Source organism: Myxococcus sp. CA056 (assembly GCF_013336715.1).
Taxonomy (GTDB): Bacteria; Myxococcota; Myxococcia; order Myxococcales; family Myxococcaceae; genus Myxococcus; species Myxococcus llanfairpwllgwyngyllgogerychwyrndrobwllllantysiliogogogochensis.
Map to the genome: position 1 here is coordinate 114,659 of NZ_JABUMT010000020.1, position 57,671 is coordinate 172,329.

33 protein-coding genes (2 of these 33 running past the window's edge) are annotated in these 57,671 nt (G+C 68.5%); 15 read left to right on the forward strand and 18 right to left on the reverse strand.

Annotated elements, in window-relative coordinates:
- A protein-coding gene (locus HUA76_RS41370) for a sodium:solute symporter (protein ID WP_174464015.1) crosses the window boundary here: on the forward strand, positions 1–289 show its end. 1,424 nt of this gene lie to the left of the window's left edge; 289 of the gene's 1,713 nt are visible here — the last part of the coding sequence; its start codon lies off the left edge, out of view; the stop codon is at positions 287–289.
- 144 nt (positions 290–433) lie between these two features.
- Here the strand turns inward: HUA76_RS41370 and HUA76_RS41375 are convergent, their stop codons facing one another.
- Positions 434–1,363 carry a VCBS repeat-containing protein gene (locus HUA76_RS41375; RefSeq protein ID WP_174464016.1) on the reverse strand — a complete coding sequence of 310 codons (930 nt, stop codon included), beginning with the start codon at positions 1,361–1,363 and terminating at the stop codon, positions 434–436.
- 296 nt (positions 1,364–1,659) lie between these two features.
- Here HUA76_RS41375 and HUA76_RS45005 point away from each other — a divergent pair, with 296 nt between their 5' ends.
- The 3 genes from HUA76_RS45005 to HUA76_RS41390 all read left to right on the forward strand — a co-directional run bounded on the left by HUA76_RS45005 (position 1,660) and on the right by HUA76_RS41390 (position 3,345).
- Complete coding sequence (locus HUA76_RS45005) at positions 1,660–1,893, forward strand: hypothetical protein (protein WP_217440880.1); 234 nt, start codon at positions 1,660–1,662, stop codon at positions 1,891–1,893.
- Positions 1,894–2,029: 136 nt separating this feature from the next.
- Entirely contained in the window at positions 2,030–2,464 is a 435-nt protein-coding gene (locus tag HUA76_RS41385; RefSeq protein WP_174464017.1) for a helix-turn-helix transcriptional regulator, read from the forward strand.
- Positions 2,461–3,345, forward strand: a complete 885-nt coding sequence (locus HUA76_RS41390) for an SRPBCC domain-containing protein (RefSeq protein WP_174464018.1) — start codon at positions 2,461–2,463, stop codon at positions 3,343–3,345. Before HUA76_RS41385 ends, HUA76_RS41390 begins: the two co-directional genes overlap by 4 nt.
- A gap of 81 nt (positions 3,346–3,426) precedes the next feature.
- On the opposite strand, the gene HUA76_RS41395 is transcribed toward HUA76_RS41390, so the two are convergent.
- The 4 genes from HUA76_RS41395 to HUA76_RS41410 all read right to left on the reverse strand — a co-directional run bounded on the left by HUA76_RS41395 (position 3,427) and on the right by HUA76_RS41410 (position 10,735).
- The gene (locus HUA76_RS41395; protein ID WP_174464019.1) at positions 3,427–5,142 is read right to left on the reverse strand and encodes an alpha/beta fold hydrolase; all 1,716 of its coding nucleotides are present in this window, start codon (positions 5,140–5,142) and stop codon (positions 3,427–3,429) included.
- Positions 5,143–5,585: 443 nt separating this feature from the next.
- Complete coding sequence (locus HUA76_RS41400; RefSeq protein ID WP_141641406.1) at positions 5,586–6,989, reverse strand: family 2B encapsulin nanocompartment shell protein; 1,404 nt, start codon at positions 6,987–6,989, stop codon at positions 5,586–5,588.
- Positions 6,990–7,004: 15 nt separating this feature from the next.
- A complete protein-coding gene (locus tag HUA76_RS41405) occupies positions 7,005–8,414 on the reverse strand; it encodes a family 2B encapsulin nanocompartment shell protein (protein ID WP_141641405.1) in 1,410 nt (469 codons plus the stop codon).
- A gap of 59 nt (positions 8,415–8,473) precedes the next feature.
- Positions 8,474–10,735 (reverse strand): family 2 encapsulin nanocompartment cargo protein terpene cyclase, encoded by a 2,262-nt coding sequence (locus tag HUA76_RS41410; RefSeq protein ID WP_174464020.1) that lies wholly within the window; start codon positions 10,733–10,735, stop codon positions 8,474–8,476.
- Between the two features lie 284 nt (positions 10,736–11,019).
- On the opposite strand from HUA76_RS41410, the gene HUA76_RS41415 reads away from it, so the two are divergent.
- The 8 genes from HUA76_RS41415 (at position 11,020) to HUA76_RS45910 (ending at position 29,108) form a co-directional block, all read left to right on the forward strand.
- Positions 11,020–11,838, forward strand: a complete 819-nt coding sequence (locus HUA76_RS41415; RefSeq protein WP_174464021.1) for a hypothetical protein — start codon at positions 11,020–11,022, stop codon at positions 11,836–11,838.
- Positions 11,839–12,002: 164 nt separating this feature from the next.
- A complete protein-coding gene (locus HUA76_RS41420) occupies positions 12,003–15,974 on the forward strand; it encodes an annexin (protein ID WP_174464022.1) in 3,972 nt (1,323 codons plus the stop codon).
- Positions 15,975–15,995: 21 nt separating this feature from the next.
- On the forward strand, positions 15,996–16,955 hold the full coding sequence (locus HUA76_RS41425) for a hypothetical protein (protein ID WP_174457705.1): 960 nt from the start codon (positions 15,996–15,998) through the stop codon (positions 16,953–16,955).
- A 59-nt stretch (positions 16,956–17,014) separates the two neighbouring features.
- On the forward strand, positions 17,015–17,497 hold the full coding sequence (locus HUA76_RS41430; RefSeq protein WP_174464023.1) for a GNAT family N-acetyltransferase: 483 nt from the start codon (positions 17,015–17,017) through the stop codon (positions 17,495–17,497).
- Positions 17,498–17,572: 75 nt separating this feature from the next.
- A complete protein-coding gene (locus HUA76_RS41435; RefSeq protein WP_174464024.1) occupies positions 17,573–18,940 on the forward strand; it encodes a serine/threonine-protein kinase in 1,368 nt (455 codons plus the stop codon).
- 240 nt (positions 18,941–19,180) lie between these two features.
- Positions 19,181–25,144: an alpha-2-macroglobulin gene (locus HUA76_RS41440; protein WP_174464025.1), complete on the forward strand. Its 5,964-nt coding sequence runs from the start codon at positions 19,181–19,183 to the stop codon at positions 25,142–25,144.
- Positions 25,141–27,453: a penicillin-binding protein 1C gene (gene pbpC, locus HUA76_RS41445; RefSeq protein ID WP_217440882.1), complete on the forward strand. Its 2,313-nt coding sequence runs from the start codon at positions 25,141–25,143 to the stop codon at positions 27,451–27,453. Before HUA76_RS41440 ends, pbpC begins: the two co-directional genes overlap by 4 nt.
- 47 nt (positions 27,454–27,500) lie before the next feature.
- On the forward strand, positions 27,501–29,108 hold the full coding sequence (locus tag HUA76_RS45910) for a hypothetical protein (RefSeq protein WP_254614819.1): 1,608 nt from the start codon (positions 27,501–27,503) through the stop codon (positions 29,106–29,108).
- A 2-nt stretch (positions 29,109–29,110) separates the two neighbouring features.
- Here the strand turns inward: HUA76_RS45910 and HUA76_RS41455 are convergent, their stop codons facing one another.
- From HUA76_RS41455 to HUA76_RS41470, 4 genes are all read right to left on the reverse strand, one after another.
- Complete coding sequence (locus HUA76_RS41455) at positions 29,111–31,249, reverse strand: catalase (RefSeq protein WP_174464026.1); 2,139 nt, start codon at positions 31,247–31,249, stop codon at positions 29,111–29,113.
- A 244-nt stretch (positions 31,250–31,493) separates the two neighbouring features.
- Positions 31,494–32,150 (reverse strand): SRPBCC family protein, encoded by a 657-nt coding sequence (locus HUA76_RS41460; protein WP_174464027.1) that lies wholly within the window; start codon positions 32,148–32,150, stop codon positions 31,494–31,496.
- Between the two features lie 206 nt (positions 32,151–32,356).
- Positions 32,357–35,743: a DUF4082 domain-containing protein gene (locus tag HUA76_RS41465; protein WP_174464028.1), complete on the reverse strand. Its 3,387-nt coding sequence runs from the start codon at positions 35,741–35,743 to the stop codon at positions 32,357–32,359.
- Positions 35,744–35,928: 185 nt separating this feature from the next.
- A complete protein-coding gene (locus HUA76_RS41470; RefSeq protein ID WP_174464029.1) occupies positions 35,929–36,255 on the reverse strand; it encodes a hypothetical protein in 327 nt (108 codons plus the stop codon).
- 795 nt (positions 36,256–37,050) lie between these two features.
- On the opposite strand from HUA76_RS41470, the gene HUA76_RS41475 reads away from it, so the two are divergent.
- On the forward strand, positions 37,051–38,565 hold the full coding sequence (locus tag HUA76_RS41475) for a TcdA/TcdB catalytic glycosyltransferase domain-containing protein (RefSeq protein WP_174464030.1): 1,515 nt from the start codon (positions 37,051–37,053) through the stop codon (positions 38,563–38,565).
- A 67-nt stretch (positions 38,566–38,632) separates the two neighbouring features.
- Here the strand turns inward: HUA76_RS41475 and HUA76_RS41480 are convergent, their stop codons facing one another.
- The 5 genes from HUA76_RS41480 to HUA76_RS41500 all read right to left on the reverse strand — a co-directional run bounded on the left by HUA76_RS41480 (position 38,633) and on the right by HUA76_RS41500 (position 43,652).
- Entirely contained in the window at positions 38,633–39,061 is a 429-nt protein-coding gene (locus tag HUA76_RS41480) for a carbonic anhydrase family protein (protein WP_254614820.1), read from the reverse strand.
- A 256-nt stretch (positions 39,062–39,317) separates the two neighbouring features.
- On the reverse strand, positions 39,318–39,620 hold the full coding sequence (locus HUA76_RS41485) for a hypothetical protein (RefSeq protein WP_141641391.1): 303 nt from the start codon (positions 39,618–39,620) through the stop codon (positions 39,318–39,320).
- A 4-nt stretch (positions 39,621–39,624) separates the two neighbouring features.
- Entirely contained in the window at positions 39,625–41,151 is a 1,527-nt protein-coding gene (locus HUA76_RS41490; RefSeq protein ID WP_174464031.1) for a DUF4331 domain-containing protein, read from the reverse strand.
- A gap of 103 nt (positions 41,152–41,254) precedes the next feature.
- Positions 41,255–42,379, reverse strand: coding sequence for a HupE/UreJ family protein (locus HUA76_RS41495; RefSeq protein WP_174464032.1), 1,125 nt, complete (start codon positions 42,377–42,379; stop codon positions 41,255–41,257).
- Between the two features lie 61 nt (positions 42,380–42,440).
- On the reverse strand, positions 42,441–43,652 hold the full coding sequence (locus HUA76_RS41500; RefSeq protein ID WP_174464033.1) for a tetratricopeptide repeat protein: 1,212 nt from the start codon (positions 43,650–43,652) through the stop codon (positions 42,441–42,443).
- Positions 43,653–43,847: 195 nt separating this feature from the next.
- Here HUA76_RS41500 and HUA76_RS41505 point away from each other — a divergent pair, with 195 nt between their 5' ends.
- Positions 43,848–44,858, forward strand: a complete 1,011-nt coding sequence (locus HUA76_RS41505) for a class I SAM-dependent methyltransferase (protein WP_174457694.1) — start codon at positions 43,848–43,850, stop codon at positions 44,856–44,858.
- Between the two features lie 9 nt (positions 44,859–44,867).
- Here the strand turns inward: HUA76_RS41505 and HUA76_RS41510 are convergent, their stop codons facing one another.
- The 4 genes from HUA76_RS41510 to HUA76_RS41525 all read right to left on the reverse strand — a co-directional run bounded on the left by HUA76_RS41510 (position 44,868) and on the right by HUA76_RS41525 (position 52,363).
- Positions 44,868–46,160, reverse strand: a complete 1,293-nt coding sequence (locus tag HUA76_RS41510) for a hypothetical protein (protein ID WP_174457693.1) — start codon at positions 46,158–46,160, stop codon at positions 44,868–44,870.
- 1 nt (position 46,161) lies between these two features.
- Positions 46,162–48,921: a TonB-dependent receptor domain-containing protein gene (locus HUA76_RS41515; RefSeq protein WP_174464034.1), complete on the reverse strand. Its 2,760-nt coding sequence runs from the start codon at positions 48,919–48,921 to the stop codon at positions 46,162–46,164.
- Between the two features lie 123 nt (positions 48,922–49,044).
- Positions 49,045–50,457: an L-serine ammonia-lyase gene (locus HUA76_RS41520; protein ID WP_174464035.1), complete on the reverse strand. Its 1,413-nt coding sequence runs from the start codon at positions 50,455–50,457 to the stop codon at positions 49,045–49,047.
- 292 nt (positions 50,458–50,749) lie between these two features.
- Positions 50,750–52,363: a DUF4041 domain-containing protein gene (locus HUA76_RS41525; RefSeq protein ID WP_174464036.1), complete on the reverse strand. Its 1,614-nt coding sequence runs from the start codon at positions 52,361–52,363 to the stop codon at positions 50,750–50,752.
- Between the two features lie 944 nt (positions 52,364–53,307).
- Here HUA76_RS41525 and HUA76_RS41530 point away from each other — a divergent pair.
- A protein-coding gene (locus HUA76_RS41530; RefSeq protein ID WP_254614821.1) for an RHS repeat-associated core domain-containing protein crosses the window boundary here: on the forward strand, positions 53,308–57,671 show its beginning. It continues 4,576 nt past the right edge of the window; only the first 4,364 of its 8,940 coding nucleotides appear in the window; its start codon is at positions 53,308–53,310; its stop codon lies off the right edge, out of view.

Below are 57,671 nucleotides of genomic sequence, written 5' to 3' on the forward strand. Positions count from 1 at the left end.
GTCGCTGCTCGACAACCTCATCCAGGCGGTGAACATCCTGGGCTCCATCTTCTACGGCACGGTGCTGGGCATCTTCCTGGTCGCCTTCTTCCTCAAGCACGTGCGAGGACACGCGGTCTTCACCGCGGCCGTCATCTCCCAGGCCACGGTGATTGGCCTCTTCATGCTCAGCGACATCGGCTACCTCTGGTTCAACGTCATCGGCTGCGCGCTCGTCGTCGCGCTGAGCCTGGCGCTCCAGGTCGTCATGCCTCGCGAGCCGCAGGTCGCGCCGGCCGCCGAGGTGTAGGTCGCGGGCTTGGGCCCCCATGAGGGGCCCGCCCTGGAGCGATGACCTCTCCGGCGTCGTCGACGAGGCCCGGAGTGGGGTCCAACTGGTGGAGGCGCCTCGCGCGGGATGTCCGAGCGAGGCCCCTGCGCGCCGACGCCCGGGCTAGCGAGGACCCACGAGGTACATGCAGGTTCCCGACGAGGGGGGCGGGGTGACCTGTGAGAACCACGGCGGGCAGCCCGAGCCCATGCTGCCCACGGTCATGGACGTGCCCAGGCTCATCCCCGCCATCCGCCAGATGACGACCTGCCCCGAGCTCGGGTTGTGCCAGGCGATGTCTGGGATTCCATCGCGCGTGTAGTCCGCGGTGGCGCCGACATAGAAGGCCAGGGACATGACGGGCAGGGGAAAGGAGCCGATGATGGCGGTGTTGTTCATTCGCCAGATGTCATTCTGGCCCGAGGTGCGGTGGCGCCAGAGCAGGTCCGTCCTCCCATCTCCGTCGAAGTCCGCCGCGCCCACGATGTACCAGGGGAGCGCGCGAGGAAGCGGCGTGGAGATGCCGATGGGCGTGGGCCCGGACATGTACTGGTAGAAGAACTGCCCCGTGGAGCGGTTGTGCAGCACCAGGTCCGTCTGCCCGTCCATGTTGAAGTCTCCGGACGCGGCGACGTACCAGCTCGACGACGGGAGGACGCCCGAGATGGGCGCCATGCCGAGCACGCTGAAGGAGCTGTTGAGGAAGCGGATGGCCGTGCCGGCCGACGCGGGCGTGTGGAAGACGAGGTCCGGGTCCGACGTCGGTCCGCCGAAATCGGAGGCGGCCTGAACCACGAGCGACGGCGACACGGCGGGCATCACCGCCGTGGCGGCCAGGGAGGGGCCGGCCATGATCCAGGTGCGCATGTTGCCCGTGGACTGGTTCCTCCACAGCAGGTCGGAGTTCGGGTCGCCATTGAAGCTCACGACATCGCCGAGGATGGCCTGGGACTGGGTGCCCTCCGGCGCGACGCCTTCGTCGAGCGTTCCCTCCGGCTCGCCACAGCCCAGGACACCTCCAGCAAGACACAACGTCAGCACGGTCTTCTTCATGTTCAGCTCCCCCACGGGTGACTGCTCTTCGGAAACGGCGTGACTACACGGCCACGGCCTCGGTAATGCTGAGCGCCGCCGGCGGGGTCGGCGATGCGCTGCGCGGAATGCACGGTGGGTGAAGTCATGGCGCGCATCTTGTCCCATGCTCCTGACGCGAAGCCAATACATGCACATACCCTCCGTTTTAGTTTGGAGTGTCTCAATGCGTCAGTCGCCATCGCCGGGAGAACTCCTCGCGGTTGCGCTACCGCCGTGAAATGTGTCGGCACTGCGTACTCCCTTGCACACCTTGCATGGCGCCGACGTCACAGCTGGATGTCGCCGCGACGATTCCGGCCGCGAACAGGGTCAGCCTGTTGATGGGTCTGGGCGATGGCTCGCTCGCGGAGAGGCAAGACGTCGTCCTGGAGGCGATGCCCAGGGGGCTCGTCGCGGGGAAATTCAACGCCGATGACAGACTCGAGTTGATGGTGAGCCAGGACGGAAGTGCTCCCCTCAAGCTCCTGACGATGACCTGTCTTCCCTGACGCAGCGGCCGTCCACGACTCTTGAACGCCGCCCGCGAGTGGCCCCGTTTGGGGGAACGAACGACGCGTAACGTCTTCGTTTCGAATCTGCTTGCCGCGATTTCGCGTGCGCTGATATGTAACGAGTCGTTGACATATGAGTCCTCGCTCCGCCCACGCCCACCTGCCCACGTCTTCGGGGCCGTCCACGACGCTCGACGCGGTGTTCTTCGCGCTCGCCGACAGCACCCGGCGGGCGCTGCTGGCCCGCCTGCGGGGCTCCGAAGCGACCGCGGGGAGCCTCGCCACGGGCTTCGCGATGACCCGGCCCGCGGTGTCGCGCCACCTGCGCGTGCTGCGCCAGGCGGAGATGGTCCGCGAGGAGCGCCGGGGACGCGAGCGCGTCTACACGCTGGAGCCGCTGCGCCTGCGGCTCATCAGCGATTGGCTCGATGACTACCGCGTGTTCTGGCCCGCGCGGCTCCATGACCTGAAGCAATTCATCGAGTCGATGCCCGACGACGACGCTCCAGGCCCACCCCAGGTCCCGGTGCGTCGCGCCCCACGTTCCCCGAAGAGGAGGCCCCGATGAGCCCGTCGTTCGAGCACGAGTTCACCTTCAAGCTGCCGGCTCCACCCGAGCGGGTCTACCGCGCACTGACCGACCCGGCCGAGCTGCGTCACTGGTTCGCCGAGCACGCCGAGGTCGAGCCGCGCGTCGGTGGGGCCTACCGCTTCTGGGGCAAGGCCACCCTCGGCGCGCCCCGCGAGCCTGGCCGCGACCAGGTCCTGACGGCGCTCGAGCCCGGCCGCGAGCTCAGGTTCAGCTGGACGATTCAAGGCGTCCCGACCGAGGTGAACTACACGCTCCAGTCAGGGGAGGGCCCGGACGCGTGTTCACTGGTGATTCGCCACGCCGTGCGAGGGCAGCTGCCGTTTCGCCAGCCGCGTCACGTGATTGACGACTTGTGGCGCATCCACACCGGGAACCTCAAGGACCACCTTCGCGAGGGCATCCAGCTCACGCTGCCCGACTTCAGCAGCAATACCCCCGAGGTGCGCGCGTCGATTGAAATCGCCGCGCCGCCCGCGAAGGTGTACCGCGCCCTGCTCGTCCCCGAGCTGATGAACCGCTGGCTCTTTGGCGCCGCCCGCGTCGACGCGGAGCGCGGTGAGATTTCCTACGGATGGAACTACACCTGCGAGGGCAGGTCCGTGGCGGGCGGCCCCACCCGCATCCTCGAGAAGGTCGAGAACGAGCGCCTGGTCACCGATTGGACCGACTGGCGGGGTGAGCCGGACAAGCCGATGACGCGCGTGACGTGGCTGCTGGAGCCCCTCGCGGAAGGGCGCCACACGCGCGTCACCGTCATCCACGACCGCTTCGAGCTGCCGGTCGACCGCAGCGACTACCAGCAGGGCTGGGCCGGGTTCCTGCGCCACCTCGGCAAGGTGGCCACCGACGCGAGCTGAGTCCGTCGGCGAACCTCGAACGCCGCCCGCGCGCGGGCACCTCCCACGGGCGGGCGGCGGATGGATGGAAGACAGCGGGCCTCAGAGCTCCGTGCAGTTGAGCGCTATCTTCCGATGCTCCAGCGCCTGCCGGATGCCGCTGTAGACGACCCCGTTCGACGCGAGCCCCACGTGTTCGACGAGGTTGTCCTTGCAGAAGTCCTGCACCGTCACGTTGCACTGCAGCGCCTCGCCCGAAGGGCTCGTCCGGTCACAGTTGTCCATCTTCCCGTTCGAGTTCGCCTTGGTGAACACGTCATGCAGGGTGTTGATGTTGGTGTAGTAGACGGGGTCGTTCGGCGGGCGCGTGTTGATCTCCGCGATGAACGCCGAGCCCGCCTTCATCTGCTTGCAGGGCAGCGGGTCCGCCGCGGTGCCGGTGCAGTTGAACAACAGGCGCGCCACCAGGGCGAGCAGCGGGTCGTCGTCGGTGCCCTTGTGGGGCGTGCCCAGGCTGATGATGCTCTCCACCGACGCATTGCCGAAGTCACGCACGTACGCGCGGGCCACCGCGCCACCCTGGCTGTGGCCAATCAGATGGACCTTGCTCGCGCCCGTCTGGAGTAGCACGTCCGCCACCTTGAACTTGAGCTGTCGCGCGCTCTCGTGAAGGTCAATCAAGCCGCCGCTGGGCAGTTCGAAGAAGAAGCGCTGGTAGCCATCCCTGTCCAACCGGCTCTCCAGCGTCCAGTACAGGATTTCGCTCGCCAGGGTGCCGCCGACGATGACGACCGGATTCTTGCGCGCCGTCGGAGTGGGCGAGGGAGTCGGCGTCGGCGCGGGAAGCGGTGTGGTGGCGGGGACGGTGGTGATGCCGCAGCTCAGCACGCTGGCCTGTGCGCTGCCCGGGTTGCTGATGAGCGGCGGGTCCGCGCCCCAGCAGGACCAGGCGCCGTCCGCCTGGGGACCGTGCTGCACCATGAACTGCGCATGCGCGGAGCCATTGCCGGCATAGGAGAGGTCGCAGCCACCACTGATGACCTTGCCCGTGGCGGCGGCGAGGGCGCGGGGATAGGCCACGCCCGTGGTCTTCACGCCCTGGCTCACCGCGCAGCGCAGCGCGGGCTTCGGTGTGAGGAGGGCCGCCTGCGCGGGGTCCACCGCGAGCTGACACGCGACGAGTGACGCGGTGACGGTGGCATCCTGTGGATGGTTCGGCGGGTCCGCGGCCTGGCAGCGCCAGCCCTTGCCATTCGCCGTGGGCTTGGAGACGACGACGTTCTCCGCGTGGATGGAGCCATTCATCGCGTGGGAGGAGTCACAGCCGCCGGAGACGACGACATAGCCCTCGGTGGCGAGCTGTGGGGTAAGGGACACCTCCGCGAGCGGGTTGCGCGAGGGGCCCGTCTTCGAGCTGAGCGTCTTGCACTGCAAGCGCAGGCTGCTGACGTTGGGCGCGCTGGCCTTGCAGAAGGTGACGGAGGCCTTGGCCCACGCGGGATTGATGACGAGCGCGGGGTCGGCGCCCTTGCACCGCCAGCCGAAGTCCCCGTCGGGAGCGTTCTGCACCATGACCTCGGCGTGCGCGGAGTCGTAGCCGAAGCGCGACACCTCGCACCCGCCGCCCACGCGAACGTAGCCCTGTTGCTGTCTGGCGAGCGGCACGGAGGCCACGGCCTTCGGATTGGCGCCGAGGCCGGTGGCGGGAGCGCGCTCTTGAATCGTCTGACAGTCGAAGGTCACCTGCGCCGAGGCCGTCGTGCCCACGAGCAGGAGCGCGGCGAGGAGGACTCCACGTGGGCCATGTGCGGGGCTCATCGCGTCGCCTCCGGGGTGGAGGTGCGAAGGTCCTCGGAATAATGGCGACGGCAAAGCCGCCTCACAGAGCGCGCCAGCGCGTGCGTGGCGGTGTGAAGCGGAATGAAGTGGGGCTGCGTCATGGAGTCACTCTCCCTGCGGCGGCGAGCCAGGGCCACGCCGCACGCGGGGCGGTGATCTGCAAGCGCTGGACCCGTGACAGGGATGGACTTGTCCAAGAGCAGGGCGGAGCGATGTTCCTCACGCCAACAATCGAAGACAGTCAAAACGGACGCGTCACGGACACGTCAGCGAAGCCGCGTGACACGTCAGCCCGGAATGGACAGCCATGACTCGGGACAGGCCGGCTCCTGGTCTGCCTGGACCCATCCCGGGACACTCCGGACACGCCCCGTGTTGCCGAGAGCGGGCTCCACCTGCGAGCCCGCTCCCGTGGCGAAACCTCAGCCGCCCAGCTCGACGTTCTCGAGCACTCCGAGCGCATCCGGAATCAGGAGCGCCGCGGAGAAGTAGGTGCTGACGAGATAGGACGAAATGGCCTTCTCGCTGATGTCCATGCGGCGCACGGACAGGCCCGGCTCGACTTCGTCCTGGAGCCCCGTGCGGTGCAGGCCGATGACGCCCTGGTCCGACTCACCGGTGCGCATCACGATGATGGAGCTGGTGCGCTGCTCGGTGATGGGAATCTTGTCGCACGGCAGGATGGGAACGCCGCGCCACGCCATCGCCTTGGTGCCCTGCACGTCCACCACCGTCGGGTACAGCCCGCGACGGGTGCACTCCCGGCCAAACGCGGCGATGGTGCGCGGGTGGGCCAGGAAGAAGCGTGACTTGCGGCGCCGGCTGAGCAGCTCGTCCATGTCGTCCGGCGTCGGAGGGCCGGAGCGCGTGTGGATGCGCTGCTTCAGGTCGGCGTTGTGCAGAAGGCCGAAGTCACGGTTGTTGATGAGCTCGTGCTCCTGCCGCTCCTTCAGCGCCTCAATCGTCAGCCGGAGCTGCTGCTCCGTCTGGTTCATCGGCCCGTTGAACAGGTCCGCGACACGGGTGTGCACGCGGAGCACCGTCTGCGCCACGCTCAGCTCGTACTCGCGCGGAGCCAGCTCGTAGTCCACGTAGCCGCCGTGCAGTGACGGCTCACCGGAGTGACCCGCGGCCATCGGAATCGCCGCCTGCCCCATCTTGTCCTGGGGCTTCTTCAGGCGCTCCTTGTACCGCGCGACGTGCGCCTGCAGGGCAGGGGACTGCTTGATGAGGTCCTCGAACACCTGCTGGGGCAGCGCCAGCACCGTGCAGGCCGTGGTCGCCTTGACGCTGAAGCTCCACTGGTCGTTCGACTCCACCACCGCCTGGTCACCGAAGTGGTCGCCGTCCGCGAGCACGTCCAGCACCAGCTCGTCCCCGTACTTGCCCTTGCCCAGCTTCTTCGCCTTGCCGTGGGCCAACAGGAACACGTGCTCGGCGGGAGTCCCCGCCTCGACGATGGACTCGCCGGCCTTGTACTCCTTCTGGACGAAGCGGCTCGCCAGGGCCTGGAACACCGCGCTGTCACCCTCGAAGCCGCGCAGCAGCGGCAGCTTGTGCAGCTCCTGGGCGGGCACTTCCACCCGGGCGCCCACGTTGCCGAAGTTGAGCCGGTCGTCTCCCACCGAGTAGCTCAGGCGACGGTTGACGCGGTACGTGCCGCCCGTCACCTCCACCCACGGCAGCATGCGCAACAGCCACCGGGGGGTGATGCCCTGCATCTGCGGTACGGTCTTGGTCGTCGTCGCGAGCTGCCGAGCACCCGCCGTGCTCAAGCTCGTCAACTGCGAGTCCATTCCGCCGCCTGGATTGTTTGGGTTCGTCATGGCGTCGGGCTTTCGTTACTCCGAGCGGCCAATCTCGACGCTCTCCAAGATGCCCAGCGCGTCCGGGATGAGGACGGCGGCGGAGAAGTACGCGCTGACCAGGTAGTTGATGATGGCCTTCTCGTTGATGCCCATGAAGCGGACAGAGAGGCTGGGCTCGATTTCGTCCGGGATGCCGGCCTGGTGCAGACCGACGACGCCCTGGTTCTTCTCACCCGCGCGCATCAGCAGGATGGAGCTGGTGCGGGAGTCGGAGACGGGAATCTTGTTGCACGGGAAGATGGGGATGCCGCGCCAGGCGGGCACCATGTTGCCGTTGAGCTCCACGCTCGTGGGGTAGATGCCCCGGCGGTTGCACTCCTGGCCGAAGGCGGCGATGGCGCGCGGGTGCGCCAGGAAGAACGACGGGTCCTTCCACACGGTGGAGAGCAGCTCGTCCATGTCGTCCGGCGTCGGAGGGCCGGAGCGGGTGTGGATGCGCTGCTTCAGGTCGGCGTTGTGCAGCAGGCCGAAGTCGCGGTTGTTGATGAGCTCGTGCTCCTTGCGCTCCTTCAGGGCCTCCACCGTCAGACGCAGCTGCTGCTCCGTCTGGTTCATCGGCTCGTTGAAGAGGTCCGCGACGCGGCTGTGAATCTGGAGCACCGTCTGCGCGACGCTCAGCTCGTACTCGCGCGGGGACGTCTCGTAGTCCACGTACGTGCCCGGCAGCACCGGCTCGCCCGTGTGGCCCGCGGCCAGCTCGATGGCGGCCTGGCCCGACGTGTCCTGCTTCTTCTTCGAGCGCGCCTTGAACTGCTCGATGTGCTTCTGGAGCGAGGGCGCCTGGGCGACCACCGCCTCGAACGCGGACTGCTGGAGCATCAGCACGGTGCACGCCGTGACGGCCTTCGCCGTGAAGGTCCAGAAGTCCTGCGACTCCAGCAGCGCCTGGAAGCTGTAGTGGTCGCCGTCGGCGAGCACGCCAATCACCGTCTCGTCGCCGTACTTGCCGGCGCCAATCTGGTTCACCTTGCCGTGGGCGATGAGGCAGATGGAGTCCGCCTCCTGGCCCTTGGCGGTGATGACCTCGCCCGCCTTGAACTCCTTCTGCTCGAAGCGGTTGGCCAGGGCCTGCAGCACTTCCACGTCGTCGAACCCGCGCAGCAGGGGCAGCTCACACAGCTCCTGGGGGATGACCTGGACCTTGGCGCCGGCCGTGGTGAACGTCACGCGGCCATCGCCCACCGCGTACGTCATGCGGCGATTGACGCGGTACACGCCACCGGACACCTGCACCCACGGCAGCAGCTTGAGCAGCCACCGGGAGGAGATGCCCTGCATCTGCGGAACGGACTTGGTCGTCGTCGCGAGCTGCCGCGCCGCCGCCGTCCCGAGGCTCAACAGCTGGTTCTCTGCTTCGTTGCCGGGCTTCATCGAGTTCGCCATGAGGGCACCTTGTCTTTCAGAGGTGGGGAGACTGGGAAAAGGTTGGGATTACGAATGAGTCAGGACTGGCGGAGGGCGCTGAACATCGAGGCGATTCGGGCCGCGGAGGTGCCCAGCCCCGTGGGACCGTGCACGTGAGGCATGGGCTTGCGGCTGCCCTTCAGCTCGAACTCCTTGTACCGGTCCACCGTCTGGTGCCAGATGAGCACGCCGGCCATCCAGTTCTGGAGCTTCACGACGTACAGGTTGAGCTTCTCCTGAGCCCGCGCGTCCAGGTTGAAGTTGCGGATGAGTGACGGCAGCTCGGTGGCGACGGTGTGCTGGAACTGCTCCATCCGCGCGGTCATCAAGTCATTGACGACCTCCACTGCCTGGGTGGGCGCCAGGTCCAGGAAGCGCTGGACGACGAGGACGCCGTTGTTCAGCTCGCCCTCGTACTCAATCTCCTTCTGATAGGAGAAGACGTCGTTGGTGAGGCAGGCGTAGTCGGCCGCCGAGTTCTCCAGCGAGCGGATGGGCCGGGTGTGGAAGATCTCCGCCGGAATCGCGTCGCCGTGGGCCAGCCGCGACAGGCTCATGGTCAGGTCCGAGCCGAACGTCTTGCGGCGCATCTCCACATAGTCGACCGGGTCCGGGACGCGGTTCTGTATCTGATTGGCCAGCTCCCACAGCCAGCTCTCCGTCATGTCCTGGATGGCCTTGCGGAACAGGTTACGCGCGTTCGGCGTCAGGTTGGCCGCGGTGCGCGCCCACAGGTCGGCGAGGCCCCGCTCCACCGGGTTCGTCGCGACCGCCGTGCTGGTGGCCGGGTCATCCGGCATGAACGCCGTCAGCCGGGCGTTGAAGAGCTTCGCCCCGGCCATGTCCTTGGTGTAGCCGTAGAAGGCCGGGAAGTAGTCGTCCGCGTAGGTGCCCCAGACGAGCCAGCCCGCGGTCAGGTTCAGCTCGGCGACGGAGGCGTCCGGATGGATGAGCGCGCCGCACAGCGCCACGTCCGCGACGTCGAACTTGTGGTCATCCCAGATGTACACGCCGGGCAGACCGGGCAGCGCGTCCAGCATGCCCATGCGCCGCGCCCACGCCTTGGAGTCCTTGCGCGAGCCGTCCAGGTGGGGGCTGAGCCCCGTGGTGTACGGCATGTAGAACTTCGGTGGCACCAGGTGGCCCACCGGCTGGTAGGGCACATGGGCAAAGCTCTTGAATCGCTTGAGGCCCAGCGCGCCGGGCGACAGGGGGATGCGCAGCGCGGACGTGCGCAGGCCCGGGAAGGGGAGGTTCAGCTCGGCGCCGGGGCCCGAGACGGGCTTCATGTAGCGGCTGGAGCGCAGGTGCCACTCGTGGCCGCCGGACTGCCAGTCCTGGAGCCCTCGGATGTAGACGAGGACATTGGCCTGCTCCACCGGGTTGAGGCCTTGCTCCGCGAAGAGCGAGGGCAGCTCCGTCACCGCCGTGTTCTCGAACTGCTGGAGCCGCGACGTGAGCACGTCGTTGACCAGGTTGGCCGCCGCCTGCGGGTCGATGTCCAGGAAGCGCTCCATGACGAGCACGCCGTTGGACAGCTCGCCTTCCTCCAGAATCTCCCGCTCGTAGGAGAACAAGTCGTTGCGCAGGTGGACCGCGTCCGCGAACGAGTGCTTCAGCACGAGCATCGCCCGGCTGGCGGCGATGCGGTCCGGGACTTCCGCGAACACGGCGTGCTCCACCAGGTCCGCGGACCAGGGCGCCCCGCCCACCTTGCGGCGCATCTCGATGTACTCAATCGGGTTGGAGACCCGGTGCTCACTGATGTTGTCCAGCTCCCACGTGGACTCGTCCAGGAGCGCCTTGGTGCTCTCGAAGAAGCGCTTGCGCCACTCCACCGACTTGGTGGGCACCGTGCGCATCCACAAGTCGGCCAGGCCCGCCTCCACCGGGTTGGTGGGCTTGGGCATGGGCGTGGACAGGTCCACCGGCATGAACTGGGGAAGCCGGTCCAGGTACGCCTTGGAGCCCTCGCGGTCCTGCGGACGCTTGTAGATTTCGAGGAAGTGGTCGTCGAAGTAGAAGACCCAGACGTACCAGTCCGTGATGAGGTCCAGCTCCGGGCTCGGCGCCTCCGGATGGGTGTAGGCGCACAAGAGCGCGTAGTCCATCGCGTCGAACTTCTTCTCGCTCCAGATTTCCGGAGCGCTGCCGTCCTTGGGCGCGCCGATGATTCCCAATTCGCGCGCCCACGCCTTGGAGTGCACCCGGGCTGCTTCGAGGTTTGGATTCAGGCGCGCGGGCCAGGGGACATAGAACTCTGGCAATACAAAAGGATGTTTGTCTCGCGCCTTGGCCATGGGTGCCCCTCGTTGTGACCGGCGCCTTGTAGAGTGTTCAAAAAGATGAATCCACGGATTACTCAACCAAAAGATAAAATCGATGGAACACTGTTAATTCTGAGTCTTCAGGCAGGGTGGGTCCGCACCCGGTGGGGTGATAATGATTGGCTCGTTTTCTCAAGGAGGGAGAGAAATTGAACGACAGTCGTTGATGGGGGAATGAAGTGTTCGTGGAATTGTTGCTTGTGATTGCGCTCGCGCCGGCTTGGCTCGGGCGAAGGGGCCGGGCTAGCGTCACGGCCATGCTCCTCGTCACGCAGGGCCGTGAGCCGCGCAGGCAGTTGCTCCTCAAGCCCGCACCCGGGTCGAAGCAGGTCGTCTCCGCCATCCACGCCTCGTCCGTCACGGTGGAGACGGGCGGCACGACGCGGCGCGCGCCGCCAGCGCCCTCCACGCGGATGACCTTCATCATCCACGTCCAGTCGGTCTCCCCGGAGGGGGACACGCGCTATGACTTCACGCTCGACGCGGTGGACCTGCTCGTCCACCCCGGCACGTCCGAGCAGCACGTGGACGAAGTCCGCAAGAGCCTGGCGTTCCTCCCGGGCCTCACCGGTGCCGGCCTGTCCGGACGGCGGGGCAACACCCTGGACCTGAAGCTGCCCGCCCACCTGGAGCCCCAGCGCCGCAGGGAGCTGCAAGACCTGGCCAAGGCGCTCCAGTTCGTGGGCAACCCCTTCCCCCAGGAAGCCATTGGCCTGGGCGCGCGGTGGGATCAGCCGCTGTATGGCAGCGGCCCCGTGGGGACGCAGGGCACCGGCAGCTTCGAACTCTTTTCATTGGAGGGAAGCCGGGCGGGGACGCGCTTCCTCATCCAGCAGACGTCGAAGAACCAGCCCGTGCCGGCCGAATACCAGACGCGCTCGGACAGCTCCGAGCGGATGATGATCCGCTCACAGACCAGGGGGGAGACCGTCTTCCGCTTGGACAGACTCTGGCCCGCGAGCAGTGAGATGGAAATGCGCGTCCAGGCAGACCTGTCCTCGGAGAAGGAAGACCCGCCCCGCCGACTCAAGGTCATCACCGACGTGAAGGTGCGCCTGGAGGAGAAGGACCGCTGAAGGGGACGTGGGACGTCTTGCTTTGGCGACCCGCCTTCCTGCCTCACACAACTCCTCGCATCGAATCTCGGATAATCTCTTTCGAGTGACGAGTGGACCCGCATTGCGGGCTGGACTCGTGTAGGTCCATGTCCGCCGTGGCGGACTTTCGCGGAGTCGGGGGCATGCGAGTCAACGAGGGCGGTTCCACTCGAGCCACGGGTACAGGGGATTCAGGCGCTTCGAGCGCGGCGGCGGAAGCCGAGCGTGCCGCTCGCGCGGCGCAGCTCGCGGCGGAAGCAGCGGCCCGTGCGGCGGCGGAAGCGGCCCGGGCCCAAGCCGCGCAGGCAGCCCAGGCGCAGGCCCGCGCGGAAGCCGCGGCCAAACAGGCGCAGGAAGCGCTGAGGCAGGCGCAGGCGGCGCTCGCGGAGGCGAAGAAGAAGAACGCGCCCAAGGCCGAGCTGACCCGCGCGGAGCAGGCCGTGAAGCAGGCCACCACGTTCGCCCAGCAGGCCGCGACGTCGGCCCGCAATGCGGGCAACCGGGCCACCAACGCCAGCTCCTTCGTTCCGGCCAATACCACCCAGGTTCCGGCGCAACGGCAGACGCCCGCGGGCCCTCCGGGCGTCACGCCGGGCTACACCCGCGAGCAGGCGGCCAAGGACGCCACGGAGCTGTACCGCGCGACGAAGGGCGGCCTCACCGGCTGGGGCACGGACGAGGCCGCCATCTTCAAGACGTTGGACAAGCGCACGCCGGGGGACATCGCGCTCATCCGCCAGTCCTTCCGGGAGCACTACAAGGAACACCTGGACCTGGTCCTGCGCGACGAGCTGAGCGGTGACGAGCTCACCCGCGTCAACAACATCCTGTCCGGCAACAAGGGCAACGCGGGCGCGGCGGCCATCCAGGAGCAGACGGGCTTCTTCGGGGACAAGGACGCCATCGTCAACACGCTGCGCGACGCCACGCCCGCGGAGCGTCAGTCCATTGCCCGCTCCTTCCAGCAGATGTACGGCAAGGACCATCCGAACATCCGGGCCTCCACGCCCGAGGAGTTCATGAAGCAGGCGCTGAGCCCGCGCCTGGATGACGCCCAGCGCACGCAGCTCAACAGCCTGCTGGACACCACCCGCGCCACCACGCCGGAGCAGGTGACGCAACTGGAGGCGGGCGCGGCGCGCTCCAAGGTGCATGACGCGCTCCAGGGCTTCTTCGGCGCGGACAGCGACAAGGTCTTCGACACGCTGAAGAACCTGCCCCCGGAGCAGAAGAAGGTCCTGCTCGCGGACGCGGCGCTCCAGGCGGAGCTTCAGAAGAAGCTGTCGAAGGAGGAGTACACCCGCGCCCGAGGGCTGATGGAGGACAACCCGGCCGCCGCCAGCGCCGCGCAAATCAACAGCGCGACGCAGGGCTGGTTCGGCGCGGACGAGAGCGCCATCCTCGACGTGCTGAAGAACACCAAGCCGGAGGACATGTCCGCCCTCAAGGCGGAGTTCCAGAAGCAGACGGGCCGCTCGCTGGAGTCCGAGGTCCGGGGCTGGGGCGGCGCGGACACGCAGGTGGGCCTGCGATACCTCAACCCTCCCGCGGCCGATGACAAGCTCGGCCAGGCGCAGGCGGCGGCCGAGCAGCTCCACCGGGCCATGGACGGCGTGGGCACGGACGAGGCGGCGCTGCGCGAGGTGCTGGGCAACAAGTCCAAGGCGCAAATCAATGACATCACCGCCGCGTACCGCGACCTCTACAAGCGGGACCTGCGCTCGGACCTGACGTCGGAGCTGGGCGGGCGCGACAAGTTCGAGATTGTCGACCAGATGTATGACCTGGGGGCCATCGACCCCAAGGCGCCGGATGCGGCGAAGCAGCAAGTGGACCGCCTGCGGGCGCAGCAGCAGTTCGAGCAGAGCGGCGGTCTGGGCATCATCGACACCATCCAGAACGTCACCAAGGGCGAGTCGGACTCGGAGCGCCTGGAGCGCAACCTGACGGCGGCGGAGACGGCCATCGCCACGGGCGACACGTCCGCGGCGCAGCGGCGCACCACGTACGCCACGGACGACGTGAAGGACCTGCAGGAGACGAAGGACAGCACCGCGGACATGGCGGCCACGGCGGCCGTCGCGGTGGTGACGACGGCGGCGGTGGTGGCCACCGGTGGCGCGGCGACGCCGCTGGCCATCGCGGGCTACGCGGCGCTGGGCGCCACGACGCGCGTGGCGACGCAGGCGTACTTCAAGGGCGACTCGCTGGGCATGGACGGGGTCGCCCAGCAGGCGGTGGTGGGCGCCGTGGAGGGCGGCACCGCCGTCATCCCCCTGCCCAAGGGCCTGGGCGGCGCGGGCGCCACGGCGGCCACGGAGACCGTCGAACAGGTCGCGAAGCAGACGGTGGGCCAGCGGCTGCGCAGCACGGCCATCCAGGGCGCGTGGGAGGGCGGCGTCGGCGGTGCGCTGGGCGGCGCGACAGACCAGTCCCTCCAGAGCGAGACGTGGAAGAACGGCCTGCTGCCGGGCCTCCAGCAGGTGGGCCAGCGCGCGGTGGTGGACGGCACGGTGGGCACCGTGTTCGGCGCCGGCGGCGGCGTGGCCATGGACGGCGTGATGCAGGGCGCCGCCCGCCTGACGGCTCCGCGCGAGGTGCCGGTGCTGACGAACCCGGCGCTGGACGGCGGCACCGTGCACGTGCGCTACGGCGACGGGCGGGTGCGAATCGAGGCGGGGCCGGACGCCACGCCCGCGCAAATCCAGGCGCACATGGAGACGGCCCGCACACTCCAGAAGTACGAGGGGCCGCTGGGTCAGGTCCGTCAGCTCAAGGACCGGGTGAATCAGGCGCTCACGGGGCAGCCGGGCTACGGCACCCAGGGCTTCGAGTCCCAGCTCGAGGTGAAGAAGCTCAACGCCATCATCAAGGACCTGGAGGGAGTGCAGCAGCGCATCGACACGCGGCTGCAGAAGCTCAACGGCGGCGGCGAGGTGCCCACGGCGGCGCAGCGCGAGGTGATGGAGCGCGAAATCGCGGACCTGCGCGCGCAGCTCGACACCCACGCCGCGCAGGTGGGCTCACTGGCCCCGGCGCGCGGCTACGTCGCGGCGGAGCAGCTCAGCAAGGGGAAGACGGAGGCGCTCAATCGCGGCTATCCCACGACGGAGGCCGAGGGGCTGCCGAAGGACCACTTCTGGGTGGAGAACGAGAACGGCCAGCTCTACCTGCAGCGCAACTCGGTGGAGAGCGGGCCCCGGAAGCTGTACGAGCCGTCCGGCAAGGAGGCCGAGGGCATCTTCGGGGAGTTCACCGATGCGCCCACCGGCTACATCGAGCCCAAGTTCCCCGCCAACGTCACGCGCCAGGAGGCGTTCGACGCCCTGGGCGGCAACAACCCGAAGTCGCCGTTCGGCGCCTGGGTGAAGTCGCTGGAGGCCGAGGGGCTCATCAAGGACAAGCAGGAGCTGGTCAATCTGCTGCGCGAGTCGCCCGGGGGCCTGTCGTTCGGCACCGTGCGCCACGAGCTGAAGGACAAGTACACCGACCAGCTCCTCACGCGGATGACGGACCCGGCCCGCCTGCGCGCCACGCCCGCCTACGCGGAGGCGCTCAAGGTCACCCAGAGTCCCGAGCAGGCGCTGGTGGCCGCAAGCCACACGGAGATGCTGCGCATCACCCGGGAGCTGGGGCCCGCGGACAAGGGCGCGCTCGCCCAGCGCTGGTACCAGTCCACCTTCGAGAGCACCCGCCACGGCGCCACGGAGGTCACCGTCAGCAAGCAGGCCGCGGCCGACCTCGGCGTCAGCTTCACGGCCAACCGCCGCATCGACGTGCTGGAGCCGGGCACGGTGCGCGAGCTGAAGAACGTCTCCACGAAGTTCGGTGAGCGCGAGCAGGAGCAGTTGATGGACCTGGTCAAGCTCTACGGCAAGACGCTCGACGGGACGGACACGCCCATCGAGCAGGTGGTGGAGACCTTCGTGGACCCCCGGGGCGTGGTGGCCAACTCCAAGTTCCTGCACGACATGTTCGACGGCTCCGGCGGCCAGTACCTCAAGGTGGAGGTCTTCAAGGCCGACGGGACGTCGCTGATGATTGATGCCAACAACCGGGGTATCCTCAACCAGAGTCAGGCGGAGCTCGAGAAGACCCTCGGCATCACGAGGTAGCGGGGGCCAGGAGGTCGCGGGGTGACGGAGACGGAGATGAAGCTGGGGCTGTCGGGTCCTGACCTGCCAGTCCTGGTGCGGGCCATGGTCAGCCGACTCCTTCCGAAGACGTCCCCGAGCGCGCTCTCGGTGGACTTCACGGACCAGTCGCCCGGCGCGGACTGGCTGGAGACGCGCATGCTGAATGCCCGGCGGCGCGCGAAGGCCGTCTGGGCGGGCGACTCCTGGAACTTCCTCCTCGTCGAGTCCCCCGTGGCCCTCGTCGCGGGGTCGCATGAGAGGGACGCGCGGCAGGTGCTCGCGGAGCTGGCGCCGCTGCCCTTCTTCCTGGCGTCGTTCGCCAGCCTGTTTTCGGACTGGAAGGTCGACGGCAAGGCGTACGCCGCGCCCATCCTGGATGACCTGCACTACCCGCACGGCTGGGGCTGTGCGTTCCGCGGCCAGGGCCACGCGCGGCTGGTGTCGCGCCGGTGGCTGGAGTTCGGACCGTGGCGCCTGTTGAAGGGGCCGGACGACGTCTCCCTGGTCCAGTTCCATGACCTGGAGGCGGACTCCGCCACGGCGCTCGCGGAGGCGAAGCCGGGCCATGCGCGCATGGGAGCCAACGCGGAGGGCGGCATCATCCGGTCCGGGTACAAGCGCAAACACACGTTCGACGGCTTCTATGAGCCGAAGGACAAGCTACTGCGCATGGTCATCCACGGCCGCGACGTGTCCGCCAGCGAGATGCTGGACGCGTGCTCGCTGCGTCTGGACGGCGCGGTGGGGCCCGGGCAGCCGCTGACGCGCGTGGCGTATGTCTTCATGGAGCCGGAGCGGGCGCGCGCGCACCTGCACGAGCTGTGGCTGCGTGAGCTGGAGTGCTGGACGATTGAAATGGGCAAGGAGGTCCGGCTGGACAAGGACTACCGCCCGACACCGGTGAAGCCCGACTGGGTGAAGGTCGTGGAGGCCCGGGAAGCGGGCGCGACGAAGCGCTGAGCCCGGCGTTCCGCATTCCGGGCTTGCGTGGCGGCTTCGGGCTGGGAAACATGTTTCGCATGACCCAGCAAGCGGTGTCTCCCGCCGTGTCCGGTGTGTATGTGGTTCATCGCCAGGACGGTTTCGTCATCTCCGACGACTCCGCCCGCCTCGACGTGGACGTGGTGCATGGCTACCTGACGCGCTCGTACTGGAGCCCGGGTATTTCGCGCGCGCTGGTGGAGAAGGGGATTCGTCACTCGATGGTCTTCGGCCTGTATGGCGCGGACGGCGCGCAGGTGGGCTACGCGCGCGTCGTCACGGACCGGATGTCGTTCGCCTATCTCTGTGACGTGTTCATCCTGGAGACGCAGCAGGGCAATGGCCTGGGCAAGTGGCTGATGGAGGTCGTCTTCGCCCATCCGGACCTCCAGGGGCTGCGGCGCTTCCTGCTGGCCACTCGGGACGCCCACGGACTGTATGCCCAGTATGGCTTCACGCCCCTGAAGAGCCCGGACCGGTTCATGGAGCGGCATGACCCGGACGTGTACAGCCGGACGTAGCGGGATTCGGTTGGCCCATGGTTCGCATTCGCCCCGGAGGGCTCCGTAGACTGGGGCCCTTGCGGGAGGTGCGGCGTGGAGCGTGTCCGGTCTCAGTCAGGGCTTCGTGAAGAGGACGCGGGCGCGGCGTGTGTGGTGTGTGACGCCATGCTGGAAGGTGCTCGTTGCGCCCATTGCGGCGCGGCCGTGGCGCCGGGCGGATATCGCGTCCTGCGGCTCGTCTCGCAGTCTCCGCATGGTCGCGTGTACCTGGCGGTGGATGGGCAGGGGGCGCGTGTCGCTCTGAAGGAGCTGCTGTTCGCGTTGGTGCCCGGGGTGGAGCAACTCGACGCCTTCGAGCGGGAGGCCACGGTGCTGCGCTCGCTGGAGCACCCGGACATCCCGCGCTTCGTCGCGAGCTTCAAGGAGGGCAGCGGGGTGGGGACGCGCCTCTATCTCGCGCAGGAGCTGCTCGAAGGGGAGACGCTGCTCGAGCGCATCTCTCGCCGCCGGCTGGACGAGGCGGAGGCGTGGACGCTGGCGGAGCAGGTGCTTCATACGCTCTCGGCGCTGCATCGGCGCACGCCCGCGCTGGTGCACCGTGACGTGAAGCCGGCGAATCTCATCCTCCGGCCGGATGGACGCGCGGCGCTGGTGGACTTCGGCGCGGCCCGTCACCTGTCGCGCGATGTGACACATGGGTCCACGCTGGTGGGGACGTTCGGGTACATGCCGCCCGAGCAGCTCGGTGGCACGGTGGAGCCCTCCTGCGACCTCTACGCGCTGGGCGCGACGCTGGTCCATGGGCTCAGTGGACGCGAGCCCGCGGACCTCGTCGACGAGGGACTGGTGCTGTCGTTCGAGCAGCACCTCCAGGTCTCCGAGCCGCTCCGCGTCTTCTTGAGCAGGCTGCTCGCGCCGAAGCGCTCGGCGCGGTTCTCCTCGGCGGTGGAGGCGCTCTCCGCGCTGCGGGCGTCGGTCGAGGCACTGACGGTCGAGCCCTCCACGCCAGTCGTTTCGGCCTCCTCGGACGAGGGAGCGAAGGCGTCAGGTGAAGGGCGGGAGCGGAGCGGTGCGCATCCGCCCGTGGAGTCCACCGTCGAAGCCTCGGCGGCCGTGGCCGTACCCGTCACTGTCGAGAAGGCCGAGGAGCGTGCTCAGCCCCCACTCGAGGTGGTCACCGCTCATGAGGAGACAGAGGTCACTCGCGGGTCCTCGCAATGGAGCAACCCGCGTTGGGTCTTCGCCATACTGGCCTTGACGGCCTTGCTGGTGGGCCTGATTCGGCTCATGCCGCACCGAGGAGGCAGTGAGGTGATGGTCGTCGACTTTCCGGACTGGGGCAGCCCGTCCTACAACCCACCGCAATCCCAGCCGGCAAGCCCCGCAGGCCATGAGAAGCGCCGCTGGTTCGAGCTGCCCTGGTCAAGTGGCTCGCCGTCAAGTGGCTCGCCTTCGTACTGACGCCGCGGGCCCGGCGCACCTCACCCCGACGCCCTCCCTCCTGAGTCATTTTCGTCTCGGGTGAGCGGTCAGCCAGCCGCGCGTGGGTGGTGACTCGCGGCTCCTCGCGCACGGGACGCGCGGTCCTCGGTACACAGCCCCCCTGTTTCAGTTTCACCCGGCCGCCGTGCTTACATCGCGCCGCGCTGGCCCCGTGCTTGCTCTCTCGCTGAGCTGGCTCCCGCCGCCGCACGACACCCCATGTCCTCAAACGAATCCGAACCCACCCCGCCGAGACCTCGGCTCGCTCGCCGCATCTTCGGTGAGCTTCGCTGGACGCCTCCCACCTGGGCCGCCGTGCTGGGCCACGCCCTCGCCCGTTTCGCGCGCGCCGTGTTCGGCTGGGTCCGCCGCAATCCCAAGCGCATCGCGCTGTCGGTCGTCGCCCTGGGGCTGCTCGTCGTCGCGGCGGATGCCGGCTATCGCTGGTATCAGAGCCGGCCTCAGCCGGTGCGCTACTCGCTCAGCGCCACGTCTCCCTCGTTGACGCCTCTCGACGACGGCACGCCTCGGTGGGACTCGGTGCACGTGCGGTTCACCGGCTCGGTGGCCCCGCTGGAAGCCATCGGCAAGCCGGTGACGGCGGGCATCACCCTCAAGCCCGAGCATCCTGGAACGTGGCGCTGGTCGAATGACCGGACGCTCTCCTTCGTTCCGGGTGCCGACTGGGGCGTGGGGCAGGAGTATCGCGTCACGCTGGACCGCTCGCTCTTCCCCGAGCACATCCTGCTCGAGTCCTACGAGACGCTGTTCCGCTCGGAGCCCTTCACCGCGTCCATCAACAGCATGGAGTTCTACGAGGACCCGCGCAATCCGAAGGAGAAGCGCGTGGTGGCCACGGTGGCCTTCTCGCATCCGGTGGACCCGGCTTCGCTCGTGCGCAACCTCTCGCTGCGCTTCGACGTGCCCAAGGAAGGGCTGCTGGGCTCACGTCCCCAAGAGCACAAGTTCAACGTCACCTACGACAAGCTGAAGGGACAGGCCTACCTCCAGTCGGACCTCATCCCCATCCCCGACAAGGAGGCCACCATGGTGTTGCGGATGGCGTCCGGCGTCCAGGCCGCGCGAGGCGGCAAGGGGACCGAAGGGATACAGGAGCGGCAGGTCACCATCCCCGGCATGTTCAGCTACTTCCGCGTGTCGGGCACCAACGTGTCGCTCGTGCGCAATGACCGCTACGAGCCCGAGCAGGTGCTCATCGTCAATCTGACGACGGGCGTCACCGAGGAGGAGCTGCGAAAGAACCTCCAGGTCTGGGTGCTGCCCAAGGACAGGCCGGCCACCGCGGACGAGGCCGCGCGCACCAACCATTCCTGGAGCGATGCGCGGCTCATCGGCGACGAGCTGCTCGCGAAGGCGGAGAAGCTGGCGCTGGACCCGGTGCCCGCGGACAAGGAGCACGCCACGCTGCACAGCTTCCGCATCCGCGCGGACGTAGGCCGCTACCTCTACATCCGGCTCAAGAAGGGCACCCGCTCCGCCGGCGGCTACGTGCTGGCCGAGGAGTTCAACAGCACCGAGTCCGTGCCGCGCTTCCCCGAGGAGGTGAGCATCCTCCACGAGGGCGCGCTGCTCAGCCTCGCGGGTGAGAAGAAGGTCACCGTCCTCTCACGCGACGTCCAGGCGTTGCGCTTCCAGTTGGGCCGCGTGCTGCCGGACCAGCTCAACCACCTGGTGAGTCAGACAGAGGGCCGCTTCGCGCACCCCAGCTTCAGCAACTACCGCTTCGACGAGCAGAACATCACCGAGAGCTTCTCCGTGGTGCGCCCGCTGGAAGGCGTGGGCCGGGGCAAGGCGCAGTACGCCGCGTTCGATTTGACGGAGTACCTCACCCCCGCGAACAACCCTTCGGCCCGGCGGGGCCTGTTCTTCTTCAAGGTGCAGAGCTGGGACGCCGCGCACAATCGGACGACGGGCAAGGAGGACTCACGGCTCCTGCTGGTGACGGACCTGGGTCTGGTGGTGAAGGACAGCGCGGATGGCTCGCATGACCTCTTCGTGCAGTCGCTCGGCGCGGGGCTCCCCGCCGAAGGCGTCACGGTGAGCGTGCTGGGCAAGAACGGCCTGCCGGTGCTCAGCGCGACCACCGATGCGGACGGCCACGTGGCCTTCCCCAAGCTGACCGACTTCACGCGCGAGCAGACGCCCATCGCCTATCTGGCGCGCAAGGGCGAGGACTTCGCCTTCCTGCCCTTCAATCGCTCGGACCGGCAGCTCAACTTCAGCCGCTTCGACGTGGGCGGCATGACGAGCGGCACCACGCCGGAGCGCCTGACGGCCTTCCTCTTCTCGGACCGGGGCCTGTACCGACCCGGCGACACCTTCCACGTCGCCATGGTGGTGAAGCCCTCCGATTGGAGCCAGCCGCCCACGGGCGTGCCGCTGGAGGCCTCCGTCACGGACCCTCGCGGCCTGGAGGTGCACAAGCAGAAGCTCTCCCTCTCCGCCACCGGACTGGAGTCGCTCCAGTACACGACGGAGGAGACGTCTCCCACGGGCCACTACGCGGTGAACCTGTACGTGGTGAAGGACGGGCTGCGAGGCAGCCTGCTCGGCTCGACGCAGGTGCGCGTGGAGGAGTTCCTCCCGGACCGGATGCGCATCACCACGCGCTTCGAAACCGACCGGCTCGAAGGCTGGGTGCCGCCCCAGGGGCTCAAGGGCCGGGTGACACTGAAGAACCTCTTCGGCATCGCCGCGGCGGACCGGCGAGTGTCCGCGGAGCTGTCTTTCAGCCCTGCGTATCCCGGCTTCCGTCAGTACCCGGGCTACACCTTCCATGACCCGATGATGGCGACGCGCAGCTTCAGCGAGCGCCTGGAGGACTCCACCACCAACGACGAGGGCGAGGTGGAGCTGGAGCTGGGCCTGGAGAAGTTCGAGAAGGCCACGTGGCGTGTGTCGCTGCTCGCGGAGGGCTATGAGGCCGAGGGCGGGCGAGGCGTGTCCTCGGAGGCTTCCGTGCTGGTGTCACCCCTGCCGTACCTCGTCGGCTTCAAGCCGGATGGTGGGCTGACGTACCTGAGCCAGGGTTCGGCGCGCTCGGTGGACTTCATCGCGGTGGACCCGACGCTGAAGAAGAAGGCCGTGCAGGGGCTCAAGGCGGAGCTCGTCGAGCGGCGCTGGGTGTCCGTCCTCACGCAGCAGCCCAATGGCACGTACGCCTACCAGTCCGCGCGGCGCGACACCGTGCTGCGCACGCGGGAGCTGACCATCGGCGAGGCCGGCTTCAAGTACGCGCTGTCCACGGAGCAGCCGGGCGACTTCGTGGTGGTGGTGAAGGACGGGGAGGGCACGGAGCTCAGCCGCGTGGACTACACGGTGGCGGGGCACGCCAACCTCACGCGCACGCTGGAGAAGAACGCGGAGCTGGAGGTGAAGCTCTCCCGTCAGGACTACGCGCCGGGGGATGAAATCGAGCTGAACATCAAGGCGCCGTACACCGGCGCGGGCCTCATCACCCTGGAGCGCGAGCGCGTCCACGCCTGGGCCTGGTTCAAGGCGGACGCCACCAGCACCGTGCAGAAGATTCGCCTCCCGCCGGGTCTGGAGGGCAACGGGTACGTCAACGTCACCTTCGTGCGCGCCATGGACTCGCAGGAAATCTTCATGAGTCCGCTGAGCTACGGCGTGGTGCCGTTCTCCGTGAGCAAGGACAGCCGCGTCCTGCAGGTGACGCTGACCAGCGCGGAGAAGGGGCGTCCGGGAGAGCCGTACCGCATCCGCTACAAGGGCAACCGGCCGGGCCGCGCCGTCGTGTACGCGGTGGACGAGGGCATCCTCCAGGTGGCGAGCTATTCGACGCCGGACCCGCTGGCGCACTTCTTCAAGAAGCGCGCGCTGGAGGTGCGCACGGGTCAGATTCTGGACCTGCTCCTGCCAGAGTTCTCCGTGTCGAAGGCCGTGTCCTCCATGGGCGGCGACGACGAGGGCATGGCGGCCATCGGCAAGAACCTCAACCCCTTCAAGCGCAAGCGGGACAAGCCGGTGGCGTACTGGTCCGGCGTCGTCGACATCGACGAGACGGAGCGCGAGCTCGTCTACCCCGTGCCGGACAGCTTCAACGGGGAGCTGCGGGTGATGGCGGTCGCCGTGGGCCAGGAGTCCGTGGGTGCTTCCACGCGCCGCGCCGTCATCCGGGGCCCCTTCGTCATCACCCCCAGCGTGCCCACCTTCGTCGCCCCCGGGGACGAGTTCAACGTGGGCGTGGCGGTGGCCAACAGCGTGGAGGGCGCGGGCAAGGGGAGCGAGGTGACGCTGGAGCTGAAGACCTCCGAGCACCTGGAGGTGCTGGACGAGGCCCGGCGCACGCTGAAAATCGATGAGGGCCGAGAGGGGAGCACCACGTTCCGGGTGCGCGCGAAGTCCGTCCTCGGCTCGGGGACGCTGACCTTCACCTCGTCGCTGGGCAAGGAGAAGGGGCGGCAGTCCGTGGACCTGAGCGTCCGTCCGGCTGTGCCCTACCTGACGTCCGTGAAGGGCGGCTACGTGAAGGACGGCGAGGCGGACCTCGCGGTGCCCCGGAAGATGCACGGCGCCTTCCGCACGCTGGAGGTGAGCGCGTCCCCCATGCCGCTGGGCCTGGCGCGCGGCCTGTCCGCGTACCTGGAGAAGTATCCCTACGGTTGCACCGAGCAGCTCGTCAGCCGCGCCTTCCCGGCGGTGACGTTGAAGGGACGCCGCGAGCTCTTGGGCCAGGGGCCGCAGGTGGCCGATGCCAGCTTCGCCGCCGCGCTCCACACGCTGCGCACCCGGCAGAACGACGAGGGCGCCTTCGGCTTGTGGGCCGCCAACTCGTATGCGCCCGTGCTGCCGAGCATCTACGCGCTGCACTTCCTCACCGAGGCGAAGGAGCGCGGCTTCGCGGTACCCGCCGACATGATGAACCGGGGCCTCACGTGGCTGGGCACGCTGGCGGAGCGCGAGCCGCAGGACCTCACCCAGGCGCGCAACGTGGCCTATGCGCAGTACGTGCTCACCCGCAACGGCAAGGTGCAGGGCTCGGCGGTGAATGTCCTGCGCGAGTGGCTGGACGCGAACGCCGCGGAGACGTGGCCGGTGGACCTGACGGCGGCGTATGTCGGCGCCACGTACAAGCTGCTCAAGCAGGAGAAGGAAGCCACACGCGCGATGAAGAAGGTGCTCATCGGCGCGCCCCAGGAGAACGACTACGCGGCGCTCTACGACGGGCTCGTCTACGACGCGCAGGTGCTCTACCTGATATCGCGCCACTTCCCGGAGCGGCTCCCCAGCATCACCGGGGCGATGCTGGTGTCGCTGGCGAAGCCGCTCGGAGAGGAGCGCTTCAACACGCTGTCCTCCGCGTACGCCATCCTCGGCCTGGAGGCCTACGCGAAGGCGCTGGGTGATCAGGGCACGCCGTCGCGCGCGGGCGTGGCCCTGCTGGAGAAGGTGGCGGACACCTTGCGTCCGCTGACGGTGCCAGAGGGACTCTTCCCCAAGGTCGCCTTCTCCGAGCAGGCCACCTCCGTCCGGGTGAAGAGCGGAGCGAGCGCGCCGCTGTTCTTCCAGGTGACGCAGGCGGGCTACGACGCGCAGGTGCCCACGGCGCCCATCATCGAGAAGCTGGAGGTGCAGCGCGAGCTGAGGAGCCTGGACGGCAAGGTGGTGACAGACGTCCCGCTGGGCGGCGAGGTGGAGGTGCACCTCAAGCTTCGCGGGCTGCAGGGCAACACGTCCCACATCGCCATCACCGACCTGCTGCCAGGAGGCTTCGAGGTGGTGCTGGAGCGGCCCGCGCCTCCCGAGCCCGAACCCGAGGCCGAGCCCGAGTCGGAGGGCGACTCCGAATATGGCGAGGGTGACAGCTCCTCCGAAGGGGACGAGTCCTACGAGGGCGGCGGGTCCGAGGACGAGTCGCAGGACAACTCCTACCGGGAGCCGGAGCCCGCGCCCGTGGCCGGTGGGTGGCTGCCGCCGGTGGGAAGCGATCGCTCCAGCTTCAGCCCCGAGTACGTGGACGTGCGCGAGGACCGAGTGGTGCTCTACGGCACGGCGGGCACCACCGTCACGGAGTTCATCTACCGCATCAAGGCGACCAACGCGGGCCGCTTCGTGATGCCTCCGGCCTTCGCCGAGGGCATGTATGACCGGAGCGTCAAGGCTCGCTCGGTGGCGTCGCAGGTGACGGTGACGGCGCCGTGATTCGACGGGGGTGGCGCAAGCTGCTGGGGGTGGTGCTGGGGCTCGCGGCGCTGTACGTCGCGGTGCCCCGGCCGCCGCTGCGCGAGGGGCTGGGCTTCTCGCAGGCGGTGTTCGACCACGAGGGCCGGCTCTTGCGCCTCACCCTGTCCCCCGACGAGAAGTACCGGCTGTGGGTGCCGCTGGAGCGCATCCCCGCGACGCTCGTGGAGGCCACGCTGCTCCACGAGGACCAGCACTTCCGCTCGCACCCGGGCATCAACCCCGTGGCCCTGGGGCGCGCGGTGTGGAGCACGTACCTGACGGGCGGGCGGCGCATGGGCGGCTCCACGCTCACCATGCAGCTGGCGCGCATCCGCTATGGCATCGAGTCGCGCACGCCCGGCGGCAAGGTCATGCAGATGCTGCGGGCACTTCAGTTGGAATGCACCTGGTCCAAGGACGAACTGCTGGAGGCGTACCTCAACCTGGCGCCCTATGGCCGCAACGTGGAGGGCGTGGGCGCGGCCAGCCTCGTGTACTTCGGCCGGGACGTGGCCCGGCTGACCCTGGGCGAGTCGCTCACCCTGGCCGTCATTCCGCAGAGCCCCGCGCGCAGGGACCCGGGCCGGGACTCAGGGTCGCTGACGGCCGCGCGGCTGCGCCTCTTCGAGCGCTGGCGGGTGGAGCACCCCGAGGACACGGAGCGCCGGCCGCTGTTGGCCCAGCCGCTCCCGGTGCATCAGCCGGAGGACCTGCCCTTCCTCGCGCCGCACTTCGTGGGCAGCGTGCTGCGGCGGGCCCCCGTGGGCGCGAGCCTGACGAGCACGTTGGATTTGCCCCTGCAACGACTGCTGGAGCGCCACGTCCGGCAGTACGTGGAGCGCCGGCGCGACATGGGCATCCGCAACGCGGTGGCGATGCTGGTGGACTGGCGGTCGATGGAGGTGCGCGCGGCGGTGGGCTCGGCGGACTTCTTCGACGCGCGCATCGAGGGCCAGGTGGATGGCACGCACGCGAAGCGCTCGCCGGGCTCCGCGCTCAAGCCGTTCATCTACGGGCTGGCCTTCGACGAGGGCCTGCTGCACCCACGCACCATGTTGAAGGACTCGCCGCTGGGCTTCCGGGGGTATGACCCGGAGAACTTCGACGGGGAGTTCGCGGGACCGCTCCCGGCGGTGGAGGCGCTGGTGCGCAGCCGCAACGTTCCGGCGGTGGCGCTGACGAAGCAGCTGCGCGCCCCGGGCCTGCATGGCTTCTTGCGCAAGGCCGGTGTGACGGGCCTGCGCGACGAGCAGCACTACGGCCTCTCCCTGGCGCTGGGCTCCGCCGAAGTCACCATGGCGGAGCTGGTGGAGCTGTACGCGATGCTGGGCCACGGCGGCCACCTGCGCCCGCTGCGCTGGACGGTGGACGCTCCCGTGGAAGAGGGCGTGAAGCTGCTGAGCCCGGAGGCCAGCTTCCTGGTGCTGGAGTCCCTGGCCACGGCGAATCGGCCCTCACAGTCCTTTCGCTCGGAGTGGACGCGCGACACGGTGCCCGTGGCGTGGAAGACGGGGACGTCCACCGGGTTCCGGGACGCGTGGAGCGTGGGCGTGGTGGGGCCCTATGTCGTGGCGGTATGGGTGGGGAACTTCGACGGGCAGCCCAACCCGGCCTTCGTGGGACAGACGGCCGCCGCGCCGCTGATGTTCGAGCTGGTGGACTCGGTGCGCTCGCGCGACGCGGACGTGCGCCGCGTGCTCCAGACGCCTCCGGAGGGCGTGAGCCGCGTGCGCGTGTGCGCGCTGTCCGGGGGGCTGCCGGGGCCGCACTGCTCGCGCAAGGTGGACACGTGGTTCATCCCGGGCACCTCGCCCATCCACACCTGTGACGTGCACCGCGAGGTGTGGGTGGACGCTCGCTCGGGGCTGAGGGCGTGTGGACCGGGGCCCTCCACCCGCGCGGAGGTGTTCGAGTTCTGGCCGTCGGACCTGCTGCGGCTGTTCCAGAAGGCGGGCCTTCCCCGGCGCGTGCCGCCTCCGGAGGGCGAGGACTGTGGCCTGGAGCGCAGCGCCAGCACGGGCACCGCGCCGCGCATCACCACGCCCGAGGAAGGCGTGGACTACAACCTGCGGGCGTCGTCGGAGTCCTCGCGCGCGGTGCCGCTGTCGGCGGTGACGGACGCGGACGTGCGGCGGGTGTTCTGGTTCGTGGACGAGCAACTGGTGGGCACGGCCTCGCGGGGTGAGCCACTTCAGTGGGACGCGAAACCAGGGACGTATGTGGTACGGGCGGTGGATGACCGGGGCCGCTCGGACGCGAGGACGTTGCGGGTTCGCCTCGTGCGCTGACCCAACGGGCGCGGGCCGGGCTATCCTCGGCGGGACGAGGAGTGGCCATGGCGAACGGACAGAGGCGGGGCGGTGGGCCCGGCCGGAGCGAGGAGACGCGCATCGCGCCCGAGGAGGATGAGGACGCGACGCGGGACATCCCGTCGTCCTACCGCCCGGAGGAGACGCGTCTGGCGCCCCCGGAGCCGCCCCATCCCGAGACGCGTATCGGCCCCCTCGACGCGCAGGAAGAAATCATCACCGACGTGCGCAAGGGCCAGTCCGCGGAGGCTCGCGGTGGCCGTGCCACGGGAACTCGCCCCTCCGAGCAGCGCGCGGGTGGTCGAGGCCAGGAAGTCATCCAGACGGAAGCGCGAGGGGCGGGGCGGGGCCAGGAAGCCATCCTCACGGAGGCGCGAGGGGCGGGGCGGGGCCAGGAAGTCATTCAGACGGAAGCACGCGCGGGTGGCCGGGGCCAGGAAGTCATTCAGACGGAAGCGCGAGGGGCGGGCCGGGGCCAGGAAGCCATTCAGACGGAAGCGCGAGGGGCGGGCCGGGGCCAGGAAGCCATCCTCACGGAGGCACGTGCGGGAAGCCGGGCGCAGGCGGGCGGTGCGTCGGAGGCGCGGGGTGGCCGAGGCCAGGAGTCCATCCTCACCGAAGCGCGAGGAACCGGCAGAGGCGCGGCAAGTGGCGCGTCGGACGCACGGGGCGGTGGCCGAGGCCAGGAGGCCATCCTCACCGAAGCGCGAGGAACCGGCAGGAGCGCCACGGGCGCACGCGGACGAGGGCCCGAGGTCTCCGCTGCGGACGACGACGAGGACACCTCGGCCACGGGCGTGCACGGTGGCAACGACGAGGAATATCAGCTCTTCACCACGGGCGAGGGTCGGGGCGACGATGCGCTGCCGCCCTTCGCCACCGAGATTCGAGGAAGTGGATCCCCGGCGGCTCCCGCCACGGAGCTGCGCCCACCCGCGCCTCCGATGCTCAGGGCCTCGCCGTCAAAGCCTCCCCCCGCCGCGAAGGCAACGGGCTGGCTGTCGAAGGGGGGCGAAAAGCCGCCCTCACAGGGCCTCACGGCGGGCGTGGTGCGCCTCAGTCCGCTGGAACCCGCCGCTGGCAAGGTGGTCGCCGCCGCGGAGGAGGGCCCCGCGCTGCGGACGATGTTCGCCAACCACTCCGCCCTGCTCGCGGAGCAGCTGCGCGACGCCCTGGCGAAGAAGATGTATGGGCGCGGGCCGCACCGCGTGCTGCGCATCGACGACCCCGAGGGCCCGAGCACCGCGGGCGGCAAGCTGGCCCGCCAGTCCATCTCCCTGGTTCCGCGCAAGGGCTCCGGCCCGTCCGTCGTGTGCGGCTGGGTGGACGTGTCGAAGCGCGAGGCCCAGCTGCGCAGCTTCGAGGGCGTGGCGAAGCGCTACGAGTCCCACCACGGCGAGCCCCTGGAGCTTGCGCCCGAGGAGTACGAGCGCTTCCTCCATGACGTGGAGGACGTGCTCGTCAAGGCGGTCATGAAGGTCCGCCTCATCGTCCCCGAGGAGCAGGCCAGCGCGGGACAGGCGGCGATGGCCGTGAAGGCCCAGTCGCGAGGTGGCGTCCCCATGATTCTGGTGTTGCTCCTCATGGGGGCGGCCTTCGCGCTGGGCCTCTTCGTGGGACGCACGCCCGGCTGACGCTACGCCGGGGGCGGCGCCTCGCGCACCCAGTGCCGGTGCGCGGCGATGGCCTTGGCGAACATCTGCCCGAAGCCTCGCGTCTCGTTCCTGGCGCTGCGCACGACGCCCATCGAGTCATCCAGCCCCTTGGCCATGGGCTGCGACAAACCCGCCGCGTCCAGCAGCGTGGTGGCCGCGCCGGACAGCGCCAGCGCCTTGCAGTGGACGTAGGCCTCGCGCACGAAGTCCACCGCGAGCGGCAGCTTCTTCAGCGCCGTCACGCTCTTGTCTCCGCCGGGGACATAGACGGCGTCGAAGAGCACGGACGACGTGTTCTGGAACGTCTTCACCGGCGTCTCCTTGCTCCCGTCCGCGCTGGAGACCGGGGCGAGCGTGGGGCCCACGATTTCGACCAGGGCGCCCAGCCCCTCCAGCGTCTTGCGCACCTGGGACAGCTCCTTGCCCGCGAAGCCATCCGCGACGAGCACCGCCACCTTGCGCGTCTTGATGGAGTCGTGCGGCGTGTTCTCCATGCTGAGCGCCGGGGACGCCTTCAGCCTGGGCGCGGGCTTGCCCGCCGACGCGTCCGAGGCCTTGGGTGGCTTCGGTGGGGCGACACCCACCGCGCGAGCCACCCGCTCGGCCATCTGCCGGTCGATGTTCACCAGAATCTGGTTCACCACGCGCTCGCGAATCTCCGCGCGCTCCACCTTGCTCACCTCGAACTCGAGCGCGGAGACAAGGTGCTCGCGCTCCGGCTTCGACAGGCTGTTGAAGAAGAGCGTGGCCTGGCTGAAGTGGTCCCCGAAGCTGCCGCTGCGCGCGCGAATCTTGTGCCCCTCCACGCGCTCCTGCCGGTGGACGAACGCCGACTTGGGGTCGGCCAGCATCGGGCAGCCGCCGCCCAGGGAGTTGGGGTGGTAGTTGGCCCGGCTGGTGTTGATGGTCTGCCGGCCGAAGCCATCCTGCTGGTGGTTGTTCACCGGGCAGACGGGCTTGTTGATGGGCAGCTCCGCGAAGTTGGGACCGCCCAGGCGCGTCAACTGCGTGTCCAGGTAGGAGAAGATTCGCGCCTGGAGCAGCGGGTCATTGGTGAAGTCGATGCCCGGGACGATGTTGGCCACGCAGAAGGCCACCTGCTCCGTCTCCGCGAAGAAGTTGTCCGGGTTTCGGTCCAGCACCAGCTTGCCGACCTTCTGCACGGGCACCAGCTCCTCGGGCAGGAGCTTCGTCGCGTCCAGCAGGTCAAAGCCATACTTCAGCTCGTCGCCTTCCGGAACCAGTTGGATGCCCAGCTCGTACTCGGGGAAGTTCCCCTGCTCAATCGCATCCCACAAGTCTCGGCGGTGGAAATCCGGGTCCTTGCCGGACACCTTCTGCGCCTCGTCCCAGACGAGCGAGTGCGTGCCCAGCACGGGTTTCCAATGGAACTTCACCAGCGTGGCCTTGCCCTTGGCGTTGACCAGCCGGTAGGTGTGGACGCCAAAGCCTTCCATGTGCCGGAAGCTGCGCGGAATGGCCCGGTCCGACATGAGCCACATCACCATGTGCGCCGTCTCCGGCACCAACGAGACGAAGTCCCACAGCGAGTCGTGCGCCGAAGACGCCTGCGGAATCTCGTTGTGCGGCTCCGGCTTTACCGAATGGACGAAGTCGGGGAACTTGATGCCGTCCTGGATGAAGAAGACGGGCATGTTGTTGCCCACCAGGTCGTAGTTGCCCTCGGGCGTGTAGAACTTGGTGGCGAAGCCGCGCACGTCGCGCACGGTGTCCGCCGAGCCGCGTGAGCCTCCCACGGTGGAGAAGCGCACGAAGACGGGCGTGCGCAGGCTGGGGTCGGTGAGGAAGCGCGCCTGGGTGTAGCGCTCCAGGGATTCGTAGACCTGGAAGTAGCCATGGGCGCCCGCGCCGCGCGCGTGGACGGCGCGCTCGGGGATTCGCTCGTGGTCGAAGCGGGTCATCTTCTCGCGGAAGTGGAAGTCCTCCAGGAGCGTGGGGCCGCGCAGGCCCGCCTTCAGCGAGTTGTCCGTGTCCGAGATGCGGATGCCCTGGTCCGTCGTCAGCACCGTGTCTTCCTGGCGTGCGCGGTATGCCTCCAGTTGCTCGTTCTTGCTGGGGGGCGGAGGGTTCGGCTTCGACGGAGTCTTGCGCGGCGGCATGAGGGCTCCCAGGGGAAGGAAACGCGCCGGGAACTGGCGCGCTCGCGGTCTACGCCCGCCGTCGTGTGCCAGGGAAAGAGAGGCTCCATCGAAGGGCGCGAGCGTTCACCACCCGCCAGGTCGGGTCCTCGGAGGTGTCAGCGGTCGACACTGCATGCGGCCCACGCGAGGACGCCCCCGCGCGTGGACCCGAGGGGACCACGACACAGGGGCGTCGGGAAGACGGCGTCGTGCTGGGAGGCGACTACGGCGTGGGCTGCGCGACGACCGGCTGCGTGCCCGCGGCGGCGGCGGCGAGCTCGGCGGCGGCCTTCTCCGCCTCCGCCTTCGCGGCGGCCACGCGCGCGGCCTCGGCCTCGGCGCGCTTCTTCGTCTCCGCCTCCACCACCGTCTTGAGATTCGCGAAGCCCGACTCGAAGTCCTTGCCCACCATCGCGTCCATGTCCATGACCATGCACATCGCCTTGGCGATGAAGCCGTTGGTGCCCGTCATGCTCCAGACGACCTCGGTGCCGCCCTCCACGGGCTTGAAGGCGAAGGTGGTGATGCTGGTGGCGGCGAAGGGCTTGATGAACTCCAGCTTGATGCGGGCCAGTTCGTTGGGCTTGCTCTCCTCGATGGTCATCCGACCCTCGCCCACGTCGTCATTGCCCGTCCACCCATAGACGGCGCCAACGCCCGACGCCGCGCCGGAGTGCGTCCGCGTCATGTTCGGGTCCAACCGCTCCCACGGAGACCACGCGGCCCACAGGTGGAAGTCATTCACCTGCGCGAAGGCGATGTCCGGGCTCGCCGGCAGCGTCGCCGTGCGCTGCACGGTGAACTCCGAGGGGCGTGTGGCGATGATGCCCGCCAGGATGAGCAGCAGGGCGGCGAGGCCAATGAGAATCTTCTTGAGCATGGGGCGTGGGGTCCTTGTTCGGGGGCGGCCAGCAGGGCGCCTGACCGGTGGCGCGTCATAGAGGCTGCGGGCCATCCGACACAAGGCACCCCATGTCAAAGGCAGGACCTCCCAGGTTTCATCGGAGGTGAAATGAAACGGGGCCCGACGCGCATGCACTGCGTCGGGCCCCGCACGATGACGCGCCTTGTGGGGGCGCGAGTGACTCAGTTGTAGGTGGCGGTGTAGGTGCCGGCCAGGGCGCCGTCGACGAAGGCGAAGTCCACGCCCTTGATGGTGCGCGTCACCGTCGTCACGGCGGAGCCCGCGCGGGTGACGGACAGCAGCGTGCGGCCCGTCGTGGTGCGGGTGGGGACCATGAGGGACAGGTTGCGCGCGGGGCTCGTCACGTTGAAGGTGAGCACCGTGCCGGTGAAGGCCAGGGAGGACACCTGGGTGGCCTCGCGGGCATCGAGCCACTCCAGCAGCTGCTTCGCGGTGATGACCGGAACGCCGTCACGCTTCGCGGACGCGATGATGGCGGCCGAGCCGGAGGAGCCGGCCGACGGCTGCGAGTCGACGTGCATGTTGGCGTTGAAGGCGCCGTAGTAGCCCTTGGTGCCCAGCGCGTTGGCCAGCAGCGTGTCGATGTGCAGCGGATAGGACTGACCGGACTCGTCCGTCATCTGCGTGGCGAGCTGGTAGACGTCCAGCGGGGTGCCGTCCAGGTCCGCGAAGCGCATGGCCAGGCCGGAGCCGGTGAACATGCCCGGGCGGTCCTGCACCCAGTATTCCGGCCAGTAGTAGTAGTTGGTGTCCATGCGGATGCCGTGCAGGCGCGACACCTTGGGCTGGGTGGACCAGTCGCTGAACGCGATGCAGTGCGTGCGATTGGTGACGGGCGCGGGGACGGCGGGGAAGGCGGACGCGAAGCTCGCCAGCTGCGGGGTGAAGAAGTTCGGGTTCAGGGTGTTGGCCGTGTAGTCCGCGCAGCCGGTGTTGATGTGCAGTGCGTACTCGAAGCCCTGCGCCACGTAGCCGTTGGCCTGGGTGGCGCTCAGTCCGCCCACGTAGTCGTAGATGGTGCCGCGGATGCACTCCCAGTCGTCCACGCTGCACCCGGACGTGCTGTCGGCGAGGTACTGGTTCCAGCGCTGGGTGGAGGCGCCGCCCGGGTGTCCGTCGCCCGTCATCACCACGACGGCCTTCTTGGAGCGAGGGAAGTACCAGAGGCGCGGCAGCGGCGTGGTGCTCGTCTGGTGCAGCACGTTGGCGAGCAGGCGCTGCTGCTCGTCCGCCTGGGGAATCTGGACCTTGCCCAGGTTTACCCAGTCCAGCTGCGGGTCGAAGGACGCGTTGCCGTAGAACATGTCGCTGGCGCGCGCGCCCGGACCAATGGAGGAGCCGTCCCGGTTCTGTCCCTGCCAGGCGGGGTTGCCCTGGCGGGTGTAGATGACGGACTTCGCCAGGTCATACATGAAGGCGGTGGCGGTGCCGGTGCCCACGGTGCGCTGGCTGACGGCGGTGTACGCCGTCGCGTTGGTGGCATCCGCGTACAGCGTGGCGACGGTGCGCGTGCCAGCCACCACGGTCCGCAGGTCGGCGAGGCCGTGGTACTGCATCGTCTCCGCGGTGATGCCCGTGCCCGGCGCCTGGGTGGCGTTGACCAGGATGTAGCCATTGGCCTGCGTGCCTTGAGAGGCATTGAGGCCAAGCAGGGACTGGAGGTTCGCCGCGGGCCGCAGGGCGACGAGGCTGCCACCGGCGGTGACCCAGTTGGTGACGAGCGTCACCTGGGCCGCGCTCAGCGTCTGCTCGCCGAGCACGAGTACCTTGTAGTCATTGAGGGAGACGGAGACGCCGATGTTGCCGGCATCGGTGGTGGCGAAGGCGGCGATGCCCTCGGCCTCCAGGATTTCGCGCAGGTAGTCGGTGAAGGGGTTGCCGGGGGAGGTGGCCACGAGCACCGGGCCCGCGCCGTGGACGCCCGGACGGGGCGGCGGCCCGTTGGACTCGAAGACGACGTCCACCCAGTAGTTGGAGTTCTGGTAGCTGCCGTTGGGGAACGTGGACGTGGAGCCATAGACGAAGACGCCGTTGCCGCCGGCCGTCGTGGCGCCGGGCAGGGCGTGCAGCGGAGGGGCGTCCACGCCGGCGGTGAGGCCGTTGTTGTCGAACGAGTAGCCACCGAGCGGCGCGAAGTACGACGCCACGTAGGTGGTGCCGGCGGTGATGGCGACGGGGGAGGAGAACGTCACCTCCTGCCAGCCCGCGGCCGTCTCGTTGATGAAGGTGGCGGAGGCCAGGGGCGCGCCGGCGGCGCTCCACAGGTTGCCCACGTGGGTGCCGTTGTTGCCGCTGCCCTTGTAGAAGCGCACGCCCTTCACCTGTCCGTCCACGTCCGCGCGGAACTTCACGCCCACTTCGATGGCGGCGGTGTCATTGGCGGTGGCGGTGCCGGGGGTGGCCGTGGCGGCGAAGAGGCGGAAGGTGTTGCCCGGGGGCTGCGTCGGGGGCTGAGCGCCGGTGGCCTGGAAGACGACGTCCACCCAGTAGTTGGAGTTGCCGAAGCTGTTGACGGGGAAGGAGCCCGCGGCGCCGTAGGTGTAGACGCCGTTGCCGCCGCTGGTGCTGCCGGGCAGCGCGAAGAGGGGCGGGGTGTCCTGGCCGCTGGCGAGGCCGCCGTTGTCGAACGCGTACGAGCCGACAGGGGCGTGGTACGAGGCGATGTAGGTGGTGTTGGCGGCGATGGCGACGGGCGTGGAGAACGTCACCTGCTGCCAGCCCGTGGCCGTCTCGGCGGTGAAGGTGGCGAAGGCCAGGCGCTGCCCGTTGGCGCTCCAGAGGCTGCCCACGTGGGTGCCGGTGTTGGCGGCGCCCTTGTAGAAGCGCACGCCCAGCACGTTGCCGCTCACGTTCGTCTTGAACTTCACGCCCAGCTCCACCGGGAGGGCGTCATTGGTGACGGAGGCGACGGCGGGCGTGGCGGTGGAGGGCCACAGGGTGACGGGGGCGGCGGGGCGGAAGACGACGTCCACCCAGTAGTTGGAGCTGCCGAAGCTGCTCGTCGGGAAGGAGCCCGCGGCGCCGTAGGTGAAGACGCCGTTGCCGCCGCTGGTGCCGCTCGCGAGCGCGTGCAGAGGAGGGGAGTCCACGGCCGACGCCAGGCCTCCGCTGGTGAAGCCGTAGGCTCCGCCGGGCGCGTGGTACGAGGCGATGTACGTGGTGCCGGCGCTGATGCGCACGGGCGTGGAGAACGTCACCTGCTGCCAGCCGGAGGCCGTCTCACCGGTGAAGGTGGCGAAGGCGAGGCGCACGCCGGCGGCGCTCCAGAGACTTCCCACGTGGGTGCCGGTGTTGGCGGTGCCCTTGTAGAAGCGGATGCCGAGGATGTCTCCCTCGATGTCTGACTGGAACTTCACGCCGAGCTCCACGGCGGCGAAGTCATTGGTGACGGAGGGGACGGCGGGCGCGGAGGCGGGGGCGAACAGCGTGTACGTCGTCTGCGCGCGCGCGGCGGTGGGGAGTACGAGCAGGACGGTCGCGAGCAGCGCCAGCGCATGGATGCGTGACGTGCTCGTGACCTGGTGGGGTCGCGACTTCGACGGTGTCATTCGGACTTCTCCTTGGGGGGGCACGACGAGACAGAGGGGGCGCGGAAAACCGCGGCATCTTGCTGTCTGTCTCTGACACCGACAATCCCGTGAGTGAAGGTCTCACTCGCTGTTGCCGTCTTGCTCGATTTTTCCTCGTGCACCACGCGCGGAGGTCTCTCCCCGGGGATTCCTCCTCGCTGTCTTCAGCTGTCCATCATCTTCAGCGCGTGCCTCAGGACCCGCGACTCGCGCCGCACACTCCTTGCCGCCAGGAACCAGCGCAGGCTCACGCCGACACCCAGCAGGGCCATAAGCCCCCAGAAATGGGGTGCCCCGGACGTGAATCGATGGACCGCGAGCGTCGCCCCCGCCAGCCCCAGGAGGGTGACGATGATTCGGGGGTGCCACGCCAGTCGGGTCATCACCTGGATGTCACGCTCGGACACGCGCTCCAGCTCGGACTCGACGTGGTACACCGGGCGCCACACCGCGGCCGAGGGCTCCCACACCGGGCTTTGTCTCTGAATCAAGAGGCGAGGACCGCGCCACTGTCCCGAATACCACTGAGGGCCCCTGTGCTCGCCCGGAGACGGTGGCAGCCTGAAGGAGCCAACCCAGGCAGTCAGGCGCTCGTCGATTTTCTCTGGGCTGGCCTTGAGCTGGACTGACTGCGCGACGCGCATGGAGAACGGTCCGTTCATTCGCCCGAGAGTTTACAGCGTCTCCCCTGGGACCGCCCTCCGGAGGGTGCGTTCCCACGAGACGCCGCTTCGTTCCGTGAGGACGCGGCTTCGCGCGTTCCTCGTGCGCTGTCGCCACAGAGGCTCGACTTCCCTCTGAAACAGTGGCCATGGCGTCCGCCTTGCAGTCGTCCGACAGTGGACGGCCACGCGGAGCGCTCTCGTGTCGCCTCCCGCACCGTGTCGAATCGCGAGCGACCCGCCAGGACAAACATGAGTGGCTACCATTGTCGCACCTGTGGTCGGAACACCAGCAGGCACAATCCCGTCCTCAAGTGTTCCGGGTGCAACGAGGAGATGTCGGCGTACTGCTCGAACTGTGAGAGCAGCTATACCTCCAGCAATATCGGGACGAAGTGTGGGTGCGGAGAGCCGCTCGTCGAGGATCCTGATTACAGGACGCGCATCGAGCGCGCGGCGAAACTGATGAGCTCGGGGGATGGGGATGATGGGGGGGATGGGGGGGGACCACCCCCTCCCGCGCCCCTGCATTTCGTCCCGCCGCCCCTCATGCTGCCTGTTCCCTTCGCCCCACTGAAACCGCCGGGACCTTCGGGGCCAGCGGGTCCGTCACCCTCCGCGCCGGTGAGGAGGCCCGGGCTCAGCCTCATTCCCAATATCATCCACGGGACCTGGGCCGGCGGAGGCTCTATCGCGGCGACGAAGACCCTCAAGGGAATCACGAGCTGGCTGGAGAAGACCCAGGCCACGCCAGACCATCAGGTGTGGATCTGGTGGGATGACGCGCACGTCTTCAACATGCACGTGCGCAAGATTCTCAAGAAATACCCCAAGGCGCGCGCGCAATACGATCTCAGTGCCGCGCACGACCCCCTGCACGTGCGTGGGACGGTCCGCCCTGGGCGTGACCTGCACAACCTGCGAGTCCTCTCGAAAGGGATGGCTCCGGACGAGAAGCTCGCCCTGGCCAGGGACCTCATCGACGAAGCGGCCGATGACCTGGAGCCCCTGCGTGCGCTGGAGCGCGCGCACCCCGGGCGATTCAGACTCTGCAACCTCCGCTCACACGAGTTCCTGACGGGCATGCACTTCCTCAACATGGATGCCTATGACCAGGAGCTGACCCTGCGCGGAATGTTCGCGGCCTCGGCGTCCGACATCCTCCGCTACGAGGTGCTCTACAACTACGGCGGGGTCTACATGGATGTCGACATCGACCTGCTCTCCGCGTTCGGAAGACTCGAGGTCGATCCCGCGTGCGCCCTGGTGGGAATCACCCCGGACCGCGAGGGCGCGGCGTCCGCCGCCAGGTGGCCCGGCCGCGAGCGGATCGCCACGACCCCGGCCTACGCCGGCAAGAGCCTCTATCTCAGCAACTGCATCGTGGCGGCGGCTCCCCGCAGTCTGCTCATCGATGCCATGCGACAGACCATTCGTCTGGCCTATCGAATCATTGGGGGGAGGGCCCCACGGGAGGCGTTCGCGCTCGATCCCGACCATCGGCTCGCGGGCTATTGGATGGACCACACCACGGGCTCCACGCTCGACCTGACCGGGCCCAACATGGTGCGAGACCTCCTCTGGCTGTGTGCCAATCACACTCCCTGGGAGCAGTTGCCGGACGAGTGCATCTCCCGTCTCTGCGCCTCCCTGGAGCCATCCAAGGCACCGGGACCGAAAGCGTCGGCCTCGTCGTCGGGCGCTTCCGCCAGCGCATCCTCTCCTTTTGATCGTGTGGCCGAGGTCTGGCGGGACGACGTGCGCGAACACGTCCCGTTCTGGCAATGGGTCGCGGCGAATGCGACCTTCCCCATGGCCCATGTCGAATGCGTGACGGCCGCCGCGCGCGTGAGTGATTGTGATGTGGCGAATCTCCAGGTGGTGTCCGCGAGGGTACTCAAGGCCCCGGAGCGTGAGCCCTTCCACTTCCTGCACTTCCCGGGCATCCCCAGGGGGGGCGCGCTCAAGGGCATGCTGAATGACCTTCACACGAATCACAAGATAGACACCCCGTTGCCCTTGACGCTCAAGGTAGACGAGCTGATCGTCTGGGGCTCTGTCCGCTGGAGGGTCGCCGAGGTGGGCAAGCAGAAGGGCCTTGTCGAGGGCAGGAAGCCCGTCACGCTGATACGCCTCTGACCCTTCGGGCAGCTCCAAGGGACCCATGTGGCTCGTCATGGGTCCCGGCCTCCTCAATCCCCCGCGGCTAGTGGCCGGACTGCGCGCCGACGGTGCGGCCATTCAGCGGCTGCACGGGGCGGTTGTTCGGGTTGATGTGCGGCAGGCGCTCGAACGCGCCAATCTGCGCGTCGGACATCTGGATGGGGTGCTTCATCACGAACCACTGGAGTCCCTCGCTGCAGGGGGGCGTGGTGAGCGAACCCGCGTACTGGAAGAACGCCCGGTTGGAGGGCAGGAGCGCGGTGGCGTTGACGAGCGCACCGGCCGGCGCGCTCTCCTCCCCCTCGTGTCGGGGCAGGTGTCGGAAGGCGGTGAACAGCGCCGCGTTCACGAAGCCCTCCTCGATGAGCACGCCCACGACCACCTTCGGAGTTCCCTGGGCGTCGGTGTGCACCAGGTGGACTTCCAGCGGGTAGCTCACGCCATCCTTGGTGTGCTCGCTGGGGGTGTTCATGACGTGAGGCTCACAGGGCGTCGTGCCGTGGTGGGCACCTGCGGATTCATCTATTGCCCTGGAATTCCCCCGTCTGGATAGTCATCCGGATGTGTTGAAATGAGTCGTAATGAAACAGAATGGTGACGCGGAGTCGATAGGCCCCTTCAGGAAATGTCTCGCATTTCTCAGGGGTCGCAATGAAACGAAAAAGGGTCGCGGACACACAGGGGTGTGTCCGCGACCCAGGCACTCTCAGTTACGGTGGCGTGTGTGATTAGTGCTGGAAGAACGCCGGGGCGAACGCGTCGGTGGGCGCGTTGTCCACGAAGTTCTTGTCGTCGAGCTTCACGGGCGTCGTGGTGTCCGAGGTCTCGTTGAGGACCAGGTCCCTCACGAAGGCGGTGAACTCCACGCCCGCGTCCGTCCCCGCATCCGTGCCCGCGTCCGTCCCCGCATCCGCGCCTGCGTCGGGGTGAGGCGGAAACGGGGAGCGGTCATCGTCGTCGTCGCTGCATCCCGTGTAGGCCAGCGCGGCCCCCAGGAGCAGCACACAGCTCATTGCTCGGAGCGTGCTCATGGGCTCACGTCCCGTCGCCGTTGGCACCCGCCTGCGGCGTGGTGAGGTAGGGGAAGACGGCGTCGAACTGCGAGGCATCCTGGAGCACGGCGTCATGGAACGGGACGTTGCGCGCGGGGGCCTGGGTGTCGTTCGCGAGCAGGTAGCCCATGGACACGCGCAGCGCCACGTCCACCACGTCATCGCCGGGCCGGCGGCCGTTGGGGAAGCCCGCCGGGTCACACCCTGGATTGGCCAGGGTGAGCTGGCCATTGACGAAGCAGGCGGCGGCGCCCAGGTTGTTCTGGTTCGCCTTCACCGTGGCGGGCAGCGCGGTGTTGAGTCGCTGCATCTCCGCGGTGGAGCCGTTCGCGTTGACGCTGGTCACACCCGTGAGGAAGGCGGCCACCAGGTCCGCGCGAGGGAAGACGGTGGGAGCCCTCACGCCCGCGCCGCCGAAGAGCAGCTCCAGGATGGCGGGCAGGGTGGGGTGGGTGACGTAGTCGGCGAACTGGGCGTCGTCCTTCGGCTCGCTGGCGTTGAAGCGGTCCTTGTCCTTGATGCCGATGACCACCTCGTTGACCAGCGGCATGCCCAGGCGGCTCACCTGCGTCCACGCGCCCCCCTCACGGGAGGGCACGGTGTACGACGCGGTGGGGTTGATGGCGCGGGCCTGACGGACGCTGGCCGCCGTCCATCCGCCGATGACGTCCTGGGTGCCCGCCTTGAGGCAGGAGATGGGGACCTCGAGCGCCAGCGTGGTGATGTTCTTCTTCGCCAGCGGGTTGGGGACGGCGTTGCGGGCGTTCGGGTCGGTGATGACCGCGGGAGGCGCGTTCACCAGGTCGAACACGGGGCCCAGGTTCACGGCGAAGGGCTCGCGACGCTGGCCGACGAACAGCTTCGCGGTGCCCGTGCAACCCGGGATGTTGACGTTGTGGATGTGCTGGCGGGCGTAGGTCTCGTACGTGGCGGCGTTGCCCAGCGACTTGGTGCCCACGTAGTCCGCCGGCTTCGGGAAGAGGGCGGTGTGGCCGGCGGTGTTCGTCACGTCCTGTCCGGCCGCCGCGCGGCGAGGGCCTCGGACGACCTTGACGGTGTAGTTCTCCTGGACGTTCTGCGCGCTCCGGTCCGCGCTGGTGATGGCGCCCACGTTGGTGAAGGGCACGGACACGCTCTTCGTGCTGCCGTTGTTGCCCACGTTCAGCGTGATGCCATTGGGGCCGTTCAGGTTGTTGGTGAACCGGAACTGGAAGGTGATGTCCTCGATGGCGTCCCCGGTGTTGTCGACGAGGATTTCGTAGAGGGCATCGGGGTCCAACGAGAAGTAGTTGGGGCCGCCGTACGCGTCCTGGAGGGGCAGGTAGTTGGCGATGAGCGTGACGTAGTCCCCACGGCCCGGCTCATAGCTGCGGAACATGTAGAAATCGGTGGCGTCGACCTTGGGCATCCGGGTGATGAAGGGGGCTTCACGATGACTGGAGGCGTGGGCGGTCGGTACGAGCAGCGCCGCCGCGAGCGCCAGTGCGCTCGCGAGTTGTCGTCTTTGCATGCGTGTCTCCACAACGTTGGGGGCAAATCCCACCGACGGGCCAGGGGCTGCGCCGGACATCCGGTGGTGAATGCAATACGGGGATGCGACGTGATTGGATGGGTCAGAGCGGAAGGACGCTCAGGTCCAGCGCTCGCTCCGCGAGCCACACGCAGGCGATGAGGCCGATGGCCGCCGAGCCCCCGACGAGTATCGCGCGGCGATACATGGACGCGCCGCGCAGCAGGAAGGCGACGGGGAGGAAGACGGCGACGCAGGCGAGCTGCCCCAGCTCCACGCCCACGTTGAAGCCCAGGAGCGTCGTGGCGAGTCCCCCGGCGGGCAGGCCCAGGTCGGCGAGCACCGACGCGAAGCCGAAGCCATGCAGCAGGCCCAGCGCGAAGGCCACGGCCCAGCGGGTGCCTCGAACCCGAGGAAAGACATTGTTGGCCGCCGCGAGGATGACGCTCACCGCGATGGCGGACTCGACGAGTCGGGAGGGCAGTGACACGAGCCCGAGCGCGGCGACGCTCAACGTGAGTGAGTGGGCCACGGTGAACGCCGACACCACCTTCACGACGTCGCGCAGCGCGGGGCCGAACCTGTCCACGGGCTCCCATCCGCCCGTCGGGGAGCGCTTCAGGACGGAGGGCAGCAGCAGCGCCAGCAGGAACAGCAGGTGGTCCAGGCCCGCCCAGATGTGCTCGACACCGGAGTGGACCATGTCGCCGAAGTGGCTCCAGGCGGACAGCCTCGCGAGGGGAATCTCCACCGCGTGGCGTGACGCGGACAGGATGAGCGTGCCCTGTCCCTGCTCACCTGTGACCTGGACGACGCCTCGGTGCTGCGGGTCGCGGTCGAACAGGAGGGTGTAGTCGAGCGTCAGCATCGAGGGTTCGACGGGGCAGGCCGCGCGGAAGTCGAGCACCGCATAGGCCCCGTCGGAGTGACGCGCGACTCGAAGGTCTCCCTCGGTGGTGGTAGGGCAGGGCGTGCCGGCCGTGCCCAGCGACAGCCGTGACAGGACATGACGGACGATGTCCTCCTGGCGGGTGCGCACCTCGCCCCAGGCGAGCGCGCCGTCTCCGTTGGAGTCGAGCCCCAGCACCGTGTCCAGGTCCCTGAGCGCCACGTCCCACCTGCCGTTGAAGCCGTGCGCGGCGCGTTCGAGGTGCAGGTAGCTGTCGCTGGGCTTGTGAGCCAGGGCGATGGCGGGCAGCAGGACGAGCAGGGCGAGGATGCGGTTCATGGCGCGGTCTTCTTGGGCCGTGCGGCCAGGGCGAGGAGGCTCGGCGCTTCGCGGGAGGTGTTCATGGCGCGGCTTTCTTCAGCCGCTCGGCCAGCGCGAGCAGTCCCGGGTCCTCGCAGGAGGAGGCATCGAGGAAGGTGAGGGCGGGGCGCGCCGCCTCGGGTGCTCCGGCGGCCAGCGCGGACTCGAGGAGGACGCGCACGTCCCAAGGCTCTCGTTGCGCCTCCCAGTTGGCCTGGGCGAGCGACAGCGCCTTGCGCGCGTCCTTCTCCACGTGCAGCGCGAAGCGGGCTTCCTCGCGTGCGTGCAGCGTGTCACCGCGCAGCCGGCTGGCCGCATACCGCTCCGCCAGCTCCTGGGCGAGCGCGGGAGCTTCCGCGGAACCCAGGGCCGTCTCCGCCAGCACGCGGCGCAGGAGGTGGCCGTCGTCCGTCGCGTGGTCCTTCATCAGCCGCGACGCATCACCCGGCCGGTTCAGGTCCAGCAGCAGGTCCGCGAGCGCCGCGCGGGTGTAGGCGTCATCCGGGTCGGCCGCGAGCGCCTGTGTGTAGAGAAGCTCCGCCCGTGCCGAATCCCCCGCGCGGGCAGCGGCCTCGCCCAGGGTGGACAGCGCCCAGGCCTGCTCCTCGGGACTGCCCATCCCCCCGCGCCGAGACATCGCCTCAGAGAGCCGCGCATAGGCTCGCCGCGAATGTCCGGCGACGCTGTCCACCTGCGCGCGACACACGGCGGCGGTGAGGGCCCCCGCGAGCGTGTCCAGCGGCGCGCAGCTCTTCTCCGCCTCCGCATGGTGACCCCGGACACCCAGCACCATGGCGCGCGTCAGCCACGCCTGGGCGTCCCGAGGGTCCTCCCGGACGGCGGCTTCCAAATCTCGCAGGGCCGCGTCGAACTCGTGGCGGCTCTGTCGCAGGGTGGCGCGCAGCAGGCGGACCTCATGGGGAGGCTCGGCCTCGTCCCACCAGGGCGCGAGCGCGGCCTGGGCCCACCCAAGGTGTCGTGGGTCGCCCCGGGCTCGCCCCTCCTTCAACTCCAACCGGGCCAGGCGGACGGCGAGCTCCAACTGTCGGGGTTGGCGGTCCAGCTCCTGTCGCAACGCGGCACGCTCGCGGGCGCGGGCGTCGGTCGCTCGGGCGGGAACCTGCTCCAGGACCTCCGTGTCGTTGTCGGGCGTGAAGGGCGTGGACGCGGCGCCCGTTCCACGACTGCAACCACAGGCCAGTGCGAGCACGACGCCGAGGACGCCGCGAAGGGAGCGTGTGACGGGGGGCATTGCCCATCCGTACGGCCCCGTGAGGCGCGTGGATTTCGCGTCGAATATCGGGGCGGTGTCGGGGCGGCCCGGAGGATGAGGGGTGAGCCCCCCATCGCCATGACAGGGGCCCGAGCCTCCGCTCGCGGAGTGATGACCCGACCCCTCGCTCCCGTGTCATAAGGGCGGGGTCTTCTGCCTGCCGGAGTCGTGTCCTTGAAACTCTCATCCCTCCTCGCGAAAGACGGCCTCCAGCGACTGCCCGCCCGGGTGCGGCGGCGGTTGGCGTTGGAGGCGCGGAGGCTGGTGACCGCGGGCGTCGCGCACGTGCCGCCGCTGCGCAGCGGACTGGAGCTGCTGAGCTTCGAGCTGTCGCTGCTCCTGGCGCAGGGAAGCAAGGACATGTACGGGGCCAGCTATTACGGCGCCGGACGCAACCCCTTGGACCGCGAGGGCAACAGCGGCTACGAGCACTACCGCCGCGACTCCAGCCACGCCAACAAGGCGGCCTATCTTTTGTGGAATCACTTCGACGTGCGCACCTCGCTGGACGTGGGCTGCGCGCTGGGTTTCACGGTGCAGGCGCTGCGCGAGCTGGGGTGGGACACCCAGGGCAGTGACTTCAGCGACTTCGCCATCCACCACGCTCCGTGGGACGTGAAGCCGCACCTGTCACTCGGAGACCTGTCCCAGCGCCTGCCTTTCGACGACGGACAGTTCGAGCTCGTGTCCGCCTTCGAGACGCTGGAGCACCTGCCTCCCTCCATGGTGCCGCACGCGATTTCGGAGCTGCACCGCGTGACGCGGGGCTTCCTGGTGGTGACGGCGCCGTCCTTCGGCCCCTGTGGCACGGGACCGGATGGCTGGTTCGACGGGAAGGTGCGGCCGGAGCGGCTGGAGCACTACCGGTCGCTGGGGCCCGACTACCTGGGCCCGGTGCCGGAAGAGGACCTGGCGCGCGACGAGTGGGGCCGACCGCTGGAAGGACACGTCACGATTGCGTCGTTCGCATGGTGGCGTCGCCAGTTCGAGTCCGCCGGCTTCGTTCTCGCCCCGGCGCTGGAGCAGCGGATGTACGCGGACATCCAGGCCTTGGGCCTCCAGGGCCTCTGGAACCTGTATGTCCTGCACCGGCCCGGAGTGGCGTTGCCCGCCACGGACCTGCGCACGCCGGAGGAGCAGGCGCGGCTCGCCCGGCGGTGGGACGTGCCGCTGGGCGCGGGCTGAGGGCCCGCGCTACTCGAACAGGGACAGCTCGGCGAGAGTGGCCATCGTCGCGCCCGGCATGGGGTCGCCCGCGTGGTTGAAGCCCACCGCGCGCAGCCGCACATGGCGCACCGGCCCCGCGTCCTGCGTCACGGGCGCATCGAGGAAGTGGGGACCCTTGATGAAGGACAGCTGTCCGTCGAAGGGGCTGTCCCACCGAGTCATCTCCTCGAAGCCCCTCCACGGGGGACTGAGTCGCGGCGGTGGGATGTAGCGCTCCGGGACGTTGTGCAGCACCGCCAGCTGGGTCCATTGCTCCGCGTCCTCACTCCCCTCCAGCACGAACCCGGAGAAGTTGCCTCCCTCCGCGCCGCGTACCACCACATGCCGCGGCTTCCGTGGCTCGGGGAGCGTGACGACCAGGGACTCCACCGGCTTGCTTCCGAGGGACACGGGGTCGAGCCGGCCATCCGTCCAGGGACAGCCCGCCGAGGGCGAGGGCTGACACGTGGCGCCTCGGCTGGCGGGCACGAGCCCACCTGGAGCCAGGGGCACCTCCTCCGTGCGCCAGTCCATGCGGAACCACAGCTCCGTGTACTTGCCTCCGAGCGGGAAGAACCAGAACTCCCCCACGGAGACCGCCCGGAGCATGACGGTGGGCTGGGGAAAGTCCTCCAGCACGTAGCGACTCGCGGCCCAGGGCGAGGTGGGAATCAGGGCGCGGAACAGGGGCTGCGCGCCATTCAGCATGAAGAGCATGGCTTCGGGCGTGGTGGGCAGAGCGGGGATGACGGTTTGATTCTCATCGGAGGTCATCGCGTACTCGCCCGTGAGGGGTGGCACGGGCACGGCGGGCGCTGACGCGAAGGTCACGGACGCGCCCTCCGCTCCTGTCGTGACGGCGAGCTGGGAGTCCCAGATGCGCAGGGTGGGGAGCTCCACGTCATCGTGGAAGGTGAAGGATGTGGAGACAGCCGCGCCGGTCTCGTCCCGCCATGATGCGCGAAAGCGATAGGGTTGGAGCCAGGGGTTGGGTGTGTTGACGGACTCCACGTCCCCGTAGCGCATCTCCAGGAAGAAGTCCCCGCTCGGCTCGGTGGTGGACTCCGCGTAGGGCGTGAAGTCCGGCGGCTCATACACGTAGGGGCCCTCTCCCATGGGCACCTCGTGGAGGGTGCGCGCGTACGGCACGACTCCGCCGCTGACGGGCGTGCCGTCGCGCCGCTCGAGCCGGCCGTAGACGAAGACGGGCTCGTCCTGCAGTCGCTCACACCCCGAGGACAGCAGCAGGACGAAGAATCCCAGACATGATGGGTGGCGCATCTCAGTAGCTTCCCTTCAGGCCCAGCATGGGCAGGATGACGGGCAACCCCATGGCCTCGCGCTGGAGTCTTCCAGCCGTCCGTTTGTATTCGTAGGCGAACACCTCCTGCTGGAGGGAGAGGTTGAGGATGTCCAGATAGGCCTCGACGGTGAAGTCCTCGAGCGACCAGGACTTCGCGGCGCGGAAGTCCACGCGGAAGAACGGCGCCAGCCGCTCCACGCGGTCCGCGTCCTGTCGCGCCCAGGCGCGGAAGCCCTCCGGGTTGATGACGGGGCGCTGGGTGACGGAGGAGACTTCACCGGACTCCGGACGGCCGGTGTTGAAATGCACCACCGTGCCTACCGTCCAGTTGTTCGCGAGCTTGTAGCTGAGCGCGGCGTTGAAGACGTGCGCCTGCTCGAAGGCGAAGGGCAGCTCGCCCTCGGTCGTCTCCCGGATGGTGTTGTTGTCGGCATAGCGCGCGAAGCGCCGATGGCGTTTGCTCTGGAGGAAGCTGTAGCTGACCCATCCGAACCAGTCGCGCCCCAGCGGATGCCGCGCCATCAGGTCCAGGCCATACGCGTAGCCTCGCGCCGACGGGTCCTCGCGCTGCTGGCCTCGCCGCTTGCGGTTCTCCAGGACGTCCTGCACGTCGAACTCCACCGTGCGGAACAGCGGGTTGAAGTAGACGTCCACCGTCACCTCCAGTCCCTCGGTGGCCTTCCACTCCGCGCCCACGTCGAACTGCGCGCCCGACTGGACGCCGTTGCGCAGGCCCGACACATCCAGCGCCGGCAGATGGAGCAGCACGGTGGGGGACTGGTGGTACATGCCACCGCCGCCCTTGAGGGTGAGCGATTCGGAGAGCTGGTGGCGCACCGCCAGCCGGGGCTCCACGACGACGTGCTGGATTCCGGGCACCAGGTGGTAGCCGTCCACGCGCACGCCGGGCGACACCACCCACGTATCCGAAGGGCGCCACGTCGCTCCGACGAAGCCACCGACGAAGGTGGCCAGGGCGGAGGGCTGCTTGAGGGGATGGGCGTCATCCGTCGGCCGCCAACCCGGAGTGCGCGCGGAGCCGGTGATGCCGGTGGCCACGCGCCGGTGCTCCACGTCCGTGCCCGCCAGGACGTCCAGCGCCTTGGACAGTCGCCGCGTCCACCCGGCCCGAGCCGCGAAGGTGAGCTGGTCCAGCCCGTACTCTCCCGCGAGCACCTCTTCGGGGCCCCGTGCCGGGTTGCGCACCACGCGCCGGTAGCCCTGCAGGCCCACCTCATCCAGGCCCACGGTGATGCCCAGCTCGCCCTCGCCGCCCGCCACGGGGTGGGTGCCACGCAGGTCCACGCGATGGAAGCGGGAGACGATGGTGGCGCCCAGGCTGTCCTCGTAGGCGGCGGTGGCCTCGCCCGCGTCGTCGGAGCTGCCGAGCGCGAACAGGCGCAGCCGTCCCTCGCCAAGCTTCTGCTCCACCCGGGCCTGGTAATCCCAGAAGGCCGCGTGGATGGGATTGTCTTCGTGACTCTTGAAGAGGGCGTACGCCAGGGGGATGAGCAGCCCGGTGTAGCTGTAGCGTCCCGCCACGGTGACGGAGGTGCCGGTGCGGTCGAAGGGCACCTCGATGAAGCCGCCCGCGTTGATGAGGTCCGCGTAGGCGGCGAAGTGTGGCTTGTCTTCACGTGGCCGGCTCAGCCGCCCTTCCACCGCGCCGCCCAGCAGGCGCCCGTACTGCACCGGCGGCGCGCCGGGATGGAAGTCGATGGTGTCGATGAAGTCCGGATGCACCACCGCGGGCCCGAGCAGCAGGTGGTACAGCATGGGGACGCGCACGCCGTCCAGGTAGTAGCCGGTGGCGCCGGGCTGCCCTCCGCGCACCACGGGGTAACCCAGGCCCGAGGCGACGCTGCCCACCCCCGGCATCAGCATGATGACGCGGAAGGGGTCGCCCTGCGTGCCCGGCACCTCGCGCAGCTCCTGCTCGTGCAGGGTGATGCGATTGACCTCCGTGCGGGGGCGGTCATCTCTCACCACCGTCTCGTAGGGATTCACGCGGGTGGGCTGGAGCCGGTAGACGACGTCGAGCGACTGGCCCGACTCGAGCGACTCCTCGAACGTCCCGGGCTGGTGGGACGGGGCGCGGACGAGGAGCCGGTGGGCGCCCGGAGCCAGCTCCAGCGCGAAGCGGCCATCCACGTCCGTGACGGCAATGGGCTCCTCGCCGCCGTCCAGGAACAGGGCCGCGTCCGCCAGCAACTGGCGGGTGCCCAGGGCACGGACCTCACCGCGCAGTCGCGACTGGGTGAAGCGCAGGGCCGCCGGGGGCTCGAAGTGGTAGCCATATGGCAGGCGCACCGACACGGTTCTCCCGCCCAGGCTCGCCGGCGTGAAGCGCAGCCCCCGCGCGGCGCGGACGGCGGCCTCCGTGAGGGGGGCCAGCGTGGCCGCCTCCTGCACCGTCACGTCGACGACGAGGCCCTGCTCGTCAATCTGGAGGATGAGCTTCACCTCGTCCGGGGCGCCCTCCAGGCCCTCGGGCCAGGTGACGGGGGATTCCTTCACCAGCTGAGGCGTCAGGAGCGCGAGGCTGCCTCCATCCGTCTCCAGCTTCAGCCGCGCGGCATCGTCGGCGGAGACCGCCGTCCCCGCGTCCGTGGCCTGGACGTCGACCTCCACCGCGCGGGGCTCACTGGTGGCGGCAGGAGCGGCTTGTCCCCGAGCGGGGGCTGGAAGACAGACAGCCCAGAGCAGGGACAGGACGAGGAAGGGTCGGGGGGAGCCCATGGTTCCACGTATACGTGGGCACCTTCTGGCTCTGGCTCAGGCGACCGCCGATGGCGGCCCATACACAGACAAGCGAAACTGTCTACCCATGGGGGCGGGCTTGGCCCGGCCCCCGGGCTCCGCTCAGCACTCCGGCAGGCCGACGCTGAGGTTCGCGACCTCGAGCACGTTGACGGCGAGCCCTCCGCGCGCGGTCTCCTTGTACTTGTCCTTCATGTCGCGGCCGGTGTCGCGCATCGTCCGGATGACCTTGTCCAGGCTGACGAAGTGGCGTCCGTCGCCGGAGAGCGCCATGCGCGAGGCGTTGATGGCCTTCACGGACGCCATGGCGTTGCGCTCGATGCAGGGCACCTGCACCAGGCCACCAATGGGGTCGCAGGTGAGGCCCAGGTTGTGCTCCATCGCGATTTCGGCGGCGTTCTCCACCTGGAGCGGCGTGCCCCCGAGCACCTCGGTGAGCGCGCCGGCGGCCATGGAGCACGCGCTGCCCACCTCGCCCTGGCAGCCGACCTCGGCGCCGCTGATGGAGGCGTTCTCCTTGTAGAGCACGCCGATGGCGCCGGCCGTGAGGAGGAAGCGCACCACGCCGTCCTCGTTCGCGCCGGGCCAGAAGCGCCAGTAGTAGTGCAGCACGGCGGGGATGATGCCGGCCGCGCCGTTGGTGGGCGCGGTGACGACGCGGCCTCCGGCGGCGTTCTCCTCGTTGACGGCGAGCGCGTAGAGGTTCACCCAGTCGAGCACGGTGAGCGGGTTGGTGAGGCCGGCCTCGGGGCGACTGAGCAGGCGCTGGTACATGGCCGCCGCGCGGCGCTCGACCTTGAGGCCGCCCGGGAGGATGCCGCTGGACGCGCAGCCCCGGCGCACGCACGCCTGCATGACGTCCCAGATGCGCAAGAGCCCGGTGCGGATGTCCTGCTCGGAGCGCAGCGTCTTCTCGTTCGCCATCATCAGGGCGCTGATGGGCATGCGCTCCCGCTCGCACAACTCCAGCAGCGTCGCCGCGGACTGGAAGGGGAAGGGCAGGGGCGTGGTGTCCTTGCGCAGCGGGTCCTGGCCGGTGGCCGCGGACTCATCGACGACGAAGCCGCCGCCCACGGAATAGTAGACGCACGCGTCCAGCTCCACGCCGTCCGCGCCGGACGCGGAGAAGCGCATCCCGTTGGGGTGGAAGGGGAGGCTGCGGCGGCGGTGCATCACCAGGTGCTCGCCGTCCTTGAAGACGATGTCCCGCTGGCCGAGCACGCTGATGCGGCCCTCGGTGCGCCAGCGCGTGACGATGGCGGGAATGGCCTCCACGTCCACGGCCTCCGGTGTGTCCCCGCGCAGGCCGAGCACCACCGCCTTGTCGCTGCCGTGGCCCTTGCCCGTGGCGCCGAGCGAGCCGAACAGCTCCACCTTCAGGCGCGTGAGCTTCTCCAGGTGGCCATGCTCCGCCAGTCGCAGCACGAACGTGCGCGCGGCTCGCATGGGCCCCACCGTGTGGGAGCTCGAGGGACCGATACCAATCTTGAAGAGGTCGAAAACGCTGACGGCCATCGCGGGCGCAACATGCCACGTTTCCACTTTTGTCCCAGCGCCTCGGGGCGTGACGTTCCTGCTCCATGTGAAGGGCAGGACTTCTTTGCGTGCCAAGGAGCTGAAGCTCGGTGAGGTGCCAAGCGAGCACGTCGGGTGGAATGCGCGAGCCGTGCCGCGGGACGCCAACGAGAACGCACTGCGTCGTGAGTGCCAGGGTGTTCTTCTCTTCGGAGACTGGAATGCGTGGGGCGAAGGCGCGCGAGTCGGGTTGAAGGTGGGAGCGCCTGGTGCGGGGTGAAGAGGTGGCGGCTCAGGCGACGGCGCGCTCGGAGCGGAGCGAGGTGGGGCTGTCGTGGCGCTCCCCTTCGGCGAGGGCGAGCGACTTGCGGTACTCGGCGGCCTCGGCGATGCGGGTCAGCTCGAACTCGCCGTGGTGTTCGCGCACGGCCTTGGCCACCTCGTCGAGCGTGACGCGGAAGAACTCCTTGCGCTCGTTGATGCGGTTGACGCGGCGGTGGGAGAAGGTGCGGTGCAGCGCGGCTTCGAGCGACGGTGCGTCGGGTGTGCGGATGATGGCGTGGACGTCGAACTCGAAGGGGACGGAGGCATCGCCCAGCTCGTCGATGCGGTCCTGGGGCACGAGTCGTCGCGTCATGCCGACCTTGTAGATGTCCTCTCCGAAGGAGCCGATGTTGGAGATGACGTAGACGTGGCCGGTGCGAGTGAGTTGGGCCTGGGAGATGGCGCGTTGGCGCTCCTGGTCCTCGGCGACGCGGCGTTCCAGTTCGGCGATGCGTTCGAGGAGCTTGGATTGCTCGGCGCCTTTGCTGCGTTCCAGCTCCCCGCGGGCCTTGCGCAGGGCTTCTTCGTCACGCTGGGCCTCGCGCTCGGCCTCCAGCTTGGCGCGTTCGAGTTCTCGCTGCGCGGTCTCTTCCTCGCGCATCTGCTCGCGGATGCGGCGTTGTTCTTCCTTCTCCTCCTGGCGCTTCTCTTCGTATTCGTGGGCGAGGCGCAGCTCCTCCAGCTTCAGCTCGACGTAGTCGGTGGAGATGAAGCACTGCTGAATCTCGGTGAGGCCGCTGATGGCCTCGGCGGACTTCTGGATGCGGGCCTCCATGGCCTTGATGTTCTTGTACGTCACCTTGGCCACGCAGGCGTCCGCCTCGCCGTTGAAGGCGCGGAGCATCAGCTTGAGGGTGCGCTCCGTTTGCTTCTTGCCCTCGGCCTTGCTGCCGTTGACCGTCCATTCAATCTTGCAGGAGGCGGCTTGCTTGTTCTTGAGCATGGCCTTCTGTCGTTCGCGGAGGGTGTCGAGGCGGTGTTCGTACTTCTCCGAGGAGGAGAGGTTGTAGATGGGTTTGTAGAACCCGTAGGAGCGGAGGATGGTCTCTTCTTCGAGGGGGCGGAGCTCGGCGCGCAGCTTGACGATGAGGGGTTCGAGGCGGGCCTGTTCCTCGCGGGCTTGATTGCGTCGGGCCTCGACTTCCCGGACGGCCACGTCGGCCTGTTCCCTGGCGCGAGCGAGTTCCGTGCGGCCTTGCTCGCGAGCACGGGTGAGTTCGGTCTGGGCTTGTTCGCGGGCCTGGGTGAGTTCCGAGGCGACGCGGGTTCGTTCGAGGCGGATGGCATGGTCCGTCGACGCCCTGACCTGCTCCAGGTCTGCCTTCGCGCCCCGGATGGCGGCGTCCGCGAGGTCGCGCTCCCGGGCCAGCTCGGAGGCGACGCGGTTGCGCTCGGTGGCGAGCATGTGTTCGGACTCGGCCTTGGTGCGTTCCAGGGAGGAGAGGACACGCTGTCGCTCGGCCTCCACGTCGAGCACGGGCTTGAATCGGGCCCGGACGGCTCGGAGCTGGAGGGCAGTGCGGACCAGGAGTCCCGTCAACAGCAGGCTCGAAATCGCCAGGGCCAGGACGGCAGGCTGCATGGAAGTCTCCCCCGTGAAGTGTCCCCGCCGTCGGACGGCGGCGCGGAGGAGGACCACTGTGCGCCTGGGGAGGTTTACCGGGGTATCACCCCCAGGGGGTATTCCGTCGTCCCTGCATCACCTATCGCTGGGCTGGCGTCCTCCCACGAGGAGTGGGAGCGCTCGCCTGAGCCGGGGCGAGAGGGCCAGGGCCACGGGGAGTGGACAACCGTCCCCCCCGGTAGACGGTTGTCCGTGCTTCGGGACGCTGGCGTGGTGCCTGCCCTCCGTGGCTCCCGCGCTCTGGATGGAATCACACTGAGGTGGTGTGGGCCGGCCGCGTCGACGGGCTGGGCTCCTCATGTCGTGTGGGGGCGGGGCCGACATGTCGCTGTTTCCCTGGAAAGCCAATTGCAAAGGAGTCGTCAGCTTGGAGTGCGACGCACTTCTCTGACCTGACTTTGATTGCCCCAGGGCAGGGCCTTGCTTGCGGTACGCGTGGGCCTTCCTGGTCTTGGTGTGTGTGAAATCTGGATGTCAGTGATTTGGGTGGAAAATTGCGACTGAGAGCTGTGCAGGGGGACTCGATGATGCCGAGCCGATGGGTATTCGTAGGGCTGTTGCTGCTGGGGGTGATGACGGCGCGAGCAGAAGAACCGGCTCCGGAGTGGTTGGATGTCTATTCACCACGAGAGTCGGATGCGCCCGTGGCGCAGGGCAGCCCGCCTCCCTGGAGCGAAGTCGCGTCGCTGGGCGAGGATCGGACGCGAGCCTATGAAGACGCACGTGCCATCTGGGAGTCGCGGCGAGACGTTGCCCAGGCTGAGCTCTCCGAGACGCTGACCAGGGCGCATGATGCTCTTGGCTCTCAGTCTCCCTGGTGGGAGCGATTCTGGCATTCCCCGTGGCCCTCTGATGCTGACCGCGGCGTGCTCGAACAATCACGCGAAGAGTTGAGGAGGGCCATGCTGTCCCTCAAGGCCATTCGCCGCGGAGACGAGGCCGCGAGCGCCTATCGCGTGGAGGTGCTGGCGGAACTCGAGCGTCAGCTCGAGGGTATCGAGACGCGTATGAGTGGAGGCTACGCTCGTGCATGGCTCATGCTGTGGGACGGAGGCCCGCATGAGGGCATCCTGCGACTGAAATCGAAGGCGCTGGTCTGGGAGACCCGCCTCACCGTCGATGACGTGAGTCAGGTCGCGCACATCGAGAAGCTCGCGGTCACGGACTTCCAAGAGGGTGTTGTCGGGCAGCCGCTTCCCCAGCCCGTCACGGTGCGGGTGACGACCGCGAATGGGGAACCTGTGTCGGGGGCGTCGGTGACGTTCAAGGGGCATGCTCCCTCGCTGCCCACGTTCCTTCCCGTGTCTGGAGGCACGGCGCCTGCTTCTCAACTGTCGGTCCTCACGGATGAGAGTGGGCTTGCGTCGGTTCGGGTCCTTCCCGATACGAACATCCTGCGGATCTCCTTTCTCCGCGCCGGAACGCCTCATCAGCAACGCCTGGGATACAATGCGGTGACGGCGGAGACCACGAACGGCACCCAGATCTTCACGCTTCCGGCGCCCTTCGTTCATGTGGGGCTTCCAGATGCTCCCGCCGTGTTCGAGCGCTTGGCGAATGTCAGCGCTCCTCAGGAGGCGGCGATTCAGCTCGTCTCGCCACTCTATGCCAGGGTTTTGGACCGCTACGGAAATGCCTGTGCGAATCAGAACGTGTCCTGGACCCAGTCGGTGACCACGGGACGCTTCTTCCGAGTCCAGGACGCGGTGACGCCCCATGTCCTGGACACCGCCAATCCGATGCAACTCATGGCGCTCGATGAGTGGACGGATACGAATGGTTGGGTAGGGCCTGGCTATATCCCAGGTACCAGCAATGGCTACTACTACGTGACGGCGACGGTGGGGGCTCTCACCAAGACTGTTTGGGTCAACGTCAATACGTTCGCGAGGTACACGCTCCGGGCGACGAGCAATAGCGACTTCAACGGGGCCTACCAGACGTCCGCACCCAGGGTCATGACCCTCCAGATCCTGCGATGGCCGCAGGGTGCTCCAGGATGGATTCCTGTCACTGGCGAAGAGCCGGACCTGCTCGGTGTGGGGATCCTCATCCAGACCCGGGTGGATCCCAATGGGGACGTGCTCGCGTCGGCGCTGACGGTCCCGAGTCAGATTGGTTCCGAACCGTTGGACGACGACAAGACCGTGGTCTTCCGGCAGCGCTACCTGCTGCCGGATGGCTACCAGCGGGTGCTCATGAGCGGCACTGTCTACGAGCGTCGCGCCAACAATCAGGTCGTGAGGGTGTGCTGCGAGCGTGACCTCTTCTTCGTCAATAGTTCCACGACCCCCACGCTCGAATCGCGTCGGCGTCTCCAGGGCGGCGTGATTGTTCCGACCGGTGGAATGGCCCTGACCTCCGATTCAGGAGTGGGGATATCCGTGCGCAACCGCACGTCGGGGCAAATCTATGCCCGGATGACGGTCCAGCCGCATACGTCAGGGGACTTGGTGCTCGACGGTGCGAATCTCGAGCGTGACGCTGACAACGACATCGTGCTGCCCGCGGCGGCTGATCCCCTGCGCATCCTGCCGCTCCTGGCGGGAACGCAAGGTGGGCGGGTTCGCTTCGAGCTCTACGCGAAGGACCATGCGGCGACTCCACCCCTGAAAGTGCTGCAGGCCAGCGATGAAGTCGAAATCCTGCGGCCGGATGGAGACATTGTGCTGTCGGGACTGCCCTTGGCGGCGCGATGGATGCTGCCAGCCTGGGATTTCGTCTCCGCACAGAAGCCCGCGCCAGGTCAGCCCCCAGATGAGGATGCACAGGCCCCCGTGGCGATCCCCGCGCACTTGGGGGTGAAGGTTTTTACCAATGGGCGCCTCGTGGTCAGTCGCATGGGGACGGAGCTGGCCTCGGCCAGGGTGCGGACGGATGCAGCGGGAATCACGGAGGTCGTGCCCCTGAGCGGTTCTGTCACCCTGGGGCTCGCGGGCTTCGCATGGGCGGACGTTCCCCCTGGGGCCGCGGGAACGGAGGACCTGGAGGTCACGCTGGTTCCTGAGAACCCCAATCAAGATGCCTTTCACGAAGCGGTGCCCCTGACGACCATTGTGGGGCGCATCGGCAAGCTCCCGGTCACGCACACCTTTGTCAAGGGTGTCAGTGTCGTGGACGGGCATCTGGTGAAGCAGGCGGCGGATGTCGATTCGCCCAGCCGAGGCGTGGGGCTGGCGTGGACGCGGACATATTCCTCGGGTGTCGCCGAAGAGGGGTTGCTGGGACCGGGCTGGTCGCATGGTTACGAGGGGGCGGTCCTGCCCGCGGGGAGTGGGTTCCGTTACGTGGTCGTGGGAGGTGAAGGGAGCGGGCATGCATTCAACTGCACGGGGGAGGGCGTGGGGTGTGTGCCCCAGCGTGGCTTCCACGGAACGCTGCGTGTCGAGGGAACGGGAGCGGGCCGCGAGTTCATCTTCCGCTCGAAGTCAGGTGTGGAGTATCGGCATGGATATCTGGACACGTCGGTGTACCCGGCCAGGTATCGCCTGACGTCCATCGTTGCTTCGACGGGGCACAAGGTGTCGCTGCGCTATGGCGATGCTTCGGTGGACAGGGCGCTGACTCGGATTCATGACGAGTCGAGTGGTCGCCTGCTCCAGTTGAGTCACCAGCGTCAGGCGGGCCGCCTGCGACTCCAGCGCGTGGAACTGCATCACGCGACCAGCGTGGATGCCACCACCCTGACTCCGCTGAATGTCTGCATTCAGTACGACTATGACAACCAGCAAAGGCTGGCCAGGGTGGCTCGTCACGACGGGAGCTGTGGGAGCGGTGCTCCGGCCAGGCAAGAATCGTATTCCTACGAGAGCGGTGCCGCCGAGCTGGGACGGACGCGGATGTCGCAGCACACCGGACCGGATGGTCAGGTGGTTCGCTACACCTACCACAGCGCCAGCGAAGAGATGCCCGGTGAGGATGGCTACCTGCTCCTGATGAACAAGGAGGAGCGAGTGAAGACGGTGGTGGAGACGCTCTCGACGCAGCCGCTGCGTGAGGCCACCACCCTTTTCACGTACAGCATCGCGCCCGAGTCGCGAACCGTGCTGGGGCAGTCGCTCACGACCTTCGCCACCGAAGTGAAGGGGCCCCGGCCGGAGGCGCCCGCGACACGCTATCGGATGATTGCCGCCGGGGCCGTCGCGGAGTTGGAGCGGCCTGTGTCCGAGGGAGTGGTGGCACGCACGGGTGCGCTGTGGGACAGCTTGCATCGGACACGCGCGGTGGAGCAGGACGCTCGGGGGCGGGTGACGCATCTCGCCCATGACGGGAAGGGCAACCTGATTGCGCGCCGCATCGAGGGAGCTGCGCTTCCGGCCTCCGAAGGAGTGGCGGCCACGGTGGGCGTCACGGATGCCCAGGGCCAGAGTGTCTCGGAAGTGGTGGAGAAGTGGGGCTACGACGCGAGCTTCAATGTGCTCGTGTGTCATGTGGACCCGGAAGGGTATGCCACGGTGTCTCGCGTGGACTCCACGGGGGATGCGCCCGAGGACCTCCTGCCGTTCGGTACGGGGCGGCTCCTGGAGACGCGTCGCTATGTGAATCGGGTGTCTCGCCAGGTGCTGTCGTCTCAATCGACATGCGCGGAGGCGGTGGCTTCGCTGGCGGAGTCTCCGCAGGACGTGGTGTTGCGGTGGAGGTATTGCGGCGTCGAGAACGCTTCGTGCCCGTTGGGAGCACTCACGGGGGACTGGGTTCAGACGGTGGGCGCGGATGGTCATGTGGAGAGTGCCACGGCCTACGACGCCCATGGCCAACTGCAGTCGAAGACGCTCCAGGTGAATGGCACGTCCACGTTGTCGGTGGCGTATGTGCACGACGCTCGAGGCCGCCTGCTGGCGGAGCAGGATGGACTCGGGCGCCATCGGGTCCAGGAGTGGGATGGGTTGGACCGACTGGTGAAGGAGGAACAACTCAATTCCCAGGGGCCGGGGACGACGCGCACGATGGAGTACACGGCGGGAGGCGCGCTTTGGAGGGAAGTGATTGGTGATGGCTTCGTCCGGACCCACGGCCTGGACGCAGCGGGTCGACGAGTGCGCACGCTGGAGTCCGAAGGAGGGCTTGAGACGACACTGGAGATCCAGTTTACCTATGACGATGCTGGGAATCGCACGTCAGTCACGGACAGGCGGGGTGTCCTGACGTCGACGCAGTACGACTACGCGGACCGCCCGGTGGAAGTCACCGTCTCCGTGGCGGACGGTCCTCGCTTCCTTGCGAACGCGGGGAGCTCTGACGAAGTGGGACGTGTGCGGACGGTGGC

Bases quoted from the DNA above. Each gene is read 5' to 3' on its own strand.
- HUA76_RS41520 (WP_174464035.1), bottom strand. From the start codon at position 50,457: ATGGCCGTCAGCGTTTTCGACCTCTTCAAGATTGGTATCGGTCCCTCG.
- HUA76_RS41490 (WP_174464031.1), bottom strand. From the start codon at position 41,151: ATGCAAAGACGACAACTCGCGAGCGCACTGGCGCTCGCGGCGGCGCTG.
- HUA76_RS41495 (WP_174464032.1), bottom strand. From the start codon at position 42,379: ATGAACCGCATCCTCGCCCTGCTCGTCCTGCTGCCCGCCATCGCCCTG.
- HUA76_RS41375 (WP_174464016.1), bottom strand. From the start codon at position 1,363: ATGAAGAAGACCGTGCTGACGTTGTGTCTTGCTGGAGGTGTCCTGGGC.
- HUA76_RS41430 (WP_174464023.1), top strand. From the start codon at position 17,015: ATGACCCAGCAAGCGGTGTCTCCCGCCGTGTCCGGTGTGTATGTGGTT.
- HUA76_RS41420 (WP_174464022.1), top strand. From the start codon at position 12,003: ATGCGAGTCAACGAGGGCGGTTCCACTCGAGCCACGGGTACAGGGGAT.
- HUA76_RS41400 (WP_141641406.1), bottom strand. From the start codon at position 6,989: ATGACGAACCCAAACAATCCAGGCGGCGGAATGGACTCGCAGTTGACG.
- HUA76_RS45910 (WP_254614819.1), top strand. From the start codon at position 27,501: ATGGCGAACGGACAGAGGCGGGGCGGTGGGCCCGGCCGGAGCGAGGAG.
- HUA76_RS41455 (WP_174464026.1), bottom strand. From the start codon at position 31,249: ATGCCGCCGCGCAAGACTCCGTCGAAGCCGAACCCTCCGCCCCCCAGC.
- HUA76_RS41515 (WP_174464034.1), bottom strand. From the start codon at position 48,921: ATGGGCTCCCCCCGACCCTTCCTCGTCCTGTCCCTGCTCTGGGCTGTC.
- HUA76_RS41465 (WP_174464028.1), bottom strand. From the start codon at position 35,743: ATGACACCGTCGAAGTCGCGACCCCACCAGGTCACGAGCACGTCACGC.
- HUA76_RS41510 (WP_174457693.1), bottom strand. From the start codon at position 46,160: ATGCGCCACCCATCATGTCTGGGATTCTTCGTCCTGCTGCTGTCCTCG.
- HUA76_RS45005 (WP_217440880.1), top strand. From the start codon at position 1,660: ATGGCGCCGACGTCACAGCTGGATGTCGCCGCGACGATTCCGGCCGCG.
- HUA76_RS41525 (WP_174464036.1), bottom strand. From the start codon at position 52,363: ATGCAGCCTGCCGTCCTGGCCCTGGCGATTTCGAGCCTGCTGTTGACG.
- HUA76_RS41480 (WP_254614820.1), bottom strand. From the start codon at position 39,061: ATGAACACCCCCAGCGAGCACACCAAGGATGGCGTGAGCTACCCGCTG.
- HUA76_RS41415 (WP_174464021.1), top strand. From the start codon at position 11,020: ATGCTCCTCGTCACGCAGGGCCGTGAGCCGCGCAGGCAGTTGCTCCTC.
- HUA76_RS41395 (WP_174464019.1), bottom strand. From the start codon at position 5,142: ATGAGCCCCGCACATGGCCCACGTGGAGTCCTCCTCGCCGCGCTCCTG.
- HUA76_RS41460 (WP_174464027.1), bottom strand. From the start codon at position 32,150: ATGCTCAAGAAGATTCTCATTGGCCTCGCCGCCCTGCTGCTCATCCTG.
- HUA76_RS41485 (WP_141641391.1), bottom strand. From the start codon at position 39,620: ATGAGCACGCTCCGAGCAATGAGCTGTGTGCTGCTCCTGGGGGCCGCG.
- HUA76_RS41440 (WP_174464025.1), top strand. From the start codon at position 19,181: ATGTCCTCAAACGAATCCGAACCCACCCCGCCGAGACCTCGGCTCGCT.
- HUA76_RS41410 (WP_174464020.1), bottom strand. From the start codon at position 10,735: ATGGCCAAGGCGCGAGACAAACATCCTTTTGTATTGCCAGAGTTCTAT.
- HUA76_RS41405 (WP_141641405.1), bottom strand. From the start codon at position 8,414: ATGGCGAACTCGATGAAGCCCGGCAACGAAGCAGAGAACCAGCTGTTG.
- HUA76_RS41390 (WP_174464018.1), top strand. From the start codon at position 2,461: ATGAGCCCGTCGTTCGAGCACGAGTTCACCTTCAAGCTGCCGGCTCCA.
- HUA76_RS41500 (WP_174464033.1), bottom strand. From the start codon at position 43,652: ATGCCCCCCGTCACACGCTCCCTTCGCGGCGTCCTCGGCGTCGTGCTC.
- HUA76_RS41385 (WP_174464017.1), top strand. From the start codon at position 2,030: ATGAGTCCTCGCTCCGCCCACGCCCACCTGCCCACGTCTTCGGGGCCG.